This is a genomic window from Flavobacterium flevense (assembly GCF_900142775.1).
GTDB lineage: Bacteria > Bacteroidota > Bacteroidia > Flavobacteriales > Flavobacteriaceae > Flavobacterium > Flavobacterium flevense.
The window spans coordinates 57,672-115,342 of sequence record NZ_FRCC01000006.1 but is presented as its reverse complement, the minus strand read 5'-3'; the positions used below and the strand labels follow the sequence as shown (position 1 = coordinate 115,342).

Sequence of the window (57,671 nt, the reverse complement as noted above, 5' to 3'; positions counted from 1 at the left end):
AATGGAACTAAAACCACTGATTATACCACAATGGGATTTTTACTGATGCGAAATTTCAAATGGGGAGCACTCTTTACTAATTTTGAGAATTTCACTGACCGAAGACAAAGTCGCTTTTCACCATTGGTTTTACCTACACACGACAAGCCCGCATTTCCGGAGATTTATGCTCCTACTGACGGATTTATTTTCAGTCTGGGAATTATCATAAAGCCTTTTGGGAATAAAGAACATTAAAATCCAATAGCTTACAAATCGAAATATTGCCATTGACAACCTCTTTTATCCTTTTAAAAGAGGTTGTTGTTTTTTGGGCGTTCCCTCGTTGAAAAAAATCATATTTAAAATTTAGATTTTTCAACGAGGTCAGGCTGTACGCTATATCTTTTATTCCTCTCGTTAAAAAACGAGATTCATAAAAGGATGCCGCTTCCATCCTTAACGCAAACAAACTCCGCAATCAAAGTCATTGCGAAGAATGAAGCAATCTCACTATCAAAATCCGAAACTTATAATCTTTCAATATTGTAGGAATATTTTATATATTTGAGAAAAGCAAAATAATACGCAAGTAAAATAGCGACAATCTATCCGCTTTTGGGTGTATAGGCGCTATTTTGTAGCCAGTATAAATGAGTCATAGCTAATGGTACAAAAACAGAAACAACAATGAAAATCCCGACAATACACGGTTATATAGACAGAAGAATTTTAATCAACTTCACAGCTGACCCAAAATCGGTGGAGAAAATTATCCCGTTTCCTTTTAGACCAAAACTATACAAAGACAAAGCTATCGTTGGAATTTGCTTAATCAGACTGAAAAACATAAAACCAAAAGGATTACCCGACTTTGTTGGTGTAAACTCCACCCTGGTGCTCGATTGCATCGAGTACCTACTTACAGGAATAGATAATTGTAGCGTTTGCAACGCGGTTCACTAAAAAAATAATTCTTAAACAAACAAATCAATGTCTGAGAAATACAAAGTTATTGATAGTACCGTTCCCACTTTTATTACTATAACAGTTGTAGATTGGGTAGATTTATTGGTGAGACCTGTTTATTGCAATATTATAGACGATTCTTTAAATTATTGTATCAAAGAAAAAGGATTGAGCATACATGCTTATGTTTATATGAGCAGTCATATTCATTTAATTGCTACAGCATTTGATGGGGAGTTGCAAAATGTTATTCGGGATTTCAAAAAATTCACTTCAAAAAAACTAATAGAAGCTATCAAAGAATATCCTGAAAGCAGACGAGAATGGTTGTTGCGTAAATTCAGCTATGAAGCGCAAAAATCAGGGAGAGCAAAAGATTACAAATTATGGCAAGATGGTTTTCATCCGGTTATATTAGACACTTTAGAAAAAATAGAACAAAGAATAAATTACATTCACTACAATCCTGTAGAAGCCGAAATCGTATTTCATCAAAGAGATTATGTCAATAGCAGTTATAGAAACTATGAAGAAGATAATACTGTTTTTTGTAATGTAAATGTAGAACCTTTATGGTAAATTATTAAATTAGCCGCGTTGCAAACGCTTTATTTAAGGATTACCAAGGTAAGTAGGTACTCGATGCAATCGAGCACCAGAGAAGGTAGAGTTAGCCGCAACAACTACGACATTAGTCTAAACAAAGATGTTATGAAAACTATTCTTAAAAATAAATACATAAAAAGGCTTGCATCCTTAAATGACCAATTTTGTTTTTTTCAATTCAATCGTAAAGAGTTAGATAAACGTCTTCTAGAATTTGGTCCAAATGCTGGAGATTTATTTACGACAGATTTATTTGCATCGAATGATATGGCACCAAGAATTCGTGTTAAAATATCCAAATTACCTAGTTTTCAAAACCTTAATCAAACTTTTACCTTTGGTGCCTATTTTTCTACAAGTTATGAAGTCGTTAGCTATTATCTAATCGATAGTCTTGAATTATTAAAATCTATAAATTCATCTACATTTATAGCGACTAACGACACTCAATTAGAAGAAAAATATAATTTAACCTTAGAATCATCTTCAATTCCAATTATTGACATTTCTTTAATTAATACGTTAAAGTATTTAAGATTACGTCGTAATCATTTTACTCACCTATACGAAGAAATTGGAAATCCATTGAAGTCCTTAATATGTGATTTTGGTTCAGATTTAAATCGATATTGGGAAGGTTCATTAAGCCAATTGGATTTCGAAAGCTACAACGTCTTAAAGTTTGATGAACAAGAAACAATTGACATGTTAAAGTTGCTTAAAATAATCATAGAAAAATTAGATAGTAATCTAGCACCACATTTAAATCATGAAGGAATAGCTGAATATTTAGTCAAAAAAGAATATTCAGATAGTGAGCAAAGAAAAAATCTAGATTTGGTAAATAAACGAACTCAAAAAATTATTACTTTAAGTTCAACACATTTCAGTACTCCGATTGATAGAACAATTATTGAGCAGAAAGTTAATGAATTTGGTTGGAAATAATTAGATTACAGCAGTTCCTCCGCTCGTCCGCCAATCCTTTCGCGTCCGAAATCATCCCACTCACACTGGATCGCATGGAATAACAAAAAGCGAATAAAACTAAACAACAATAAAAACCCCATAGAAATGACAACACACAAACTGAGATTAATTCTAACCTTATGCCTCTTTATTAGCTTTTTTGGTTATGCACAGAGTCTAAAATCTGTTTCCATTTTAGGTGATTCCTACTCTACTTTTGACCGTTATATGGTTCCTGACACAAATTTTGTATGGTACGATACCAACATCACTCAAAAAACAGATGTAACTTCGGTAAAACAAACCTGGTGGTACAAATTCATAAAAGATAACAATTACAAACTGGAGGTTAATAATTCTTTTTCGGGTTCTACTATTTGTAATACAGGTTATCAAAAACAAGATTACAGCACTCGTTCTTTCATACGCCGTATGGATAACCTTGGAAGTCCTGATGTAATTTTCATTTTCGGAGCAACTAACGACGCCTGGGCTAACGCGCCTATCGGTCAGTTCAAATATAATGACTGGACTAAAGAAGAGTTATATGATTTTCGTCCAGCCATGGCTTATATGCTCGATTATATGCTGGGCCGCTATCCAAATGTTAAAATATACTTTGTCTTAAATTCAGATTTGAAAGAGACTATCAATGAATCTGTAAAAACCATTTGCAAACATTATAATGTAGATTGTATTGAGCTGAAAGATATTGATAAAAAGGAAGGCCATCCATCGATAAAAGGTATGGAGCAAATCAGTAATCAAATCAGTGATTTTTTATCGAAGAAATGAAAAAGGTGAAGCTACCACCCCGCCCTATGGGCACCCCTCCAAAGGAGGGGAAGTATCGTGATTTCCCCTCCTTGGAGGGGTGCCTGAAAGGCGGGGTGGTTTTTTCTGGATTTAAGGGATCTTACTTTTTTAAATAATTATAATATCACATGACTGTTAGCTGAACAAACCAAACTAAAAAAGACCACAGATGAAACTGTTAAACAGATAAAACCGGATTTTTCATAGCTATTTGTAAATTCACAATCAGCGATAATCCGTTATAATCAGTCCCAACTGTGTGCCATTCTCAATCATTGGTATAGAAAACGGATAGTCAATGTACTACTATTTAGTAGTTGTTTTTTATTTGTATTACTTTCTATTACTTTCGAATATTATTTATTTTTTTCGAAAAAAGCACTAATCATTTGTATTTGTGATTTTAAGTCTTAATTTTACAAGAAGACTAAAACAATAACAACAGCATAGCGTATTAAAGAAATGGAAAGAATTTTTGCAGAATATTATATCGAAACGCCTTATGAAGTAGAACAAGCCGCAGCCGTATTGGCGGGCGAACAATCTTCAGGAACTTTTGTTTCTGTGCCGGGGGAAACTGCCGAACTCAAACAACGTTTTGCTGCCCGTGTAGAAAACATCGAAAAACTGGATATTGTTGACGAACCTTCGATTCCGGGAAATGCGATTGCGGGTAAAAAATACCAGAGAGCCAAAGTTCAGGTGAGCTGGTCTATTGAGAACTTCGGTTATAACTTACCGCTTCTTATTAGCACTTTACAAGGAAATTTATACGAAATCAGTCAGTTTACCGGATTAAAACTAATGGATTTTGAGGTGCCGGATTCTTTTAAAAATAAATTCCGAGGACCGCAATTTGGTATTCAGGGTTCTAAAGCCTCCTGTGGCGTAAAGGACCGACCGATGATTGGAACCATTATCAAACCAAGTGTAGGTATGAGCCCGGAAGAAACTGCAGCGTTAGTGCAAACTTTAATCCATGCAGGTATCGATTTTATCAAGGATGATGAACTGATGGGATCTACAGCCAACTCTCTTTTTGACGATCGTGTAAACGTTATCATGAGAGTAATTAACGATCATGCTCAAAAAACTGGCAAAAAAGTAATGTATGCGTTCAATATCAGTGATGAGATTGACGAAATGCAACGAAAATATGATTTAATCAAAAAACACGAAGGAACTTGTGCGATGATTAGCATCAATAGCGTGGGATTGAGTGCGACCAAGAAAATTTGTGACCAAGGAGATTTGGTTATCCACGGACACAGAAACGGTTGGGGAATGCTAAACCGTCATCCGCTATTGGGAATTGAATTTCCTGCTTACCAAAAAATATGGCGCTTAGCCGGTGTGGACCAAATGCACGTAAACGGGATTCAGAATAAATTCTGGGAATCGGACGACTCAGTCGTAAAATCGATACAATCCTGTTTAAAACCATTTGTTTGCGGAAACAATCCTTTGCCGGTAGTTTCTTCAGGACAATGGGGCGGACAAGCTCCGGAAACCTACCGCAGAACCCAAACCACCGATTTATTGTACATGGCCGGCGGCGGAATACTGGCGCATCCTATGGGACCAACAGCCGGTGTAAACGCCTTGCAACAAGCCTGGAAAGCAGCAGTTGATGGTTTATCTGTTGAAGAAGCAGCTTTGCAATATCCTGAATTTGCAGCATCAGTAAAAAAATTCTCAAAACAATAATTAAAAACAGCCACGAATCACACTAATTAACACCAATTTAAATATCATACATTCCACTAATCTCCCATTACAAAAGCAAAAAAATTAGTGTAATATATTTTAGAATCATTAGTTAGTATTAGTGGCAATTCGAATAATTAGTGGCAAAAAAAATAAACTTTATATATGAACAAAGAACATCCTTTATTATTGGCATATTACGGAGATGATTTCACAGGCTCCACGGATGCCTTAGAATTCCTGACCCTGGCCGGTATAAAAACGGTTCTTTTTCTTCGTCCTCCGCTTCATAAAGATTTAGAACTTTTTCCGGGTGTACAGGCTATTGGTCTGGCTGGAAAGAGCCGTTCGATGTCACCGGAAGAAATGGAAGGCGAATTGTATCCTGCTTTCGAAACCTTACGGGATTTCAATGCAGAGCAAGTACATTATAAGGTTTGCTCCACATTTGACTCGGCTCCGCATGTGGGAAATATTGGCAAGGCTATCGAAATCGGTTCGGATGTTTTTAACCAAAAAACCACTTTTGTATCGCCTGCAGCTCCGCATTTAGGAAGGTATTTTGCTTTTGGAAACTTGTTTGCTAAAATGGGTACAACAGGAAATGGCGAAATCTATCGTATTGACCGTCATCACTCGATGAGCAAGCATCCTGTAACTCCTGCTGATGAAAGTGATTTGAGATTGCATTTGGCAAAGCAAACAAAAAAGAGCATTGATTTAGTGAATATCACTACTATTGAAAAAGGCGCTGAAGCGGTTTTAGAAGAATTAAAAACCAAAGAAACGGCTGAAATCGTCTTTTTTGACGGCATCAATCAGGATCATTTAAAAACTATCGGAACCGTTTTTCATCAAAAAGGAAAAGAAAAAACACTTTTCACGGTGGGTTCTTCGGGTATCGAAATGGCATTAGGTTTAGCCTGGAACCAAGAAAATATAATTCAACATACCAACGATTTCAATCATCCGGGTGAGGCTGCTCCCCTGCTTGTTATTTCCGGAAGTTGCTCACCGGTAACAGCCGGCCAAATAGAATATGCACTGGAAAATGGTTTTGAAGGAATCGCTCTGGAAAGCAAAGTGATGCATCACGACCATCAGGAACAAAGCATTGCCGATGTTGCTAAAGTTATTATTGAGAATCTAAAAGCAGGGAAAAATACGGTTTTGCACACCAGCATTGGAACAAATGATTCCAGAATTGCAGCAACAGAAGATTATTTAAAAAGAAGCGGGCTTACGCCAAAAGAAATCCAGAAACAAAGCAGCAAAATCTACGGTCGTGTTTTAGGACAGATTATCAAAGAAGTTTTAAAATCTGTGAAAATGCAGCGTATTCTTTTTGCCGGAGGCGATACCTCCAGTTATGCCGCGTCTGAATTGGGAATTTTTGCGCTCGAAATGATAGCGCCTTTAGCACCCGGAGCACCGCTTTGTAAAGCTATTTCGGAAGACGAATTAGTAAACGGATTAGAATTAAATTTCAAAGGAGGCCAGGTAGGCACTCCCGATTATTTTATAAAAGTATTAAAAGGAGAAAAATTAAAATGACAGCAAAAACATTAGGATTCGTCCACACCTCAGCAACATTAGTACCATTATTCCAGCAATTAACTGCGGAACATTTAAACAATGTAGAAACCTTTAATATCGTTGACGACAGCCTTATTAAAGATGTAATTAAAAAAGGAAAACTAATGCCTAATACAGCTGCCAGGGTTGTAAACCACATAAAAGCCGCCGAAGAAGCCGGAGCCGATGTGATTCTGGTGACTTGTTCATCCATTGGCGTAGCCATAGAAACAGCAGCCACTTTATGTACGGTTCCAGTAATAAGAGTCGATCAGGCCATGGCTGATGAAGCCGTACAAATCAGTGAGAAAATAGGGGTTATTGCTACATTGCCTACTACACTGGAACCAACAAGTGATTTGGTTCGAAGAAGAGCTTTAGCTGCCGGGAAAAATGTAAGCATTGTATCTAAATTATGCGAGGGTGCTTTTGAAGCTTTAATGAGTGGCGATGCGACAAAACATGACGAAATGGTCGCCAAAGCCTTAAAAGAATTGATGCAGGAAGTAGGTGTTATTGTCCTGGCTCAGGCTTCAATGGCTCGTGTAGTTGATGGTTTAAGTGATGCTGAGAAAGTAGTTCCAATTTTAGCCAGTCCTGCCATTGCGATGAAAAAATTAGCCGAAGTATACTTCTAATAAACAAATCCCTATGCGTAAATTTTTTCTTTGGGCCAGTCCCTTTCTATTCCTCCTTGCTGCTATTGGTTGGTTTTTACAAATGGACAGCATCTGGAAAATTAGTCTGATTACTGCTTTTTCAAGTTTGTCCATAGGTATTGGACACAGCAAACTTTTAAGTGGCTACCAATATACTTTTTGGATTATGACAGCGGTTTGTGCAGGATTGATTTATCCGCAAACTTTTTTGCACATTGGTTCGATAGATTTACGCAACAAATGGCTCATTTTAATCATTATCCAATTAGTAATGTTCGGAATGGGAACTCAGATGAGTATTGAGGATTTTACAGGTATTCGCAAATCCGGAAAAGGGGTTCTCATTGGGTTATTAGGCCATTTTACCATTATGCCTATTACAGGTTTTATTTTGGCAAAAAGCTTTAATTTCGAACCCGAAATTGCAGCCGGAATTATCTTAATTGGTTCCTGTAGTAGTGGTTTGGCATCGAATGTGATGACTTATATTGCCAAAGGGAATTTGGTTTTATCGGTTACCGTAACTGCTATTTCTACTCTGGCAGCTCCTGTTATGACTCCGTTTCTGATGAAAATTTTCGCCGGAACAATGGTCGAAGTACATTTTTTTAATATGATGATGGAAATTATCAAAATTGTCTTAGTACCATTAGCGGCAGCTATGATTCATGATATACTTAAAAACTACGGAACAACAGCCCGAAAAAGAATCGATATTTTAACGGTGCTTTCTGCAATTTGGTTGGGAATATTGTTTTTCTTTAGTGCGTCTTTCACATACGAAAATGATAGTACTGTAGCACATTTAGTTGAAATTAGTGCTTTTATAGCAGGGGCATTTATCGTGGGTAAAACCTATCATTTAATTTACAAATCCTATCCTAAAATTGACAGCCTGATGCCTTATTTTTCGATGTTTGGTATTATTTATTTTACGCTGGTGACTACAGCCGCAGGTCGTGATAATTTAATACAAATAGGATTTTTGCTTTTCTTAGTAGCAATTCTTCATAATGGAGCGGGCTATTTCTTTGGTTATTATCTGAGTCGCCTCTGTGGTTTAGACAAAAATTGCAGTCGTACCATTGCTTTTGAAGTAGGTTTACAAAACGGCGGAATGGCTTCCGGTCTTGCCGGGTCGATGGGAAAATTAGCCACTCTTGGTTTAGCATCAGCAGTTTTTAGCCCGTGGATGAATGTTTCCGGTTCTTTATTAGCCAATTATTGGAGAAAAAAAGCAGAAGTAGTAGAAAAGTCATAAACTAATTTTAGCTATAAAAATTAAAATCATCTGGTGTTCCCTAAAAATATCAGATGATTTTTTTTATTCTGATGGCAATCCAAAGTCATTTTCGAAACAAAAACAAAAATTGCCCGTAACAACTTATCAATAAATTAATTACATTTAAAAAACCAAAAAAAAACCACTTATTAAATTTATTAATCATCATTAAAACCACATTTCATGGAAGTTACAAGAAGAAAATTTTTGACCTCTATAAGTATGCTTGCAGCTTATACCGCATTTCCACTTAGCTCTTTTGATTTTGATACTACTAAAAAACTCCGAATCGTTCTGGTAGGTACCGGAATCAGAGGTATTAGTTTCTGGGGCAAAAGATTAGTTGAGGAATATTCAGATATACTTGAATTTGTGGGGCTCAGCGACATTAATCCAGGAAGATTAGAATATGCTAAAAAATACATCGGTGTTAATTGTCCCACATTTGTAAATTTTGACGAAATGTTACAAAAAACAAAACCGGATTTAATAATTGTCACCACTAAAGATTCAACCCATCATCAATTTATCATTAAAGGACTGGAATCAGGTTACGATGTGCTGACCGAAAAACCGCTTACAACCGATGAAAATAAATGTCAGGATATTCTAAATGCCGAGAAAAAATCAGGAAAAAATCTGATTGTTGGTTTTAATTACAGATGGAGTCCGTATAGCACAAAAATCAAAGAATTATTAGCTAATAATACGATTGGCAAAATCACTTCTGTTGATTTTCACTGGTATTTGAATACGTATCACGGTGCTTCCTATTTTAGAAGATGGCACGGGCAAAAAGAAAGTGGCGGTTCGCTATGGGTACACAAAGCAACACACCATTTTGACCTTATTAATTGGTGGCTTGATTCTGATCCGGCAGAAGTTTTTGCATTGGGTGATTTAGAACATTACGGAAAAAACAATCCTTTTAGAGGAAAAAATTGCAGAAGTTGCGACCATAAAACAACTTGTGATTATTACTATGACATAACAAAAGACAAACATGCCATGGAGTTGTATGTGGCCAATGAAAAACATGATGGCTACATTAGAGACAACTGTCTTTTTAGAGAAGAGATTGATATTTATGATAAAATGTCGGCTCAAATAAAATATGCTAACAATACTATTGTCAACTACTCCCTTACTACCTACTCTCCTTTTGAAGGATGGAGATTGGCTTTTAATGGTACCGAAGGACGTATTGAAGCATCTTTAGATATTCCTTATGACAGGAAAACAAATGTAGATCAGGCCGAAATGCATGCCAAAGAAATGGAACAATCTGCATTAGAAAAAGCAAACCATGAAACAATTATAGTCCATAAACTCTGGAAAGATTTTGAAAAAGTAACAGTTCCTACCGAAAAAGGAGGACACGGAGGAGGAGACAAAAGACTTCATGACAAAATATTCAAAACAGCCGGTACAGCTGACCCGTTTGAAAGATCAGCCGGAAGCAGAGACGGTGCCATGTCAGTCTTAATTGGTATTGCTGCCCGAAACAGTATTGAAACAGGAAATCCAGTTAAAATTGCTGATTTAACCGATTTGACGCCAACGCCTAAACGAGGAAAATAAAGTTCGAATAAATGAAAAACAACCTACTCGCTTTCTATTTTATTGTACTTATTTCCACGCTTTCTCATAGTCAAAAAAGAGGTTCCTGGGGTGATCAGGGGAATGGCACTTATATCAATCCTATTATAAATGCTGATTATTCTGATCCGGATGTCATCAGGGTTGGAAATAAATACTATATGATTTGTTCGGAATTTCATTATATGGGTATGACTATTCAGGAATCAGAGGATATGGTAAACTGGAAAATCGTGGGGCGAATTTACAATCGCTTGGATTTTCCGGCTTACGATACTTTTAAAAGATATGCCGGAGGCAGCTGGGCTCCGGCAATACGTTTTCACGACAATAAATTCTGGGTGTACTTTTGTACAATCAATGAAGGTTTGTTTATGAGCAGTTCCAGTACTCCACAAGGTCCTTGGTCTCCACTTCTGCTGGTAAAAGAGGTAGAAAAATGGGAAGATCCTTGTCCGTTTTGGGATGATGACGGACAGGCTTATCTGGGACACAGCGTTCACGGTGCAGGTCCTATTATTATTCATAAAATGAGTGCCGACGGAACAAAACTGCTCGATGAGGGCAAGACAGTATATACAGGTCCGGTTGCCGAAGGAACTAAAATCTACAAGCGAAATAATTTTTATTACATAAGCATTCCGGAAGGCGGCGTTTCTGAAGGATGGCAAACTGTTTTACGTTCCAAAAACATTTATGGCCCTTATGAGAAAAAAGTAGTACTGGAAACAGGAAGTACGCCAATTAATGGTCCGCACCAGGGAGCAATTGTGGATAACCCAAAGGGAGAATGGTGGTTTTATCATTTTCAATCCGCTGGCGCTTTAGGCCGCGTTTTGCATTTACAACCGATGTTTTGGCATGATGACTGGCCCGTTATTGGAGTAGACATTGATCGAAATGGTATTGGAGAACCTGTAGCGGTATGGAAAAAACCGGATGTAGACAGTAATTTTCCCATAGTCGCCCCACAATCAGATGACGAATTTAATTCAGCCGAATTAGGGCTTCAATGGCAATGGAATCATAATCCTATAAATGCTAATTGGTCTTTAACCGAAAAAAAAGAATGGTTTGTTTTAAAAGCTAAAAAAGCAGCAAACATCATGGAAGCTTATAATATGCTGACTCAAAAAATAATGGGAAATAACGGAGAAGTTACAGTTCAGATGGATGCTAACCAAATGATTTCCGGGCAAAAAGCAGGATTAAGCTGTATGTCTAAAATGTACAATTCGATTGGTGTCAAAAATAAAAACGGACAATTATATGTTTATTTTGAAGGCAAAGACAAAACCTCAGAAGAAGTTTTAATTACTAAAAAAATCATTTATCTTAAGTTAAAACTAGACCTTGTTCAGCAGAAAAATCATTTTTTCTATAGTTTTGACAATAAAAACTTCAAAGCCATTGGCCCTGATTTCAATGCCGAATTTGGTTATTGGAAAGGCAGTCGGGTAGTTTTATTTAGTTATAATGAATTGAATGATGGAGGCTCAGCAGCATTCAACTTTTTCCATTATAATTATGACGGTCCTAAATAATTTAATTGACTATTTCTAAAAACCATGAAAAAAGCCAGCATTACACTTTTATTTATATTTTCAGCCTTATTTATACATGCACAAAGCAAAGTAGAACATAACGTTTATGATTTTGGTGCAAAAGGAGACGGAATAACAAATGACCAAGCAGCCATTCAAAAAGCAATTGATGCCTGTAAAGAAAAGGGTGGAACAGTTGTTCTGGAAAAAGGCACTTTCTTAACAGGTCAAATAGTTTTGGTAAACAACTTAACATTAAAAATTGATGCTTCAGCCACTCTTTTAGGAATTAAATCTGATGATGAAAAAGACTATCCACATCATCTTATTGATACAAAATATCCTAATCGAATGCTAGAAGATTGCCAGAGAAGATTAATTTACGGAAACAAAATTAGAAATGTGACCATAACCGGCGGCGGAACCATTAATGGGCAAGGTGATTATGAACCCTGGATGCATGTAAAAGAAATTGGTACTGAGAAAGACCGGCCTTCTATACTGGCATTTGTTGGCAGCAACAACATTACCGTGTCTAATCTGACACTTATTAAACCTGCTTGCTGGACTCAGGTTTATATTGAATCCAATAATATAACTATTCAGAATCTAAAAGTAAACACAGGACAACTTACTCCTAATCGCGACGGAATTGATATTGTGGATTGTCATAATGTCCTTATCGAAGACAGTTCTATTGCATCAGAAGACGATGGAATCTGTTTTAAAAGCGGTAGCGAATATGGTTGTAAAGACATCATTGTAAGAAGATGCATTTTAGACAAACTAAACGTAAAAGCAGGCAATTGCTTTAAATTAGGGACCGACGGTTTAGGGGGCTTTATGAATTTTGATGTTTCAGAATTGATTCTGAAAAATGCGTATCAGAATTCAGCTTTCTGTATCGAATCGATGGATGGCGCGGTAATCGATAATTTAAATTTTCGCGATTGCCAAATTACAAATTGCGGACAAGCCATTTTCATCCTTTTAGCAGACAGACAAAGAACGGTACCCGATAGAAAAACCCGTATTGGGGCTATTTCAAATATAACTTTCAAAAATATACATGGATCTGATTTCACGCAACAATATCCTTCCATCATCACCGGAATAAAAGGTCATAATATCCAAAATGTAACTTTTGAAAACCTAAATTTCGAATTAAAAGGTGGTATCCAAACCACCAACCAAACAGTAATGGAATACGATGGAAAATATCCCGAAGGAAGTTATTTTGGAAACACGAATGCCTTTGGTTTTTTCATCAGACATACCGATGCTGTTACTTTTAAAAATTGTGAAATAACTGCAAAATCAGAAGATAAAAGACCTTGGTTAGTGCAGGAAGATGTTAAAAATGTTTATCAACTAAATTAACTGAACATTAGAATAACCCAATTTTATTTTAGTACTTTGAGCCTTCTTTTTTACAAACAACTATGGAAGTAATAAAAAACAATGATGGATTTGAAGCAGTCAATTCCAATCCGTCCTTAATGCGAAAAGTGGTTCATCTGGATCATTTAATGGTAACAATTATTGAATTCCTGAACGGACCCATGGAAAATCCGGATCCACCACATAAGCATGTTCACGAACAAATTACGTATGTGGCTTCGGGTTCCTTAAAATTATTTGTGGAGGACAGAGAATATTTTTTAGAAGAAGGAGATGTTTTCAAAATTGAATCCAATTTAAATCACAGCATCCAAACCCTATCCGAATATGTGAAACTGGTAGACAGTTTTACGCCTCTTCGGGAAGATTTTATTTCGTAGCATTTCCAATTTAGAAAATAAAAAATACTCTCATGATTCACTTATATCGTTTCTTATTTATTGCTGTATTGCTGCTTTCGCAAAAAAATAACGCCCAACAAATTGCTCTTTTTAACCAAAAAGACTTAAAAGGCTGGTATGCTTTTGGGGAAGAAAAAGGAAAAGTAAGCAATGCCGCTGAATTATTTTCGACAGAAGATAATATGATTCGAATGTATGGACCTAAAGCAGGTTACCTGATGTCAGAGCAATCTTTTAAAAATTTTAAATTAACAGTTGAATTCCGCTGGAATACTGATGCTCAATTTACTAGAAAGAACAACAGCAAAAACAGTGGTGTAATGTACTTAGTTCCATCAGAAACTCCGGATGTTTTATGGCCAAAAGGGATTCAGTTCCAAATAAAAGAAGGCGCTACCGGTGATTTTGTCTTACTTCAGGAGGTCACTTTAAACATCAATGGTAAGAAAACCGAACCCGGAAAAAGTGTCGTAGCCAAACGTTTTGCAGATGCCGAAAAAGCTGTTGGAGAATGGAATACTCTTGTTGTGACTTCTAAAAATGGTGTGATTACTCAGCAACTAAACGGTAAATTAGTAAATCAGGGAACAGCATCTTCCGTTACCGAAGGTCGGATTTTATTGCAATACGAAGGTTTCCCTATTGATTTTAGAAAAGTCACTATTAAAAAATACAAATAATACAAAAACTACACCGTTTAAAAACAACCGCAAATTTCACAAATTTTCACAAATCAATTTGCGCAATTTTATGAAATTTGCGGGTTAAATATTTTTGCTTAATTCAATCCTCTAACAATCCATGTTGTTCCAAATTAAAGCGTATCTAAAATTCCTTTGGCATTCTAAAAACGAACATGCGGTGCACTCCCCTTTTGTTTTTAATTTGATTACCAAATGTTTTTACGACAAAAAAGTAAAAAAAGAATATACAATTTTAGAAGAATACCGCAACGCACTTTTAAAAAACAAAAACACGATTGAAGTCACTGATTTTGGTGCAGGTTCAAAAGTTTTTAAATCTAATACAAGAATTATTGCTCAAATAGCCAAAACAGCAGGAATCTCTAAAAAACGTGCTGAATTACTATATCGAATTGTCCATTATTTCCAACCGGAAAATGTATTAGAACTGGGAACTTCGTTAGGATTAGCGACTTCTGCTCTGGCGTTAGGAAATAAAAACGCAAAAATAATTACACTGGAAGGTTGCCCAAATACAGCAAATCAATGTCAATTGCAATTGCAAAAATTCAACATCAATAATGTAACATCTGTCGTAACTGAATTTTCGACCTACTTCTCTACTCCTAACTTCCCACTTCTAACTTTCCATTTCATCTACTTTGACGGCAATCATTCTAAAAAAGCTACTTTAGACTATTTTGAACTTTTATTACCTACAGTTACTAACGATTCTGTCTGGATTTTTGATGATATTCATTGGTCAGCCGAAATGGAAGAAGCCTGGGAAATTATCAAGAAACATCCAAAAGTTTCGGTAACCATTGATACATTTCAATGGGGGTTGGTTTTCTTTCGAAAAGAGCAACCCAAAGAACATTTTACCATTCGAACCTAATTATTGTTTTATAAATCATAAGATTTTCACAATATTATCCACTTATTAGTAAATGATTTTTTAGATTTGGTTTTCCAAAGGAAATTCTAAATCGAGACCTGAAATTATGAGCAAACCATTAATAAAAATATCGGATATAAAACGAAATTTTGTACTAGGAAACGAAATTGTTTATGTTTTAAAAGGAATTAATTTAGAAATCAATAAAGGTGAATATGTGGCGCTGATGGGTCCGTCCGGATCCGGAAAATCAACTTTAATGAATCTTTTGGGCTGTTTAGACACTCCCACATCAGGAACGTATATCCTAAACGGAAAAGATGTGAGTAAAATGAAAGATGATGAACTGGCCGAAATTCGCAACAAAGAAATAGGTTTTGTTTTTCAAACTTTCAATTTATTGCCTAGAACTACAGCATTAGACAATGTGGCATTACCTATGATCTATGCCGGGCATTCAAAATCAGAACGCAACGCCAGAGCTACAGAAGTACTCCAACAAGTCAATCTTGCCGACAGAATGGATCATCAGCCTAATCAGCTTTCGGGAGGACAACGCCAGCGTGTGGCTGTGGCTCGTGCTTTAGTCAACAAACCTTCGATTATTCTTGCCGATGAACCTACCGGAAATCTGGATAGTAAAACTTCGGTAGAAATTATGAATCTTTTTAACGAAATCCACGCCAATGGCAATACCGTAATTCTGGTAACTCACGAAGAAGAAATTGCTGCTTATGCTCACCGAATTATTCGCCTGCGTGACGGAGTGATTGAAAGCGATACTTTGAAGGCAGAGATTAGAGGTTAGAAGTTAGAGGTTAGAAGTTAGAAGTTAGAGGTTGGAAGTTAGAGGTTGGAAGTTAGAAGGCAGGAACATGATAGGAGAAATTAGAATAATTACACCGATTTAAATAATCTGCGAATCTGTGGTAATAAAAATCAGAAGACTAAACTTAGCATCTCAGCAACTTAGATGCTTAGAATCTTAATAAAAAATGAAAATATATACTAAAACAGGAGACAAAGGCAGTACGTCGCTTTTTGGCGGAAGCCGGGTTCCTAAAGACCACATCAGGATTGAAAGCTACGGAACTGTGGACGAATTAAATTCCTATATCGGACTAATCAGGGATCAGGAAATCGATGCGCATTACAAAGCTATTTTAATCGAAATTCAGGATCGCCTGTTTACTGTGGGAGCTGTTTTAGCAACACCCGAAGACAAAACAGTTTTAAAAAACGGAAAGGCCCGATTGCAAAACTTAGGGATTATTGAAGCTGATATTGAATTGCTGGAGAATGAAATTGACGCTATGGAAACCAAATTGCCTCAAATGACACATTTTGTATTGCCAGGCGGACATCCTACTGTGTCACATTGTCATATTGCACGCTGTATTTGTCGTCGTGCCGAACGCCTTACTGTACATTTAAGCCATAATGAAACTGTTCCTGAAATAGTTATTAGTTATTTAAACCGACTTTCTGACTTTCTATTTGTATTGGCACGAAAGTTGTCCGATGATTTGAACGCTGAGGAAGTAAAGTGGATTCCGAGAAAGTAATCAGATTGCAAATTACAGAAGGCAGAATTGAATAATTAAACAACAGAATTGCAGTAATTCTAAATAGATTTCACTATTATCAACCTGAAATCTAATATCTAAAATCTGCTGTCTGAAAACACGTTCTTAACTTTTTTTAAAATAAATGATTTTTTACTTGTCTTTTTCAGTAAAAAATTTATTTTTGCACAAAACTAAATCGACAAAAGATGTATTGGACATTAGAATTAGCATCCTATCTTAGCGATGCCCCATGGCCTGCTAACAAAGACGAACTTATTGATTACGCTATACGTGCAGGAGCTCCACTAGAAGTAGTTGAAAACCTACAATCTATTGAAGATGAAGGCGAGATATACGAGTCAATGGAAGAAATTTGGCCTGATTACCCTACTGACGAAGATTATCTTTGGAATGAGGATGAATATTAAAAACTAAGAAAAAGTCTCAAAAGAGGCTTTTTTTTTGGTTCACTATAGAAATAAATTAATTTGAAATACAAACCATTATGAGTTTCATAAACAGCATTATTAAAGCTTTCGTCGGAGATAAATCCGAAAAAGATGTAAAAGCTTTACAACCTTATATCAATAAAATAAAATCTTTTGAAAGTCAGTTAATCACTTTATCGCATGATGAATTGAGAAACAGAACGGCTTTTTTTAAAGAAACAATTCAGGAGGCACGCGCTGCTCTTGATACCAAAATTGCTGCTTTAAAAGCTGAAGTTGAAAGCATCGAAGATATTGATAAAAGAGAAGATATTTATGTAGAAATTGATACGCTTGAAAAAGAAGCGTATGCTATTTCTGAAAAAACTTTAATGGAAATTCTTCCGGAAGCTTTTGCAGTAGTGAAAGAAACAGCAAGACGTTTTAAAGACAATAACGAAATTACAGTAACTGCTACGGCAAAAGACCGTGAATTTGCAGCTACAAAAACCTATGTAAGTATTGAAGGAGACAAAGCCATCTGGTTAAATAAATGGAATGCTGCCGGTAAAGAAATTACTTGGGATATGATTCACTATGATGTTCAGCTGATTGGTGGTATGGTATTGCACCAGGGTAAAGTTGCCGAAATGCAAACAGGGGAAGGAAAAACATTGGTGGCAACCCTGCCTTTATATTTAAATGCATTAACCGGAAACGGAGTGCATTTAGTAACCGTGAATGACTACTTAGCTAAACGTGACAGCACCTGGAAAGCACCTTTATTTGAATTCCACGGTATGACTGTAGATTGTATTGACAATCATCAACCCAACTCTGAAGGCAGAAAAAAAGCCTATGACGCAGATATTACTTATGGTACTAATAACGAATTTGGTTTTGATTACCTGAGAGATAACATGGCACATTCGCCATCTGATCTGGTTCAAAGAAAACACAATTTTGCTATTGTCGATGAGGTCGATTCGGTATTAATTGATGATGCCAGAACGCCATTGATTATTTCGGGACCGGTTCCTCAGGGAGACCGCCACGAATTCAATGAGTTGAAGCCAAAAATCGAAACGCTTGTTGGTTTACAACGTCAATTAGCAACAGGATTCCTGACGGAAGCTAAAAAATTAATCAAAGAAGGAAACACTAAAGATGGTGGTTTCATGCTGTTGAGAGCTTACAGAAGTTTGCCTAAAAACAAAGCCTTAATTAAGTTTTTAAGTGAAGAAGGAATCAAACAATTGCTTCAAAAAACCGAAAACCAATACATGCAGGACAACAACCGCGAAATGCCAAAAGTGGATGAAGCCTTGTATTTTGTTATCGAAGAAAAAAACAATCAGGTAGAACTGACTGATAACGGAATCAAATTCCTTTCAGGAGATACTGATGCTGACTTTTTTGTGTTACCGGACATTGGAACTGAAATTGCCAACATCGAAAAACAAAAATTAGACAAAGACGCTGAAGCGGAAGAAAAAGAAAAATTATTCCAGGATTTCAGTATCAAAAGTGAGCGTATCCACACTTTGACACAACTTTTAAAAGCCTATGCTTTATTCGAAAAAGATGTAGAATACGTGATCATGGACAACAAAATCATGATTGTCGATGAGCAAACAGGTCGTATCATGGACGGTCGTCGTTATTCTGACGGGTTGCACCAGGCGATTGAAGCTAAAGAAAACGTAAAAATCGAAGCTGCAACTCAGACTTTTGCAACGGTAACTTTGCAAAATTACTTCAGAATGTACAACAAACTTGCCGGTATGACCGGTACAGCTGTTACTGAGGCTGGCGAGCTTTGGGAAATCTATAAATTAGATGTAGTTGAAATTCCAACTAACCGTCCTATTGCAAGACATGACAAAGAAGATTTTATCTATAAAACTACCCGTGAAAAATTCAATGCCGTTATCGAAGATGTAACCGAATTGTCTAAAGCAGGTCGTCCGGTTTTGATTGGTACAACTTCTGTTGAAATTTCCGAATTGTTAAGCCGAATGCTGAAAATGCGTGGGGTAACACACAACGTTTTGAATGCTAAAATGCACAAGCAAGAAGCGCAAATTGTTGAGGAAGCAGGAAAAGCCGGAGTGGTAACTATTGCAACAAATATGGCTGGTCGTGGTACCGATATTAAATTATCCGCAGAAGTAAAAGCTGCCGGAGGTTTAGCCATTGTAGGTACAGAGCGTCATGATTCGCGTCGTGTAGACCGTCAGTTGCGTGGTCGTGCCGGTCGTCAGGGAGATCCGGGAAGTTCTCAGTTTTATGTTTCTCTTGAAGACAACCTGATGCGTTTATTCGGTTCTGAAAGAGTGGCTAAAGTAATGGACCGTATGGGACTGGAAGAAGGTGAAGTAATCCAGCATTCGATGATGACTAAATCTATCGAACGTGCTCAGAAAAAAGTAGAAGAAAACAACTTTGGTGTTCGTAAACGTTTATTAGAATATGATGACGTGATGAATGCACAGCGTGAAGTAGTTTACAAGCGTCGTCGTCACGCATTGTTTGGAGAGCGTTTGAAACTGGATATCGCAAATATGCTGTACGACACCTGCGAATTATTCGTTCAAAATACTAAAGCGACTAACGATTATAAAACATTCGAGTTTGATTTAATTCGTTATTTCTCCATCACTTCTCCGGTAACAGAAGCTGAATTTACCCGTTCAACAGAAATCGAATTAACCGGAAAAGTATACAAAGAAGCTTTAAAATATTATACTGAAAAATGTGACCGCAGCGCCAGAGAAGCTTTCCCTATCGTTAAAAACATTTTCGAAGATCCAAACAATCAGTTTGAGCGCATTGTGGTTCCGTTTACCGATGGTGTAAAAACCCTAAGCGTGGTAACTGATTTGAAAAAAGCTTACGAAACTGAAGGGAAACAATTAGTAGCTGACTTTGAGAAAAACATCACTTTATCAATTGTAGATGAAGCCTGGAAAAAACACTTGCGTAAAATGGACGAATTGAAACAATCTGTTCAATTAGCCGTTCACGAACAAAAAGACCCATTGCTTATCTATAAATTTGAAGCCTTCAACTTATTCAACAGCATGTTGAACGGCATCAACAAAGAAGTAATTTCATTCCTGTTCAAAGGTGATTTACCACAACAATCAGCTCCTGAAATTGAAGAAGCCAGAGAAGTTGTGCGTCCAAAAGAAAAATTACAATTGAGCAAAGACGAAATCCCAAATAGCGAAAGCATGAACCGCGAAGCTGGCGAAACTCAGCAACGTCAGGTAACGGAAACAATCGTTAGAGATATGCCAAAAATCAATCGCAACGATACCGTAACCGTTCAACAAATAGCGACTGGAAAAACAGAATCTATGAAATTTAAAAAAGCAGAAAGCTTATTAGCAACCGGCGAATGGGTTATTGTTAACGAATAGTTTCACAAAGCTGTATTGAGTTTGCAGTTTGCAGACTACATAAATTTAGAAATCCCCGATTACGAAAGTAGTTGGGGATTTTTTTTTTATTATGAACTTGTTTCAGAATCTTTTCTATTTTAGGAGCAGAAGTTTTTGTTTTTTGAATAACGATCCCTCCCGCTTTCGCCTTTATCTCTTCGCTACGCTACGAGGATATCGGCTCTATCGGGGCTAGTAAATAACGTTTTATTTCCAAAATGAATTTTGTAAGAATATTTTAATATATTTGAGAATAAATAAAGTAGGTTGTTTGTCATATATTAATTACTTAGTAGCATTATTTTAAAGTACACAATAAAAAAGGAATTTATGAGCTTTGATCCAGAAATTTGGGGTACTGTTTCGGACTGGGTAATGATTTTCGTTACAGCAGCGACGGGGCTACTTTTATATCTCACATTAACTGCTCAATTACGAATAACCAAAATTGAGCAGTACAGACATAAACTAAATATTCAACCATATTTTTCCGCAAGGATTGATAACTTAAGAGTAGAAAAAAAAGATGGTGTGTACACGGCTGTTATATTTTTAAGACTAACAGTTGAAAATCATAAATGTTTGCCTTTAAAATATGAATTGATTGAAGAATATGAGCTAGTAAAAACTCAAAAAGAATTACACACAAACTATCTAGGTGTTGGAGAAGAATTAATTCACTTTCCCGTTTTAAGGATTTTATCTGAAAGTGAAGACAATATTTTAAACAACCGATACATAGCATCGTCAGACTTATATTTTTACTTTCAAGATGCTGATGGTAGAAAATACAAGCAAAAATTTCAGATAACAATATATAATGGAGAAACAAAAATTTATCGCAGGGATCCTGTTGAAGTTTACGAATAAATAAAACAAAACATCAAATCACTAAGATATGTTTAAACGTTAACACCGGATCGCTCAGAAATCCACAAACGCTAGCGCAGAATTGTATTCTGTGCCCGCTACAATGAGTAAAACACTTTGTAGAGTTACTGGATGAGATTCCTCCTTCGTCGGAATGACAAAAATGGGGTTACTGAGACTAAAAAAATCTGTGGAAACCAATCCACAACGTTATGTGATATTTTAGAAGAAAATGGAATTTAGTAAAAATAAATATATAAATGAAAAAAATTTTAGCACTCCTATTTTTAGGATTAAATCTTAATGCCAATTGCCAAACTGTAGGAGTTGAAAAGACATTTTTCAGCATACAAACGGGACTTTCGGGAATTTGGATAAATAACGAAACCAAACTTTCTAATAGTATTGCATTAAGAAGTGAAATTGGAATTGAATATGATTTTTTTGTTGGAGACCAATATGATGGAGCTGGATTTATTTTACAACCAGTTTTGACTTTAGAACCTCGATATTATTACAATTTAGAAAAGAGAAATTCCAAAGGAAAAAAAATATCTAAAAACAGTGGTAATTATCTTTCTTTAAAAACAAGTTATCATCCAGATTGGTTTGTATTAAATTTAGATGAGAATATTACAAAAACTGCCGACTTATCTATTATCCCAACATGGGGAATTAAGCGTCAAATTGGATCCAATTTTACTTATGAAACAGGTTTAGGTTTAGGTTATAGAATAGTTTATTTAAAACCAAACTACTATAATGGCACTTCACAGAATGTAGATGATGTATCTACAAATAGGAATCAATATACTCCTTATTTACATTTAAGAATAGGATACACATTTTAATACATATAAAAACATCACCTAACACTACTACAAGGATTTGGGCAATTGACTTAAATGGAAAGTTGGTTTTGCATCTGGGATGATTTGTCAAATTTGGCTCGGATATGCACAAACGCTACCGCAAAATTGTATTCTGTGCCCGCTACCTACAATGAGTACAACACTTTGTAGAGTTACTTGATGAGATTGCTTCGTTCCTCGCAATGACAAAAATGGGTTACTGAGACTAAAAAAATCTGTGGAAATCCGTTGCATCTGTATCATCTGTGGTCGATTTCTTTAACAAATAAAATTAACGTATTAAAAGCACTTTGTAGAGCTACTGGATGAGATTGCTTCATTCCTCGCAATGACAATATTGCGGAGGAAATATGTTAACTCGGATATGCACAAACGTTAGCGCAGAATTGTGTTCTGTGCCCGCTACAATGAGTAAAACACTTTGTAGAGTTACTTGATGAGATTCCTCCTCCGTCGGAATGACAAAACTGGGGTTACTAAGACTTAAAAAATAGGTGACAATCCGTTGCATCTGTATCATCTGTGTTCCATTTCTTAACAAAGAAAATTAACGTATTGAAAAAACTTTGTAGATTTACTGGATGAGATTGCTTCGTTCCTCGCAAGATTGAGAGAATAACGATGTTGAAACAAATCTTAATTTTTACTATTGCCAAAGCACTTCCACAATCTTGTCCTCCCGACGGAGGAGGGAACTCCACAATACTGATTACTAAACTAACTGTAATGAAATGCGCTGTTCTAAAAACGTATCTACCTCATATGGTTGTATAGCACCTCACTTGATAATTCAAAAAAAATACTTACCTTTGGCGTTAGTACTAAAGTTTAGTTCATGATAATAGATTTTGGAAATAAAGAAACTGAGAAAATTTGGAATGGTGTTCAGTCAAGAAAATTACCTTCAGATATTCAAAATGTAGCTAGGCGAAAACTGAGAATGATTAATAATGCACAAAACATTAATGATCTTAGGATTCCACCAGCAAATCGTTTAGAAAAACTCAGTGGAAATTTATCTGAATTTTATAGTATTAGAATCAATAATCAGTGGCGAATAATTTTCAAATGGGAAAATGATACTGCTTCTGAGGTAGAAATTATCGACTATCATTAAAAAAGGGAATTATGGAAACTTTAAAAAATATACATCCAGGCGAAATTCTAAAAGAAGAATTTCTTGAACCATTAGGAATTACGGCTTACCGTTTATCTAAGGATACTTTTATTCCTCAAACCAGAATTGGAGAAATCCTAAAAGGAAAGCGCAGAATCACTGCAGATACAGCTTTGAGATTATCAAAATATTTTGGAACAAGCGCAAAATTCTGGCTTGGTCTGCAAGATGATTTTGATATAGAGGAAGAGAATCATTTAAAGAAAAAAGAATTTGAGAATATCAAACCTGCAACACATAATGCAGCCTAACTCCTAATCCCGACCGCTCAGATATCCACAAACGCTACCGCAAAATTATATTCTGTGCCCGCTACGATGAGTAAAACACTTTGTAGAGTTACTTGCTGAGATTGCTTCGTTCCTCGCAATGACAAAAATGGGGTTACTGAGACTAAAAAAATCGGTGACAATCCGTTGCGTATGTATCATCTGTGATCGATTTCTTAACAAATAAAAATTAACGTATTGAAAACACTTTGTAGAGATTCCTCCTCCGTAGCAATGACAAAACTGGTGTTACTGAGACTTAAAAAAATCTGTGGAAATCCGTTGCATCTGTATTATCAGTGTTCCATTTCTTTACAATAATAAAATAATAAATCCATGAAAAACATACTAATAACTGCCTGTATTCTTTTATCGGTAAATTTTAGCGGATTTGCACAACAGCCTGCTGCAGCTGCCGTTCCAAAAGTAACATTAACAGAAAATGAAAAAACATTAGATTCCCAATGGGCTGGCAAGCGTGTCGCTTTTTTGGGTGATTCCATGACTGATAAACGCCGTGTGGGTACCACCTATGTATACTGGGAATATCTGAATGAATTGCTGGGAATAGAATCATTTGTATATGGCATTAGTGGAAATCAATGGAATCATATTTACACGCAAGCAGAAAAATTAAAGGCCGAAAAAGGAACCAACCTTGATGCAATATTGATATTTGCCGGAACTAATGATTATATGCATGGCACCCCGATAGGTGAGTTTTTTACTGAAACTACAAAGCAAACCAACCATAACGGAAAAGAAGTGACACGCAAATACAGGACTCCCAACCTGAACGACTCTAGCTTTTGCGGACGCATCAACAAAGCCATGTCCTACCTGAAAAATAATTATCCGCAACAGCAAATTATTATTATGACCCCAATTCACAGGGGATATGCCAAGTTTAACGAAAAAAATGTGCAACCCGATGAGAATTTTGCTAACGAGCGTGGTCTTTATATTGACGATTATGTATCTATTTTAAGGCAGGCTGCTTCTTACTGGGCAGTTCCGATCATTGATTTGTACACTACAAGCGGCTTGTTCCCAATGGCTGAAAAGCAACTGCAATATTTCCATAAAAAAGATACTGATCGACTGCATCCCAATGCACTGGGTGATTATCGTTTAGCAAAAACTATTCAATATCAATTACTGGCACTGCCATCTGGTTTTGTGAAGGATTAAATTAGTCTGAAAAAACAAATAAAAAACGGCGCAAACTCTATAGAGACTTGCGCCGTTTTTTATGCTTATAGCAAAAAATTAATGTAACAATCCTGATGCTTTACATTTCTTAAAATAACTTGTATATCCTGTTAATGGGAATAAGTACTCCTTGTTTTAAAACAACATTTTTATCCGTAACAGCCCAAACAGTAGTGTTTACTATTTTTTTAGATTCACTGTCCTCAAAGAAAATTTTAATTTTAGAATGCTCTAGATTCCCCAGTGCCAAAGCCCGGTTTATTTCGCTTATTCGTCTTTTAATTTCGTTTTCATCATCCAGAACATCTGTTTTTGGGAACATAAGAGTGGTAATGTTTTCTTTTTCAATTGTTGTAAATTCTGCTGTCATAATTCTAAAATTTAATTAATATCCATCGCTTATTGATACCAAATAAAAAAGCCCCTGAAGCCTTTCTTTCACTACAATAACCATGTACATAAATTTAAAAAATATCTTTTTTTAAAATGCCAAATTTTTATTAATTTTCCAACAATACTCTTAAATTATACACAATATACTAGTATTCAGTATTTTTCACTAGAAAAAACTTTAAGGATTCGCTTTTTTTCCTGATTTTTACCAAATAGTCATAAAAATGAACGATCAAATTCAGCATTATTTCCTGAGCAAGGAAGAACCTAACAGAGATTGCTTACTGGCGTTAAGAAGTATCATTCTTAAACAGGATATCCATATTACAGAAACTCAAAAATGGGGAATGCCTTGTTATTGTTACAAAAAAAAGATTTTTTGCTATTTATGGACCGATAAAAAAACAACGGAACCTTATTTATTATTAGTCGAAGGAAAACATCTTGATTTTCCTGAATTAGAAGAGGGACAACGCAGCCGAATGAAGATTTTCAGAGTTAACCCGCACCAGGATTTACCTATAGAAAGGATTGAAAATATTTTACAAAAAGCATTGGATTTATATAAAACCGGAATTATAAAATTGAAGGAGTAATCGATTTTTAACTAAGAAGAAACATCCCTTTTATAAGTACAACCAAGGCAGTAAGAAGGAAGCCATAACTAATAATACCAATGAAAGAATACTTCCTATGATCAAAAAATGCTTGAATTTATATATTCCTAAACCATAGATAATAGCATTAGTCTGATATCCCATTGGGGTATAAAAACTAAAATTAGCCCCAAACATCACGGCATACAATAAAGGTTTTGGATCCATATTTAATTTACTTGCAATGGCTATAACAATGGGTGCGATGATGATTGCGGTTGCATTATTAGACACAAAACCACTCATCAACATCGTAAAAGCAAAAATAATAGATATAATTACCGAAGCTGGAACCGACTTTAAAACGATATACAAATAATTAGCTATAAACATATCCGTACCGGTATTGTGCATGGCAATCCCTAAAGGTATCATTCCGGCTAATAGAAAAATTACCTGCCAGTTAATGCCGGTATAAGCATCTTTGAGCTGGATACATCCGGAAAACAAACACAAAGCAACCCCAAGAAGACAGCTTTTAAGAATAGAGAAAGTATTGGTTGCCGAAAGAACAATTACCAGTACAATAGCAGCAAACGAAATTACTTTTTTATAGGTTGGAATCCGGGGATTAGTTATGACAGTATTGGCAAAAAGCAAATTATCATTATTGGCAATTTTTTGAATCTCAGGCAAACTCCCTGTCAGCAAAACCCGATTTCCCGGAATAATAAACTTTTTAGAAAATATCTTTTTGAAATAATTGTCGTGATGCGAGTCCTTTTTATCACTGCTGATTCCTTTTACATACACATTATCCGGCAGTGTATCATTGAATTCTTCGATAGACATATTAATAAAGCGTGAATTGGGCAAGATAATAACCTCATGGTATTCATTTGTAAAATGTTCTTCTATTAAATCCTGATCGACACCCAAAATATTCAATCCAAGACTTTCTGTTCGCGCCGTTAGATCTTCTAAAGTTAAATCCAGCCAGAGAATATCATTCTCCTGCAAGACTTCTGATTTTAAATCGTTTTTTAAATGACGTTTTCCACGTTGCACTTTAATTAACCGAATATCATTTTCATCCCATATTTCCGTTTCAGAAGCTTTTTTCCCTATTAAACTCGAACCCGATTTTATTTTTACAGCAGTGATGTAACCAAATTTATTATGAATATCAATCTTTTCTACTTCGGGTGTTTTAGGTAAAAATTTGTTTGCCAAAATATAAATAACAGGAATCGAAACCAATAAAAAAGAGATTCCTGCAACTGAAAACTCAAAAAAATCAAAACGTCCTATACCACTTCTCCTTGAAATATCTGAAACAATCAGGTTAGTACTGGTTCCCATCAAAGTACAACTTCCGCCTAAAATTCCGGCAAACGAAACAGGTAACAAAACCTTAGCCCGATCTAATTTTCCTAACTTGTCGAGTTCATTTATTAATTTGATAAAAATAATTACTACAGCTGTTGTAGCTATAAATCCGGAGAAAAAACCAACAGTAATCATTAATAAAGGTAAAAATATCCAAATGGGCAATTTTACTATCGGGATGATTTTTTGAGCCATTAAAGAAACAACACCGTTCTTTTCCAGACTAATAGCAATAATCATCAAACATAAAATGGTTAATACTGCGTTATCCGAAAAACCTGAGATAGCTTCTTCCGGTGTAACAATACCGGTTATCAACAAGCTCGTTAATATAAAAAAAGCTGTTTTGTCCACCGTGAATTTCTCACTTATAAACAAAGCGAATGCTATAAGCAAAATCCCAATTACAACGGCTATAGTGAATGTCATGACTTTTATATTTAGAAAATTAAAAGTATCTCTTATTCGTTCTTTTAAAGTTATATAATTTTTTACAAATCTTATATTTAAAATTTAAAATATTGTAATTTTTATAATGCCAAAGCGCTATTTAGGATATAATTTGGCAAATAGTTAAAAAGCTCCCAAAATCCCGGAATAGTTAATCTGCCTTTTTGTTTGTTTTTATCTTTGCACACCTTACACTAGTTTGTAAATCAATATTGAACCATGAAATTTAAAATAGATACGTTTCTCCTTTCCATAATTACAATTGTGATTGCCGCTTATTTTTTTCCACAATGGGGAGGAAAATCCAGTCCGTTGCCCTTGGAAAACATAGGAAGTGTTGGTGTTTCTCTAATCTTTTTTTTCTATGGACTCAAACTCAGTCCCGAAAAAATAAAAACCGGATTAAAAAACTGGAAATTACACGCAGTAATACAAACCTGTACTTTTTTATTATTTCCTGTTATCGTATTGTGTTTTTATCCGTTATTACAAACTGAAAATGACAGGAACATCTGGATTGCTTTTTTATTTCTGGCCTCCTTACCATCCACCGTTTCCTCATCGGTTGTTATGGTTTCCATCGGCAAAGGAAATATTCCCGCAGCAATATTTAACGCCAGTATTTCTGGTTTAATCGGAATTGTAGTTACGCCACTCTGGCTGGGTCTTTTTTTGAATAATACGACTACTAGTTATGATTTAGGAGAAATTTACAGCAAATTGATTATTGAAGTGGTAGTTCCCGTAGTTTTAGGGCTGTTATTGCATCCTTATTGGGGTTCTTTTGCCCAAAAGTATAATAACTACCTGACCTTATTTGACAAATCCATCATTCTGTTAATTATCTACAAAAGCTTTTGCAGTTCCTTTGAAGAAAATGTATTCAGCGGAATAAATACTTTTGAATTCATGCTGATTGCTGCTGCAATTTTCGGATTGTTTTATGTCGTTTATTTCGGAATCGGTTTTGTGAGTACTAAACTAGGATTTAGTATCGAAGATAAAATTACAGCCCAGTTTTGTGGTACTAAAAAATCATTAGTCCACGGAACCGTTTTTGCTAAAATATTATTCCCTAACCCAAGTGCAATGGGAATAATTCTATTACCCATTATGCTTTTTCATGCTTTACAAATTTTTATTATTAGTTTTATAGCTACTCATGCTGCTAATCGAAAAGAGAAAAATCCGGTTTATTTATACACCAAATAACTCCTTGTTTTTCAAAAAAACTAAAAGCAAAATCAATTGTATTATTTCTTAACTTTATAAGTACAAAACATTTGTTTAACTTTTAATTTTTGCACTCATATATATCGTTCAAGAAATTTTTTATCTAAAATTTGTACTTCAAAAAGAAGCCAAAGTTTTGATGAGACCACCGATATAATCGAAGAAAGCTACCAACTGATTTTTAAATCGTCTTATGCCACACTTGCCGATTTTGGATTATAACAAGTTTAAAACAACTTAACATTGGAAAATTTAGCCTTATTTATTCTATTAGCACTATTGGCAGAAATCCTGGGTACTGTGGGCGGATTTGGCTCTTCGCTGTTTTTTGTTCCTATTGCCGGTTATTTTTTAGATTTTCATTCGGTATTAGGAATCACAGCCTTGTTTCATGTATCGAGTAATATTAGTAAAATTGCTTTTTTCAGAAAAGGATTTGATAAAGAACTGCTTATTTTCATAGGAATACCGGCAGTAATCTTTGTAATTACCGGCGCTTTTATTAGCCGGTTTATTAATCCCAAAATACTCGAAACAGCACTGGCAATCTTCCTGATTGGGACTAGTTTAGTTTTTTTATTTTTCAAAAACCTGAGCATCAAACCCACTACAACAAATTCAATTTTAGGTGGTACTTTCTCAGGATTAATTGCGGGTTTGCTAGGTACAGGAGGTGCCATTCGTGGAATGACTCTGGCAGCTTATAATCTTAAAATGGAAGTTTTTATTGCCACTTCTGCCATAATTGATTTAGCCATTGATTCCAGCAGAAGCATTGTTTACAGCTACAATGGCTATGTTCATAAACATGATTTGTATCTTATTCCTATCCTTCTTCTGGTGAGTATTGCAGGCACTTTTATTGGAAAAAAAATATTAGAACGCATCTCGGAAACACAATTCAAATCGATTGTGCTGATTTTAATTTTAATTACAGGAATTGTAACGCTTTCTAAAGTACTATTCAACTAAAAAAAGACACGAATTGCACCAATTTTTTATCTGTCTTTGGCAGATTTGTGTTCATTGATGTAATTCATGTCTAATCTTCAAAACTCTCCCACTTGTTGATAGTAGTCTTCAATTTTCAACTGATTTTGTTTCGAATTATTTAATTTATGTCAGTCACAGACTGACAAACACATCCTCAAAGTCGGAGACTTGGCGGAGCGGGATTTCGATTTTCAACTGATTTTGTTTCGAATTGTTTAATTTATGTCAGTCACAGACTGACAAACACATCCTCAAAGTCAGAGACTTGGCGGAGCGGGTATTTCTAAAACATAAGGATTAAGAAACAGCCTCTTCTTCCTCTTCAGTTACAAATTCCATGTGGTCTTCTGTTTCTGAAACAATTTCCGGTTTTGAAGCCTTAAGTGCATTGAACTTTTCTAATTGCTCTAATTCATCTTCATCTCCGCTGAAATAAGGAAAAACATCCATAATAGGCGATTCGGAAATTGCAGGAATAGTATAATCGCCCATAGTGCCTTTCATGGTGGAAACTGTATTATCATACGCTTCTTTTACATCATTAGCCTGCACTAAAAAATACATATTAGTCTTGCGTTCCTTACCGCTTTCTTCATCATAAGCCAGCAGAGAAATCTTCGATTTAAACCAGCGATCCGCATTTTCAAAAGGATGAATCTCAGCATAATTAGCCACTTTAATATTGGTAATTTTGAATTCTTCACTAATATACGCCTTCATTTCTTCATTAATTCTGCTTTCGGCTTCTGTGAAAGATATCGCATCAATTAAATAAGGTTCTGTAGTTACTTTTTGATTTCCTGTTTCGTCAGTTTTTCTATATTTTACTTTGCATTCGTACCAAATTGCGCTCATAATTTTCTTTTTTTAAGGATGCCAAAGATAACTGGCAGAGCAAAAATAAACACCAAAATATCAAAATAGATATTCACAATTTTGAATTAAAAAACTATACTCCTCATTACAAGAGATTTAAGTTTTTACATGCTTAATTTCTGCAATCTATAAGGACTTAAGGTCTTTTCTATAATGAAACTACTGCTAATTTTCAATGTTAATATTACGTTAAACAAAAATTAAACAGCTGTTTAAATTAAACAGTTGTTTAATTTTGTACTGTAATTTAAAATATATCTAAGGTGAAAACTGATTTTAATGAAAAACAAGTCCAAATTCTTCTGATAGCGGAAGCGTTATTTGCCGAAAATGGATTTGAGGGAACTTCGATACGAACAATTGCTAAAAAAGCCGAAATTAATATTGCCATGGTATCTTATTACTTTGGTTCCAAAGACAAACTTTTAGAAGCTTTGATACTTTACCGTACTTCTGATTTAAAGATTCAAATAGAAAACTTATCGGTTGAGAATTTAGATCCTGTCGAAAAAATTGACAAATTAATCGAGTTATATATCAATCGCATTCGATGCAATAAAGGAATTTACAGAATCCTGCATTTCGAATTTTCTTCGGAAGACAGAGAGACCAAAATGAAAGTCTTAAACGAAGTTCGGACTCGAAATTTAAAATCACTCGAAACCATAATTCATGAAGGTCAGGCAAAAGGAATTTTTAGAAAAGAAGTGATTATTCCGTTGATTCCTCCAACGATTATGGGTACTTTTTTCCATTTCTACATGAACAAAGAATATTTTAAAAAACTGTTGACTCTGGAAACAGACGAAGCATTCGAAAATTACATACAAACAAAACTTAAAACGCACATTCAACAAACAATAAAAGCACTTCTACTATATGAAAGCTAATCATTTACTACTCTTTGGGTTTTTATTTTTAGGAATATCAACCGCAGAAGCACAGGAAAAAAAGAGTTTAACACTCGACGAAGCCATTCATCTGGCGTGGGAGAAAAGCAATGAAGTAAATTTAGCCAATGCCAAAGTAACGACTAAGAAATACGAATTGCAATCGGTAAAAAACAATCGTTATCCTGATTTAAAAGCTTCGGCACAATACCAGCGTTTGACCAAAGCCTCTATTGACCTGAAAAATAATAGCAGTGATGAAAGTGGTTCAGACAATAAAGCACCTAATGTAGACCAACTGGTTTTAGGACAAATTAATGCTACCCTACCTATTTTCTCCGGTTTTAAATTACAAAACAGCATTAAAGTTTCGGATAATTTGTATAAGGCTGAAGCTGCTAATGCAATGCAAACCAAGGAAGAAACCGCCATGGAAGTAATTAATTATTATGTAGCATTGTATAAAGCACAAAAAACCGTTGAATTATTAAACGAAAATTACAAAAGTGCGGAACAGCGTGTGAAGGATTTTACCGAGTTAGAAAAAAATGAAATTGTCCCTAAAAACGATTTGCTTAAAACCCAATTACAGCTTTCTAAAGTGCAACTTTCACTGGATCAGGCTAAAAGTGATTTAAATGTTACAAATTACAAACTAGCAAGTCTTTTAAAACTGAATCCTGAAATAGAAATTGACATTCAGGAAAGTGATTTGGCAGCTTTTGAACGCAACAATATCCCAACAGATGAAAATCCTGCATTAGAAAATCGTAAAGATTTAGAGGCGCTTCGTTTTCAGGAAAAAGCAAGTCTTGAAAACATAAAAGTAGCGCGAAGTGGCTACTACCCCTCTCTGTCACTTATTGCAGGATACACCACATTAGATCTAAAAAACGTAGTAACGGTTCAAAATGCGATGAATTTCGGAATTGGATTGTCTTATAATATCAGTGATATTTTTAAAAACGGCACTGAGGTAAAAGTAGCCAAAAGCAAAGCAGCTGAAGTTCAGAATTCAGAAATGATGCTTACCGATTATATCAAAATTCAGGTGCAACAAGCATTAGAAGATTATGATTTAGCTGTAAAACAAAACGCAGTTTACTCTGAGGCGGTAGAACAAGCAACTGAAAATTACCGAATTTTAAAAGACAAATACGACAATGGCTTATCTGACACTAATGATTTACTGGAAGCCGATGTAGAACAACTGAGTGCTACTATTAATAAGGCTGTAGCCAAAGCCAATGTGATTCAAAAATATTACAGCGTACTGGCTGTAACAGGACAATTAACCCAAACTTTCAACCTTTCTAAAATATAATCGATACCTAAAATGGAAAAGAAAAAAACAAACAAAAAATTTATCGTTATAATAGGTTCTTTAATTCTATTAGGCGTCATATATGGTTCTTACAAATACATTCACTCCCTTTCTCATGAAGAAACAGACGATGCACAAGTAGAAAAATACATGAATCCTATTATTCCCAGAGTTTCAGGATATGTAAGTAAGGTGTACATAAAAGACAATGATTATGTTAAAAAAGGAGATACTTTATTTACTATTGATAAAAAAGATTATCAGTTAAAAATTGATGAAGCTACAGCAACATTGGCAGCAGCCGAAGGAAATTTTGAAGTATCTAAAGCAGATATTGGCAGTATTCTGGCCAGTGTATCCGTATCGGATGCTAATGTAAAATCGGCAACAGGAAATATTGAGTCGGCAAAAATTAAGTTGGGTTTAGCTACAAATGATTTTAACCGTTACAGCAATTTGTATAAAAATCATACGATTACTAAACAGCAATACGAACAGGCTCTGGCAGCCAAACAGGAAGCTGAAAATCAGGTTCGTATTTTACAACAACAACAAAGAGCAACTGCTTTTCAAAAATCGGTTACTCAGGCTAAATCTTTAGTTTCAGACAAGCAAATTGATGTTGCTTCTGCAAATATTAAAAAAGCACAGGCTTTATTAGAATCGGCTAAATTAAATTTAAGCTATACGGTTATCACAGCAGCCATTGACGGTCAGGTTTCTAAAATTGATATTCAGCCGGGACAATTGGTTCAACCGGGACAATCCTTGTTTTATATTATCAATAACAATGAAGCCTGGGTAATTGCCAACTTTAAGGAAACGCAATTGAACAAAATGGTAGCGGGTCAAAAAGTAGCTTTAAAAGTAGATGCTTATCCTGATTATGAATTTACAGGAACAGTCACTTCCTTTTCTCCGGCAACAGGTTCTCGTTTTTCTATTTTGCCTCCGGATAATGCTACCGGAAACTTTGTAAAAACCATTCAGCGTTTGCCTGTAAAAATCAGTATTGATCCAAGCAACGACATCGAAAAAGTAAAACTATTGCGTCCGGGAATGAACGTAGATGTTGATGTGCATTTAAAATAAATATAAAAGCTAATTTAATTAAAATCAAATCATTGTTATTTCTGGATTTGGTATGTCCTTAGCTTTCGCAGTCGAGTGTCAAATGTTTGAAGAATGCGTAAAAAGAAAAGTTGTTTGAGCGATAGCGAGTTCTTTTCTTTTAGCATTCGAAAACTAATTTGACCGACGAGGAAGCGTAAGACTTGATTTTTTTGTTTCTTTTTTGATCAAGCAAAAAAGAAAAATTAAAATAAAAACGGGTTTCATCCCGATAGCTATCGGGACATTTTGCTTCATTTCATTATGCAAAATACTGGAATTTAAGGTTTGATAATAACGAGATTAGACTAAAATAATAAAGAATAAATGGTACTAGCAGATGACGATTTAGTAGAATATGGCTTTAGAAGAGTAATCATAACAATTACAGCAGTACTTTGTGCTTTGCTCGAAATTGTAGATACCACTATTGTCAATGTGGCTTTGACTAATATGAGGGGAAGTCTGGGAGCCACTTTAACAGATGTTGCATGGGTAATTACTGCTTATGCGATTGCCAATGTTATTGTAATCCCCATGACAAGCTGGCTTTCGCAACAATTTGGAAGACGAAATTATTTTGCTGTTTCAATCATTATATTTACAGTTGCTTCTTTCTTATGCGGAAATGCAACGAATATTTGGGAACTAGTAGCTTTCCGGTTTGTACAGGGTTTAGGAGGTGGCGCTTTATTAGTAACCGCACAAACCATTATCACCGAAAGTTATCCCATCGCTAAACGTGGAATGGCACAGGCAATTTACGGAATGGGTGTGATTGTGGGTCCTACTCTGGGTCCGCCTTTAGGAGGTTATTTGGTAGATAATTTTTCATGGCCTTATATTTTTTACATCAATATTCCATTGGGAATTATTGCTACACTATTGACACTTACCTTTGTAAGAAGTCCTAAATATGGCGAAAAATTAAAATCAAATCAGGTCGATTGGTATGGAATCATTTTGTTAGCTACTTTCATTGGTTCGTTACAATTTGTATTGGAACACGGACAACAAGACGATTGGTTTAATAATGGTTTAATTGTAACCCTGAGTATTGTTTCTTTATTTGGATTGCTCCTCTTTATCTGGAGACAATTAGTGTACAAATATCCAATTGTGAATTTAAGCGTATTAAAAGACAGCAACCTGAGAATAGGTACTATTTTGAGTTTCATCATGGGTTTTGGACTCTATGGTTCCACATTGATTATCCCTATTTACACGCAATCCATTTTAGGCTGGACTGCTACTGATGCCGGTTTACTCTTAATTCCGGGATCGATTACAACGGCTATTATGATGCCTTTTGTGGGTAAAATGATTCAAAGAGGTGTTCCGCAGGGATATATGGTAGCAGTAGGTTTTCTGGTATTCTTTATTTTCACGCTGTTAATGTACTTTAATATGACTCCTGACACGGGTGTAGAACACATGTACTGGCCCTTAATTTTAAGAGGAGTTGGATTAGGATTACTTTTTGTACCTATTACCACATTATCACTTTCAACATTAAAAGGAAAAAATATTGGTGAAGGAGCTGCTTTTACCGGAATGATGCGACAATTAGGAGGTTCTTTTGGGATTGCAATTATTACCACATTTATCACCCGATTGACACAAACACATCGTGTAAATCTTGTTGCTAATCTGGACGGAAGCAATTATGCTGTACAAGAACGACTGGATCAGTTACAAAAAGGTTTTATGGCTAAAGGCTATTCGATCAACGAATCCCTTAAAAAAGCTTATGAGGTACTTGACTTTTCGGTTATCAAACAAAGTACCGTACTGGCTTACATGGATATTTTCCTGTATCTGGGCTTGCTCTTTTTATGCTGTATTCCTATTATTTTATTTATCAAAAAAGGAAATAACAAAATCAATCCTGCTGATGCGATGCATTAATTTTAGATTGCAGAATTTAGAAATGCCGCCTTGTTTTTCAAAACGAGACGGCATTTTTGTTTATTTATATCTTTCCTGATTTCTAAACTTATAAGCTCTATAACATTTATAGCCACTAATTTTTTTAAAAACTTATATGACTTATATGGTAAAAAAATCAGATAAAAATTATCGGGTAAAAACCAAATGATTTCCTTTGGACAAATTAGCATCAAACTGATAGCCTTCATAATTAAATCCTTTTAAATCATCAATCGTTTCGGCATTGGTATCAATAATATAACGCACCATTATTCCTCTGGCTTTTTTAGCAAAAAAACTAATCATTTTCAGTTTTCCATCTTTATAATCTTTAAAATCAGGAGTGATTACAGGAACTTTCAACGCTTTCACATCTATTGCCGAAAAATATTCATTACTGGCTAAATTGATAAACAACTCGTCTTTTTTTAGTTCTTTATTAAGCGAATGTGTCAATGTCGTTTTCCAAAAATCATACAGATTTTTTTGTTCACCCACAGGCAGTTTTGTTCCCATTTCTAATCGGTAAGCCTGCATTAAATCCAAAGGTTTTAAAATTCCATATAAGCCGGACAGAATTCTTAATTTGTCCTGAAGAATCTCTAATTTTTCCACTGGAATCGTGTAAGCATCTAAACCAGTGTAAACATCGCCGTCGAAAGTATAAACAGCCGGACGCGCATTTTCAGGTGTAAAAGGTGTTTTCCACTCTTTATTACGTTGCCAATTTAAATCGGCTAATTTATCCGAAATAGACATTAAATCAGATAAATCTTTTGGCGATTGCTGTTTTAAAACTTTATGAATTTGTCTGGATTCTTTCAAAAACGAAGGTTGGCTAAATTGTGCTGTAGGCAATTCTGTTTCTAAATTTAAAGATTTTGCAGGTGATAGTACGATTTTCATAAAGTAGTGTTAGCATTTTTTCTTATCATTCCCAAAAATACTACATGAACAGCAATTATCAGACAGATTGTAATAGTTTTAATCTAATTCGATATAAAAAGCTTCTATAAACCTATAAGCTACTTATTTAAAAGCTTTTAAAATTTTATTATTGCACCTTTTTAAAAACTTTTTTAGATTCTGCTTAGCAAATTGATAAAAAAAGCAAAGCCTATTTTTCATTTTACTATTTTACATCAGCTGAAACATCTTAATATTATGATTTTAACAGCTTGATTTTACTACATATTTCGTTATTTTTGCATATCACTACATTTTTAATAAATATAGAAGCCAATTGAATCATTTCTTTAACTAAATGATAAAATAACAGCAAAATTTAAGAAACCCAAATATTTCTTGCATCAAGAGAAAACAAAACAACAACACATGAAAAAAACAATTAAACGCCTTTACAAATCAGAGCTTTTTACCGAATTTTTTGATAATGAAAAATCAAGTGGACTTGTTTTAATTGGCTGTACAATAATTTCATTACTTCTGGCAAATTCTATTTTTTCAGATCAATATCTTCATACCTGGCACATGAAAGTGGGTAGCCAAAGTCTGGAATACTGGATTAATGATGGTTTAATGACTATTTTCTTTTTATTGATCGGATTAGAATTAGAACGCGAAATTTATTTGGGAGAATTATCGAATATTAAGGAAGCTTTATTGCCTATTTTTGCCGCTTTAGGAGGAATGCTGGTTCCTGCGGGATTGTATTTATTACTCAATTACGGGACATTGGCACAATCAGGAGCAGGAATTCCCATGGCCACTGATATTGCTTTTGCTTTAGGAGTCCTTTCTTTACTGGGTAATCGTGTTCCGTTATCTTTAAAAGTTTTTTTAACAGCTCTTGCCGTTATTGATGATTTAGGAGCTATTCTTGTAATTGCAGTTTTTTATACTAAAACCATTTTATGGATGAATTTAGCCATTGCATTAGGGATTTTATTGTTTTTATTCATCCTTAACAGAATGAAAATAAAAAACTTAATTCCATACCTTGTTGGCGGTGTAATCATGTGGTATTTTATGCTTAATTCCGGAATTCATGCTACGATTACGGGTGTATTAATCGCTTTTGTTATTCCTTTTGGTGATGGAACTAAAAAATCTGTTTCTTATAAATTACAGCATTTTTTACACAAACCGGTTGCTTTTATTATTTTACCGCTCTTTGCATTAGCTAATACGGCAATTGTTTTAGGATCAGATATTGTATCTACTTTAAGTTTGCATTACAGCATGGGAATTATGCTGGGACTTATTGTTGGAAAGCCGTTAGGTATTGCCATATTTAGCTTTTTAGCGGTTTCAATTGGTCTTTGCAAACTGCCGGGTGATTTAAACTGGAAAACAATTATTAGTGTTGGATTTCTGGGAGGTATTGGGTTTACAATGTCAATTTTTGTTACTTTATTAGCTTTTGACGATCATCATATAATAAATAATGCTAAATTTATAATTCTGCTGTCTTCTTTAACAGCAGGTTGTATTGGTTTTATTTTATTAAAATATAATTTAAAGAAAAGCAATGAAATTACTAATTAGAAAGCTCTTTGATTATATAAATCTTACCAAAGGTGAAGATGATAAATCTAAAGTTTTAGATAATGTAAAAGTCAACATTTCGTTCAGAGGAGCCAATTTATGGATTTTAGCCTGTGCTATTGCCGTAGCATCGATTGGATTAAATGTCAATTCGACTGCTGTAATAATTGGAGCCATGCTTATTTCTCCTTTAATGGGGCCCATTGTAGGAGCCGGTTTCGGACTAGGCACTTATGATTTTGAACTCCTTAAAAGATCCCTGAAAAACCTATTAGTAGCTACTATTGCCGGGCTGGTCGTTTCTACTATTTATTTTTACATCAGTCCGTTTAAGGAAGCACAACCCGAACTTTTATCCCGTACCTCGCCCAATATCTATGATATTCTGATTGCTTTTTTTGGTGGTCTCGTAGGAGTAATTGCAATAACCCGGGTAGAAAAAGGAAATCCCATTCCGGGAGTTGCCATCGCTACCGCTTTAATGCCTCCTCTTTGTACTGCCGGATACGGATTAGCAACCGGAAGTTTCAAATTCTTTTTTGGAGCCATGTATCTGTACTCTATCAACTGTATATTTATTTGTATTTCCACTTTTTTAATTGTTAAATACCTGGATTATCCCATCAAAAAACAATTGGATGAAAAAATTCAAAAAAAGGTAAAATACTATATCAGTACCGTGATAACTATTGTGCTGTTGCCAAGTATTTATTTTGCGTATCAACTATTCGAAGAAAAAAAATACCAACAGCAAATTGATGTTTTTACTGAAAAAGAATTTAACAATAAAGGCATTACTATTATATACAAAAAAACGCAGTTTAACAAAAGTCCAAAAATTCTGGAATTGGGTTTTTTATCCAAACGTTTTAGCGATGCTGAAATAAAAGAACTTAATCGGAGTTTGAAGGACTATGAATTAAACAACACCAAATTAGTCATAAAACAGGACACAACTGATTTAAAAAGCGATATTTTAAATGAAATCAATTTCAACAAATCAGTTTTAAGTCAAAAAGATGTAACTATTCTGAATTTAAAAAAACAGATAGCGCAGAATCATTTTGACAATAATAATCTCCTTGCTGAAATGAAAATTTTGTTTCCGGACATACAAAATATTTCGATTTCAAATCATACTTTTAATGAAAAAACGGATAGTATTAAAACCGTTCCTGTCCTTATCTATAAAAGTAAAAATGAATTTGGAAAACCGGAACTGGATAAACTATCGCAATGGTTAAAGCAACGTTTGTCTAAAAAAGAAATTGAACTATACCGCCAAAAATAATATCTTTATCCGTCTAAAATAAAGATAAAATGGATTTATTCAGTCCCGAATACGACCCCAATACAAACCTTCTGCCCCGAGATGGTAAGGTGTTGTATTATGGCAAAATAATGGATTATTCAAAAGCTGAATTCTACTATAACCGTTTATTAGAAACTATTGAATGGAAAAATGATGAAGCCGTTATTTTTGGAAAACTGATTATTACCAAAAGAAAAGTGGCCTGGTATGGAGATAAAAATTTCAAATACAGCTATTCGAATGTTACTAAAGAGGCGCTTTTATGGACAACTGAACTGCTGGAGTTAAAATCATTAACAGAACAAATAACAGGCGAAACCTATAATTCCTGCTTGCTCAACTTATATCATGACGGCAATGAAGGCATGGCTTGGCATAGTGATGGCGAAAAAGATTTAAAAAAGAACGGAGCTATAGCTTCTTTAAGTTTTGGTGCTCAAAGAAAATTTGCATTCAAACACAAAACGACTAAAGAAACCGTATCCCTAATGCTGGAACAAGGAAGCCTTTTAGTCATGAAAGACGAAACCCAAACCCACTGGTTACACCGTCTTCCTCCTTCTAAAAAGATAATTAAACCCCGAATCAACCTGACTTTCAGGAGTATTGTTACTAAATAAATCAGCAATTTATAGGTTCTATCATTGCATGCCCAAACGACAATAATCTAAAAAATTAGATCCTATTTTCTTAAAAACCAATACTTTATTTAACTAAAAAAACTATAAATAAGGGAATTATTTTGATTTTCGACAGACCTTTACTATCTTTCCAATCGATTTAACCAATTATAAAACCCTTAAACATTTTAAAAATGTTAGAAGAAACGAATGATAACCTGTCACCATCAGAAACAAAGACAGACGGAAACTTAGCCACTGATACTCAAGCTGTAACTAAACCTGAAATGGCTGAAAACGAAACTCCTACTGATGCGGAGGAAGCTGATTCATTAGCTAAAAAACAGCAGGCATTGAATGAAATTGAAGCTTCAAATGCGGAAGAACATGAAGACGAGACTTTAAAAGCCCGTCATGAAATTCCTATGCAAGATTATGATACTTTATCAATGGAAGTATTAACAGATGAACTGCAAAAGCTGGTTACTAATGAAAAAGTAATGTCTATCAGGGATCATGTAGAGGAAATTAAAAAAGCTTTTTTGTCAAAATACAATCATTTTATTGAAGAGAAAAAAGAAGAATTCCTAGCTGAAAATCCTGAAAGTACCGAAGAATTTCAATACCATCTTCCTTTAAAAACTAAATTTGATCAGTTTTATACTTTATACAAAGACAATAAAAACATCCATTTTAAAAGTCTGGAGAGTAATTTAAAAAATAACCTGGAAACGCGATTAGCTATTGTTGAAGAACTAAAAGAGTTGATTAATCCTAATGAAAATATCAAGGATACACTAAAGCATTTTAACGAATTAAGAGAACGCTGGAAAAATGCAGGTCCGATTCCTAAGGATAAATACAATCATGTCTGGAATAATTATCATTTTCATATCGAGAATTTTTATGATTATTTACATTTAGACAGAGAAGCCAGAGATCTTGATTTTAAGCACAATTTAGAGCTTAAACAAAAAATTATAGCCCGTGTGGAAGAATTGCTTCAGGAGCAGGATATCAATAAAGCATTTAGAGAATTACAGGATTTACACCGCATCTGGAAAGAAGACATAGGTCCTGTTTCCAGAGAACATCGTGATGAAATATGGAATCAGTTTAGTGATTTAACTAAGAAAATGCATGACAAACGCGAAGTTCTTTTTGAAAAAATGAGAGGAACAGAGCAGGAAAATCTGGAAAAAAAGAATGCCATAATTGCTCAAATTGAAGAATTAGGCACGATAAAAGTAAACGCACACTCCCAATGGTTAGTGCAAATTGAAAAAGTAGAAGCCCTTAGAAATGCTTTTTTCTCTACCGGAAAAGTGCCTTCGGAAGTAAACGAAGCAACCTGGGCTGCATTTAAAACTGCGGTTAGAAATTTCAATTCTTTTAAAAACTCTTTTTATAAAGACATTAAAAAGGAGCAAAATGAGAATCTGAACAAGAAGAATGCATTGGTTGCTAAAGCCAATGAATTAAAAGAAAGCGACGATTTTTCAGCAACCACTCCAATCATGAAACAAATTCAGGAAGATTGGAAAAAAATAGGTCACGTTCCCCGAAAATATTCTGACAAAGTCTGGGCTGAATTTAAAGAGGCCTGTAATCATTACTTTAATCGCTTAAAAGAGCAAAGAAGTGAGCACAACGCCGAAGAAATGGAAGCCTTTGATAAAAAGAAAGAATATCTGGAAAGCATTAAAGAATTTCAATTAACCGGAGACCACAAAACCGATTTAGATGCTATAAAACTGCATATTGAAAACTGGAAAAATCTGGGAAGAGTTCCTTATACAAGAAGACATATAGAAGGAAAATTCAATAAAATATTAGATGCTCTTTTTGACAAACTAAGTTTGAGTAAAAAAGATTCTGATATGATGCGTTTTACCAATAAAATAGAAAATCTTTCGGAAAATAATGATAACAGGAAATTAGAAAACGAAAAGATTTTTATTATCCGTAAAATTGAAGAAGTACAAAATGAAATTTTCCAGTTAGAGAATAACATCCAGTTTTTTACGAATACTAAAAATGCCAAAAAAGAAAATTCTATTGTTTTAGAAGTTCGAAAAAACATTGCTATTCACAAAGAAAGCCTCGATACCTGGAAAGAAAAACTAAAACAACTTAGAAGCCTCAATCAGGAATAGTCCAAAAGTTAGAAGTGGGAAGTTAGAAGCAGTCAAATATTATGTAAAAAAACAAGGCGACTTTCAAAACTGAAAATCGCCTTGTTTTATCAAGTTTCTTTTTTTTAAACTTCCCTCTTCAAACTTCCCTCTTCAAACTTCCCTCTTCTAACTTCTAACTTCTAACTTCTAACTTCCCTCTTCCCCCGTTTCCCTCTTTCATGATAATTGTCATTTTTATTTATTCTAAAGCACATTACTTTTGAATTATAAAAATACATGCCATGAACAATTCATTGATTCAAAAATACAATGTGCCTGGTCCCCGTTACACCAGCTACCCCACTGTTCCTTACTGGAATGAAGCTGATTTTACTTATCAGGACTGGATTACTACTTTTAAAAAATCATTTTCGGAGAGCAATGCTCAAGAAGGAATCAGCCTATACATTCATCTTCCTTTTTGCGAAAGTCTGTGTACTTTTTGCGGTTGCAACAAGCGTATTACTAAAAACCACAGCGTAGAATCGCCGTACATTCAGGCGGTTTTAAAAGAATGGCGTCTTTATAGTAATCTTCTGAATGAAAAACCTATTATCAAAGAGATTCATCTGGGTGGCGGAACACCCACTTTTTTTTCGACAAAAAACCTGGAAGATTTAATCAACGGTATTTTTGCTTATGCCACTAAAGCTCCGGATTATGAATTCAGTTTTGAAGGACATCCCAATAATACTACGTATCAGCATTTACAAAAATTGTACGATTTAGGTTTTAGAAGAGTCAGTTTTGGTGTTCAGGATTATTCTGAAAAAGTACAAAAAGCCATTCATCGCGAACAGGCTTTTCACAATGTGGCCAAAGTTACTTTCTGGGCCAGAGAAATAGGTTATACCTCTATAGGGCACGATATTATTTTTGGACTGCCTTTTCAGAAAACCGAAGATGTTGTAGATACTATCGAAAAAACAAAATCATTACAACCCGACCGACTGGCTTTTTACAGCTATGCTCATGTGCCGTGGATAAAAGGAAATGGGCAACGCGGTTTTAAAGATGAAGACATTCCAAAAGATCAGGAAAAAAGAATTTTATATCAGGTAGGTAAAGAATTATTGCTTAAAAATGGCTATCACGAAATAGGAATGGATCATTTTGCATTAGAAACGGATACTTTATATCAGTCTTTCAAAAACGGGCAACTACATCGCAATTTTATGGGTTACAGCTCTTCAAAAACCAAATTAATGATTGGTTTAGGGGTTTCATCTATTAGTGACAGCTGGTATAGTTTTGCACAAAATGAAAAAAATATCGATGATTATTACCAACTTTTAGAATGGGATAAACTCCCTATTTTCAGAGGTCATTTGTTAAGCGATGAAGATTTAGTTATTAGAAAACACATTCTGAATCTCATGTGCCGATTTGAAACCTATTGGGATACAAATACCACTTATTTTAAAGAAGTAAGAGAAATTTTAGGGCAATTGAAAGAAATGCAACAGGACGGAATCCTTATCATCAAAGAAAACGGAATTCAGGTAACCGATAAGGGCAAAGCTTTTGTTAGGAACATCTGCATGGCTTTTGATTTACATTTAAAACGTAAAGCTCCTGAAACCGCTTTGTTTTCTATGACGGTGTAAAATAATGGTAACTTAAATCTAATTAAAAAAACGCAACGAACTCATAAGTACGGAAATTTAACGTACAATTATATTTACTGTACGGATTTTAGACGTACATTTGCATATAAAATAATACAACTATGAGTAGCGTAACAAAAGAGCAGGCACGATTTGATGCAAGACTTCCTAAAGAACAAAAACAGTTCTTTGAAAAAGCTGCGCATTTAGGTGGTTTCAGGAATTTAACAGACTTTATCATCTTAACAGTTGAAGAAAAAGCGAAAGAAATTATTAAGGAAAAAGAACAAGTTATAGCTTCAGAAAGGGATAGTAAAGTTTTTTTTGATGCCATAACTAAATCCAAAAGTCCAAATAAAGCTTTATCTGATGCCTTAAACGATTACAATGCTTTTATTTCTAAATCAAATGATTAAACTTTTAGAAAGCAGGCATAATAAAAAGGATTTTGATTGCGGAAAAGATTTATTGAATAATTATCTTAAAAATCAAGCAGGACAGGATATTAAACGTAAACTTTCCGGTTGTTTTGTTTTATTAGATAATACTAATGTTACTATTTGTGGATATTATACATTATCGAATAACAGTATTCCTCTGAACAGTCTTCCTAATGAAATTCAAAAAAAGCTACCTAAATCCTATACTTCTATTCCTACCACTCTGTTGGGAAGACTAGCTATTGATCTAAAATATCAGGGAAAAGGAATTGGGAAAATTTTATTAATTGATGCCTTAAAAAGAAGCTACGAAATCGCTAAGGAAATTGGTTCTTTTGCAATAATTGTAGATCCAATTGATGAAGCTGCCTCTAAATTCTATAAAAAATATGATTTTATAGACCTCCCGGATAGTGGTAAAATGTTTCTTGCAATTAATACATTAAAACAACTTTTTGAAAACGAATAATAAATATTTTAATTATTGATTACGCGATTTTTTAATTTGTAATATTCTAAACCTCGTTTAAGACTTATTTAAACGAGGTTTATTTTTTAAATCAATCAGCCCGTTGAAGTACTTAATCTACTTTGAAACCACCATCTCCAATAATATTTATAACTTTTAGAAAATCTAAAAGATGTTTGTTAAATTCATGGGGCTGTTCCAAATTAGACACATGACCTGCGTTTTCAATAACTTTTAAAGTGGCTCCGGATATAGCTTTCTTCATTGCTTCTGATTGTGCTAATGGGGTTACACTATCTTCTTTTCCGCAGATAATTAATGTTGGAATAGTTATTTTATCTAAAGTCGAACAAGTTTCTGAACGTTCAGCAATTGTCGCCAGTCCGCGTTGGATAATATGCTCGGGATTAGAAAACACCACGCTTCTTAATTCTTCGACTACTTCTTTTTTATTTGTAAATGAATCTTCGTAAAAAACACTTTTAATAAAGCTTTCATTAAAATCGGTTACTCCGTTAGCTTCTATTTTACTAATGGTTTTATATCGTTTATTTTGACGCTCCAAAAGAATTATTACATCGGATCAAATGGGAACTTTAAAGTTGATGAAATTATTTAATGAATAATACAGTAGTATTGCGATTACTTTTCTCACTTTCAAATTAACCTTTTTTATACAATTCAAAAAAACAGACAGACTTGTTTGTATGTTGTTATTTTTTATCATACATTTGATAAAAAATAAAGATGCTATGAGTTCTCCAAGAGAAAGAATACTAGAACAAGCCGCTATTTTATTCCATCATCAAGGTTATAATAGTACTGGAATAAACCAAATAATAAGTGAAGCAAATGTTGCAAAAGCTAGTTTTTACCAACATTTTAAATCTAAGGATGACTTGTGTATTGAATTTCTAAATAAAAGACATGAATATTGGTTTAGTAAGCTTATAGAATTCACTTCAAAATCTAAAAATCGGAAAGAAAAAATTTTAAGTGCATTTGACTTTATTATACAAATGAATGAAAGGGAAAATTTCAGAGGTTGTAGTTTCTTAAATATTTTATCCGAAATATCAAAAGAACAACAAAACATTCTTAGAGTAATCCAATCACACAAAAATGATTTGAGAATATTCTTTAATCAGTTGGTTAAGGATGAATTATTGGCAACACATATTTACATATTATTTGAAGGCTCTATTATAGAGAGTCAATTGTTCGAGTCAAACGAAATTGTAAACAAATCAATAGCAATAGTAGAAAGTATAACTTAATTAATAACAAAATGGAACAGAAATATCCACTTCCTCCTTTTACGTTGGAAACCGCAAAACAGAAAATTCAAATGGCTGAAGATGCCTGGAATTCACAGAATCCAGAAAAAGTATCATTAGCATATACCATTGACAGCGAATGGCGAAATCGAAGTACTTTTGTCAATGGTAGAGAAGAAATTGTAAAATTCTTAACCGATAAATGGAATAGAGAATTAAATTACAAACTAAAAAAAGAGTATTGGTCACATACCGAAAACAGAATCGCAGTAAGATTTGAATATGAATATCAAACCAAAAATGGAAATTGGTTTAGAGCTTATGGAAATGAAAACTGGGAGTTTGATAAAAATGGCTTGATGAAAAAAAGATATGCAAGTATAAATGACCTTGAAATTAATGAGTCTGACAGATATTTATAAAACGTAAATAAGTATAAATTATATTTATGCAACTTAGAAACTTAAATTCCCATACTTTTACCATAAATCAATATTCTAAACCTCTTTTAAAGCAGTTTAAAAGAGGTTTGTTTTTTACTCAGATGTACAAATCTTAATATCTGAAATTCCTAAAATGACACTAAAAATCGATGTCGTTATCCAGCAACATAAAATTAGAACTTAAAATATTATCTAAAAACTAATTCTAGCAAAATGAAAAATTACATTGTAAAATTTAAAACTGTAAATAAAAGTCCAAAACCAGTATCCGTTAAATTTTCAATTTATTCAGCACTTGGTGGCTTTATGACCATTACAATATTAGCCTTTCTTACTAAAAACCTAGAGTTACCTTTTATTATGGCTCCATTTGGAGCTAGTTGTGTACTGGCCTTTGGTGTGCCCGATAGTCCTTTAGCACAGCCAAGAAATATTATTGGAGGACATTTAATTTCAACATTTATAGGACTTTGTTGCTTTTGGTTATTTGGCAACCAATGGTACGCACTTGCTTTAGGTGTTGGATTAGCAATTGGCATAATGCAACTAACCCAAACAACACATCCTCCAGCAGGGGCAGACCCTTTAGTTGTTATATTAGGGGCTTGTCATTGGGATTTTTTACTAAATCCTGTTTTATCTGGTTCTTTAATTATAACGATTATCGCTTTGTTATTTAACAATATTAGTCCTTACAGAAAATACCCTAAATATTGGCGATAACCACTTTCTTAAACTATAAAGTCCTTTCAATTTTATATCAACACGACAGACTACACAATAATAAACCTCGTTTAAGACTATTTAAACGAGGTTTATTTTTTAAATCAATCAGTCCATTGAAAACATTAATCTACTTTGAAACCACCATCTCCAATGATATTTATAGCTTTTAGAAAATCTGAAAGATGTTTGTTAAATTCATGGGGCTGTTCCAAATTAGACACATGACCTGCGTTTTCAATAACTTTTAAAGTGGCTTCGGATATAGCTTTCTTCATTGCTTCTGATTGTGCTAATGGGGTTACACTATCTTCTTTACCGCAGATAATTAATGTTGGAATACTTATTTTATCTAAAGTCGAACAAGTTTCTGAACGTTCAGCAATTGTCGCCAGTCCGCGTTGGATAATATGCTCGGGATTAGAAAACACCACGCTTCTTAATTCTTCGACTACTTCTTTTTTATTTGTAAATGAATCTTCGTAAAAAACACTTTTAATAAAGCTTTCATTAAAATCGGTTACTCCATTAGCTTCTATTTTACTAATGGTTTTATATCGTTTTTCTTTTGCTTCAGGAGTATCGGCTATGCATTGTGTATCGGCTAAGATCAATGCTTCAAACCGATCAGGAAAACGCTGGTATGCGTTTAAAGTGATGTATCCGCCCATAGACAAACCACAAATAACAGCTTTTTCAATGTTCAACTGATCCATAAATGCTATTAAATCGTCTGCAAATAAATCAATACTTAAAGAAGAATTCTCATCAGTAGATTTACCAAATCCTCTAATATCAAAGGCAATTACCCGATATGCTGATTGTAAAAATTCCAGTTGTCCCTGCCACATCGATTTATCAAAAGGGAAACCATGTATAAATATAACAGGAACATTGCCTTCTCCCAGGTCATCATAAAATAAATCGAAATTATTTATAGGAATTGTTAAATTAAAACCTTTATTTTCTGTTTTCATAGTGTATATTTTTTACTGTTTCTAGTAACTCTTGTAAATTTACATTTGAAAGACTATTAACAACTTATAGAATTTACAATAAGAACTACACAATTCACATTTCATTCAATTTTAGCCATCAAAAAAGCTGTTTCACAATATGCAAAACAGCTTTTAGACTACTTAAAACTAAAATCTCCTAATGACAATCAGGATTAGCCTGTACAAACAGACTCATTGTAGTGGGCGAAATATAAGGAATTCCCAAGCCTAAGCCCCGAAGGATAAACAATACTCCTATTAAAGCCACCACAACAGGAATGGCTTTTTGGATTTTATTTCGTACAGCAACAGACAAAAAAGAATCCATATAAAGCACCGTACTCATCAAAGGAATGGTTCCTAAACCAAATAAAACCATATACAAAACCCCCAGACTGCTACTTTGCATCGCAATAGCACCAAATAAAGCTACATAAACCATTCCGCAAGGCAGGAAACCATTTAATAACCCAATCGTAAAAAGTGATTGATACGATTTCTTTTTAAACTGACTTCCTAAAAGCTGTTTCATTTTCGAAATGAGTCGGAATAGTGGTTTTGAAAAATTATACCGGGCAAATACTTTCTCGGGAATTACAATTGCTGCAATCATCAGGATTCCAATAACAATAGACATTTTTTGCTGGATTCCGGCGATAAAAAATCCTTTACCAAGTAACCCAAAAATAAAACCTATGGTGGCATAAGCACTTATTCGTCCCAAATGATAACTCATAATCTGCGTTACTTTTTTAACCGGATTATTTCTGTCCACAGGCAGCATCATAGCAATAGGACCACACATCCCAATGCAGTGAAAACTACTTATAAGTCCGAAAAGTAAAGCAGTGTAAAGCATTTTTTGAGGTTCTAAGTTACTAAGATGCTAAGTTTCTAAGACACTTAGTATCTCAGAAACTTAGCATCTTAGCAACTAATTAATGTAAATAGATTCTTTAGTTAAATACTTTTTTCCCTGATATTGCCATTCCATATTAATGCCCCACTGACCGCCTGCCAATTTTGATTTAGGTATGAGCAAAGTTGGATTAGACAACGAAATCGGAGTATCGAAATCTAATTTTTTGTTAGACGGTCTGTAAAGGGACACTGTTCCTGTAATTTGATTAGTTGTAAACTCCTGAGGAAATACAATTGTAATTCCCTCATGAGTTTGGGTTATAATTGGTTTATGGTTTAAATCCTGAGCGTTCTGTACACGCTGCATTTCTTCCTGAAAACGGGCGTCGTGTTTGTAATATTCTTCTACAACCAACTCATTGTCATACTTAGAATTAGACTGTACTTTTATCACAAAATACAATATAAAACTCATAAACAATGCTATAGCAATTACTAATCCTGTTCCCCAATTGATCCCCCTAACCCCCGAAGGGGGAACTCCCACCGAAATTTTAGAATCTTTTAAATTATTAGTTGTCATATTTTCTATGTATTGCATTAAAAATATATTTCGTTTATACGCCTAAATTCCTCTTTCGGGAGTTAGAACATCAATCAAAAGTTCTCGGACTTAAAAAACTTGTCGTAGTGGTTTCAATTTTTTTATCGCCGTTATACACTTCTATTTTTAATTTGGTTTTATCGCTTTCCAGCAAATATTTATTGATTTCAATAAACAATGTTCCACTGCTCATCCCTTGTTTTGGAACTTTCAGCGTTTGGTTTCCCACTACTTTTAAATAACCTTTTATTCCTTTTAACTTAAAGTGAATTGCCTTAAAATCATCATTGGTTTTGTTGATAATTTTGTATGTAAACACATTACTAATATTTTCGCCTTTATGCTGGTATAGCTGTCCCGGCAATCTTAAAATAAGCGCTTCTACATCCGTACGTAAAAACAACAAGCCTGTAAGCATTCCCGTTAAAACAATTAAAACGGCGGTGTACCCTTTCATTCGGGCAGTGAATTTAAAAGGCGTTTTTTTCTCAATTTCATCTTCCGATGCATACCGGATCAGGCCTTTGGGCAATCCTACGCTTTCCATAATGGTATCACATTCATCAATACAGGCGGTGCAATTGACACATTCTAATTGTGTTCCGTTTCTGATATCAATTCCCGTAGGGCATACATTGACACATTGCTTGCAATCGATACAATCGCCTTTTCCAGTTAGCGTTCTGTCTTCTTTTTTATTGAATTTGGCTCTTCCTGCTTCTTTTTCACCCCGAACAAAATCATAGGCCACATTAATGGATTTATTGTCTAAAAGTACCCCTTGCAATCTGCCATAAGGACAAGCAATAATACAAACCTGTTCCCTGAACCAGACAAAAATAAAATAGAATACACCGGTAAAAATAAATAAGGAAATCAGGGTTTTTAAATGATTGACAGGATTATCCCCTATTATTTCAATCAAGGTATCGCTTCCAATTAAATAAGCTAAAAACACATTGGCTATGCCAAAAGAAATCAATAAAAACACCGCCCATTTCAATGCTTTTTTCCTGATTTTTTCAGCATTCCATTCTTGTTTCGCTAATCGTATCTGAGCACCTCTGTCGCCTTCTATCCAAAATTCGATTCTTCTGAAAACCATTTCCAAAAATATCGTTTGCGGACAAATCCAGCCACAAAAAATACGTCCAAAAATTACCGTAAACAAAATGACAAACACCACTCCGATAATCATAAACAGCACCACGAGATAAAAATCCTGTGGCCAGAAAGGAAATCCGAAAATATTAAAACGCCGCTCCAGAATATTGAACAGCATGAACTGGTTGCCGTTGACTTTGATAAACGGATTTGCAATCAGAATTAGTAATAAAAAATAACTTACCCATTTTCTATACTTATAAAACCGGCCCGAAGGTTTTTTAGGATAAATAAATTTCCTTTTTCCTTCATTATCAATCGTTCCAATGCTATCTCTAAAAGCTTCGTCGGCTAACTTTGACATTTTTTATCTTTTTTTACCATTAAGAAGTTAAGAAGATTAAGCTAATACTTAATTATTCTTAATTCCTTAATGGCTTGTAATAACTTTTATTATTTTGCTTCGGCAACTGATGGCGTTTCTTCTTCCCAAATATCACCATCGGGAGCTTTTGCATCTTTCGGATTACTTCCCTTTAAAGACATGATATAACTGGCTACTTTTTGAATTTCTTTAGGTTTCAGTGTTCCTTTCCAGGAAATCATCCCTTTACCATCCCGACCACCATTGTTAATCGTAAGAAATATATTTTTGATTCCGCCTCCCAGAATCCAATGATCATCGGTTAAATTAGGTCCAATTTGCCCACCTGCATCGGCTCTGTGGCAAGCAGCACAATTATTTTCAAAAAGTGTTTTCCCAATAGCTAAATCTGCCGGCTCTGTTAATTGTGTAACCGATTTTTCGTCCATTAAATCCGGAGCATTTTTCATATATTCGGCTACTTCTATTTTGGCCTGAGCCAATTCTTTTTTCAATTCCATTTCCTGATTATCAGCTCCCATAATTTCGAAACGAACTAAATAAATAGCTGAAAAAATAATACAGGCATAGAAAGAATAGACCCACCATGGCGGCAAATTATTATCTAATTCTTTGATACCATCATAATCATGGTTAAGCAACAAACTTGCCTCATTTTCTATAGGCACTGTTCGTGTGAGCTTGCTCATCAACTTTTTAAACCATGGTTTTTCTGTTAATTTCAAATTTTCATCGGCTGCTAATTTTGCTTTTTCTTCCTCCGATAATAACTGATACACGATATTATCCGCTGCCTTAACGACAGCTTCTATCGCAACTAACAAGACCAAAACGACCAACAGAATCAAATTGACCATTGGAAATTTTATAAAAGCAGGTCGGTCACCTGAATCGATAAAATATTCTATCAAACCAAAAATGATAAAGAAAAGCGCAATTACTCTAAGATAGGCTGGAATTATTTTTTTCATAATGCTATGGCTTTACTATTCTACTTTTAAAGTATCATTCAACGGAATCTGGCTCAATTCCTTAATTTTTTCTTTTTTATACGAGAAAACCCAAAAGCCTAATCCTACAAAGAAGAAAAAGAAGATCAATAATGATAGTATTGGATATATCGCCACTCCTGCGATGGTTTCCATATTGTGTTTTATTTGTTCAAACATTTTTTTAAGTTGCTAAGATACTGAGTGACTGAGGTGCTAAGTTTTTAGCTTTAAGCTTCAAAAGATTTCTTAGTAACTTAGAATCTTAGAACCTCAGTAACTTCAATAAAAATTATTTTTTCACTTTAATATCAGTTCCTAATCTTTGGATGTACGCAATCAGAGCTACAATTTCTCTGTCCTGCATTGGTACAAAAGCTTCTCCTCTGGCAGCTGCTTTCTTTTTACTTTCTTCGTAACTTTTTACAAAATCAGGATCGGCATGCAGGTTATTTTCTATTTGCTTAGACTGTGCTTTTATTGCTTTTTCAGCATTGGCAATCTCATCATCCGTATAAGGAACACCTAAGGTTCTCATTACTGTCATTTTAGCTTCGATGTCTGAAATATCCAAAGCCTTGTTGTCAAATAACCATTTGTAACCCGGCATAATAGATCCCGCAGAAGTACTTTGTGGTGACCACATGTGGTTAAAATGCCAGTTATCATTGTACTTTCCTCCCACTCTCAGTAAATCAGGACCGGTACGTTTTGACCCCCAAAGAAATGGATGATCGTACACAAATTCTCCAGCTTTAGATTGAGGACCGTAGCGTTCTACCTCACTTCTAAACGGACGTACCATTTGAGAGTGACAGCCTACACAACCTTCACGAATATATAAATCACGTCCTTCGAGTTCTAATGGTGTGTATGGTTTTACACTTGTAATCGTTGGAATATTTGATTTTACCATAATAGTTGGTACAATTTGGATAATACCACCAATCAAAATAGCAACTGTAGCCAGAATAGTCAATTGGATTGGTTTTCTTTCTAACCAAGGGTGGAATTTTTCTCCTTTAATTCTGCCACTGCTTATTTTCTGTAATTCGGGAGCTTCTGCTAATTCGTCTTCAACAGCATCATTTAATCGAACTGTTTTATAAATATTATAGACTAAAATAAACATTCCAATAATGTACAATGTCCCTCCTACGGCTCTCATCCAATACATAGGCATAATTTGAGTTACCGTTTCCAGAAAATTACCGTAAGTCAGTGTTCCGTCAGGATTAAATTGTTTCCACATAGAAGCCTGTAAAAAACCCGCAACATACATAGGAAGTGTGTAAAGTATAATTCCTAAAGTCCCTATCCAAAAGTGAACATTAGCTAACTTAAGAGAATACAAAGGTCCTTTTGTCATCCTTGGAATCAACCAATAAATCACACCAAAAGCCATAAATCCGTTCCATGCCAAAGCTCCTACGTGTACGTGAGCGACAATCCAATCGGTAAAATGCGCAATGGCATTAACGTTTTTAAGAGACAACATTGGTCCTTCAAAAGTGGCCATTCCATAACCTGTAATAGCTACTACAAAGAATTTCAACACAGGTTCTGTTCGTACTTTATCCCAGGCACCACGCAACGTCAATAATCCGTTTATCATTCCTCCCCAAGACGGTGCAATCAACATAATAGAGAAAACTACTCCTAAATTTTGTGCCCAGTTAGGCAAAGCAGAATACAATAAATGGTGCGGTCCTGCCCAGATATATAAAAATATTAAAGACCAAAAGTGCACAATAGACAAGCGGTAAGAATACACCGGACGATTTGCCGCTTTAGGAATATAATAGTACATCAATCCTAAAAATGGTGTTGTCAGGAAAAAAGCCACCGCATTGTGCCCGTACCACCATTGTACCAAAGCATCCTGAACTCCTGCATAAACAGAATAACTTTTCATGGCAGAAACCGGCAAAGCCAAACTATTAAAAATATGCAATACGGCTACGGTAACAAAAGTGGCCAGGTAAAACCAAATAGCAACATACAGGTGACGCTCTCTTCTTTTGATAATAGTTCCAATCATATTGATACCAAAAACAACCCAAATGAGTGCAATTGCAATATCGATAGGCCATTCTAATTCGGCGTATTCTTTAGAAGTACTGTATCCTAATGGAAGCGAAATAGCCGCTGCAACAATGATTAACTGCCATCCCCAGAAATTAAGATTACTCAAAAAATCAGAAAACATTCTCGCTTTCAGTAATCGTTGCAAAGAATAATAAATCCCGGCAAACATGGCATTTCCCACAAAGGCAAAAATAACAGCATTAGTATGCAAAGGTCTTAAGCGACCAAAACTCAGCCAGGAAACTCCATCTGTTAAGTTTGGGAATAAAAATAAAATAGCTAATAAAAGTCCGACCGCCATGCCGACAACCCCAAAAACAATGGTAGCATAAATAAACTTCTTAACAATTTTGTTGTCATAATAAAACTGCTGCATTTCCATATATTAAAATTAAAATGTTTATAAATTGTAAATGTTAGGGGTTAAGTGTTAGACGTTTGTTTATGATTGCTTAACTTTTTCAATTCCTCATTCTTAACTTTTTTGAGTTCATCGTCAAAAAGCATCCGAACCGAGGGTGTGTAATCATCGTCATATTGTCCGTTCTTAACTGCCATAAAAAAGGCTATTAAGAAAGCAATGGCAACAAAAATGCTGATGGTGATTAATAAATAAATGACGCTCATACCTTAAAATTTTATACCCCAAAATTAGACTCCCTACTTCGGAGATTCTATGACATTTATCATGGTTTGGATTTTAATTTCTTTTTCTTCCCCATCCCTAAAGGGTGGAAAAAGAAATTTACTCACTTCTATCTTCCCACTTCTATTTTTTTCTTTCCCCTCCCTAGAGGGTAGAAAAAAATTACAACTCCCAACTTCTTACTTCTTACTTCTAACTTTTTTTCTTCCCCCTCCTTAAAGGGTGAAAAAAAATTACAACTCCAAACTTTCAACTCCAAACTTCTGACTTCTGACTTCTAACTTCTAACTTCTAATTTTTTTCTTCCCCCCTCCCTAAAGGGTGGAAAAAAATTACAACTCCCAACTCCCAACTTCGAACTTCTGACTTCTAGCTCCCAACTTCTAACTCCCAACTTCTAACTTCCTACTTCCAATCAGCTTCCTCGCATAATAATTACTCATCAAAGTCACAAAACTCACGATGGTAATGGTACTCAAAGGCATGATAATCGCTGCAATCAGGGGATCTAAATTACCGGTAACGGCAAACGACAACCCAACAACGTTATAGAGTAAGGACAAGCCAAAACTCATTTTTATGACCAACATGGCTTTCTTAGAAAGCTTCAGGAAATAATCTAATTTTTGGAATTGTCCCGCTTCTAAAATAGCGTCGCAGGCAGGAGAAAAAACATTCACATTTTCAGAAATTGAAATCCCTACATTACTTTGTGCCAAAGCTCCCGCATCGTTCAAACCATCGCCTACCATCATCACATTTTTACCTGAATCCTGTAATTGCCTGATAAATTCCAGTTTTTGTTCCGGTTTTTGGTTAAAAACAAGTTCTGTTGCTTGGGGCAAAAGTTGCTCCAAAGCGGTTTTTTCCCCGGCATTATCGCCCGACAAAACTTTGATTTGGTACTTGTTTTTCAAATTCTTAAAGAGCTGCTCTAAACCCTCTCGATATTGATTTTTAAAAACGTATTTCCCGAAATATTCATCGTTAATTTGAATGTGAACCGAGGTTTGTATTACCGAATTCTCTTCGGAATTTCCGGCAAAACCCGCTGAACCTATTTTAATAAAATTTCCTGCTACTTCTGCCTGAATTCCTTTTCCTGTAATTTCTTCAAAATTGCTGGTATTCAGTCGTTCCACATCGGGTAAAAAGTCATACAACATTCGGCTTAAAGGATGATTAGAAGCTCGGAGTACTGATTTTATTTGAATCAAATTTTCCTCAGAAAAAGACTTTCCTTCGTACAAAATATTCGATTTTTTATTAGTCGTTATAGTTCCTGTTTTATCAAAAACAATGGTATCCACTTGTGCTAATTGTTCGATAACCAAAGCATTTTTAAGGTAAAATTGTTGCTTTCCTGTAATTCGCAAAATATTTCCTAATGTAAAAGGAGCTGTTAATGCTAAAGCACAAGGACATGCCACAATTAATACCGCAGTAAACACATTGAAAGCAGTATTCACATCTGTAAAAATCCAATATCCAAATCCCAGAAAAGCGATTAATAATAATATAGGAGTGAAATATCTGGAAATACTATCGGTGATGCTTTTGTGTTTTTGCGCTACTTTTTTCTGAAATACATCATTACTCCACAGCTGCGTCAAATAACTTTGAGAAACCGAAAACAACACTTCCATTTCGATCACTTTTCCTATTTGCTTTCCTCCTGCAAAGACTTTATCGCCTGAATTCTTATTGATAGGGATGGCTTCTCCGGTAACAAAGCTGTAGTCAATAGCGGCTTTTTCGCTAATTAAAATTCCGTCAACGGGAATTAATTCCTGATTTCGAATCAGTAGCCTGTCGCCTTTTTGAATATCATAAACAGCAACACTTTCTTCGGAAGCGTCACTATTTATTCGGGTAACAGCAACCGGAAAATACGATTTAAAGTCTCTTTCGAAACTTAGAAAACTATAGGTTTTGATTTGGAACATTTTGCCCAAAAGCATAAAGAAAATCAAGCCCGTCAGACTGTCAAAAAAACCCGAACCATAATCCAATACAATATCAACGAGGCTGCGAATGAACATTACAATAATTCCTAAGGCAATAGGAATATCGATATTGAGCATTTTAGACCGGATGCTTTTATAAGCCGAAACATAGTAACCGCTTGCGGAATAAAAGAAAGAGGGTAAAGCCAATGCAAAAATCAGCCATCTGAAAAACGGTTTGTAATTGTCCAGCCAGAATTCTTTGACCTCAAAATATTCGGGAAAAGAAAGCAGCATGATGTTTCCAAAACAGAAGAAAGCCACACCTAATTTATAGGTCAGACTTCTGTCAATGTTTTGT

The 57,671-nt window shown here is 34.7% G+C and carries 55 protein-coding genes (2 of these 55 cut by a window edge); 41 read left to right on the top strand and 14 right to left on the bottom strand.

Annotated elements, in window-relative coordinates; genetic code table 11:
- The 24 genes from BUB89_RS11435 to BUB89_RS11315 form a co-directional block, all read left to right on the top strand.
- Positions 1 to 237, top strand: partial view of a TonB-dependent receptor gene (locus BUB89_RS11435; RefSeq protein WP_073245191.1) — the 3' end only. It extends 1,935 nt beyond the left edge of the window; only the last 237 of its 2,172 coding nucleotides appear in the window; its start codon lies beyond the left edge, outside the window; the stop codon is at positions 235 to 237.
- A 432-nt stretch (positions 238 to 669) separates the two neighbouring features.
- Positions 670 to 945, top strand: coding sequence for a DUF2071 domain-containing protein (locus tag BUB89_RS11425; protein ID WP_141384530.1), 276 nt, complete (start codon positions 670 to 672; stop codon positions 943 to 945).
- A gap of 27 nt (positions 946 to 972) precedes the next feature.
- Positions 973 to 1,527 (top strand): REP-associated tyrosine transposase, encoded by a 555-nt coding sequence (locus tag BUB89_RS11420; protein ID WP_073245186.1) that lies wholly within the window; start codon positions 973 to 975, stop codon positions 1,525 to 1,527.
- Between the two features lie 132 nt (positions 1,528 to 1,659).
- Positions 1,660 to 2,502, top strand: a complete 843-nt coding sequence (locus BUB89_RS11415) for a hypothetical protein (RefSeq protein WP_141384528.1) — start codon at positions 1,660 to 1,662, stop codon at positions 2,500 to 2,502.
- A 126-nt stretch (positions 2,503 to 2,628) separates the two neighbouring features.
- Positions 2,629 to 3,318 carry an SGNH/GDSL hydrolase family protein gene (locus BUB89_RS11410; protein ID WP_073245181.1) on the top strand — a complete coding sequence of 230 codons (690 nt, stop codon included), beginning with the start codon at positions 2,629 to 2,631 and terminating at the stop codon, positions 3,316 to 3,318.
- 483 nt (positions 3,319 to 3,801) lie between these two features.
- Positions 3,802 to 5,046: a ribulose-bisphosphate carboxylase large subunit family protein gene (locus BUB89_RS11405; RefSeq protein ID WP_073245179.1), complete on the top strand. Its 1,245-nt coding sequence runs from the start codon at positions 3,802 to 3,804 to the stop codon at positions 5,044 to 5,046.
- Positions 5,047 to 5,211: 165 nt separating this feature from the next.
- Positions 5,212 to 6,600: a four-carbon acid sugar kinase family protein gene (locus tag BUB89_RS11400; protein ID WP_073245177.1), complete on the top strand. Its 1,389-nt coding sequence runs from the start codon at positions 5,212 to 5,214 to the stop codon at positions 6,598 to 6,600.
- The gene (locus BUB89_RS11395; protein ID WP_073245175.1) at positions 6,597 to 7,259 is read left to right on the top strand and encodes an aspartate/glutamate racemase family protein; all 663 of its coding nucleotides are present in this window, start codon (positions 6,597 to 6,599) and stop codon (positions 7,257 to 7,259) included. The genes BUB89_RS11400 and BUB89_RS11395 overlap by 4 nt, the downstream gene beginning before the upstream one ends.
- A 13-nt stretch (positions 7,260 to 7,272) precedes the next feature.
- On the top strand, positions 7,273 to 8,541 hold the full coding sequence (locus tag BUB89_RS11390) for a bile acid:sodium symporter family protein (RefSeq protein ID WP_073245174.1): 1,269 nt from the start codon (positions 7,273 to 7,275) through the stop codon (positions 8,539 to 8,541).
- 204 nt (positions 8,542 to 8,745) lie between these two features.
- Entirely contained in the window at positions 8,746 to 10,143 is a 1,398-nt protein-coding gene (locus BUB89_RS11385; protein WP_073245171.1) for a Gfo/Idh/MocA family protein, read from the top strand.
- Between the two features lie 11 nt (positions 10,144 to 10,154).
- Complete coding sequence (locus BUB89_RS11380) at positions 10,155 to 11,705, top strand: glycoside hydrolase family 43 protein (protein ID WP_073245169.1); 1,551 nt, start codon at positions 10,155 to 10,157, stop codon at positions 11,703 to 11,705.
- A gap of 24 nt (positions 11,706 to 11,729) precedes the next feature.
- Positions 11,730 to 13,085 (top strand): glycoside hydrolase family 28 protein, encoded by a 1,356-nt coding sequence (locus BUB89_RS11375; RefSeq protein ID WP_073245167.1) that lies wholly within the window; start codon positions 11,730 to 11,732, stop codon positions 13,083 to 13,085.
- 62 nt (positions 13,086 to 13,147) lie between these two features.
- Positions 13,148 to 13,486, top strand: a complete 339-nt coding sequence (locus tag BUB89_RS11370) for a cupin domain-containing protein (RefSeq protein WP_073245164.1) — start codon at positions 13,148 to 13,150, stop codon at positions 13,484 to 13,486.
- Between the two features lie 32 nt (positions 13,487 to 13,518).
- A complete protein-coding gene (locus tag BUB89_RS11365; RefSeq protein WP_073245162.1) occupies positions 13,519 to 14,187 on the top strand; it encodes a 3-keto-disaccharide hydrolase in 669 nt (222 codons plus the stop codon).
- Between the two features lie 121 nt (positions 14,188 to 14,308).
- Positions 14,309 to 15,088 carry an O-methyltransferase gene (locus BUB89_RS11360; RefSeq protein ID WP_073245159.1) on the top strand — a complete coding sequence of 260 codons (780 nt, stop codon included), beginning with the start codon at positions 14,309 to 14,311 and terminating at the stop codon, positions 15,086 to 15,088.
- A 106-nt stretch (positions 15,089 to 15,194) separates the two neighbouring features.
- Positions 15,195 to 15,896: an ABC transporter ATP-binding protein gene (locus BUB89_RS11355; protein WP_073245157.1), complete on the top strand. Its 702-nt coding sequence runs from the start codon at positions 15,195 to 15,197 to the stop codon at positions 15,894 to 15,896.
- Between the two features lie 187 nt (positions 15,897 to 16,083).
- Positions 16,084 to 16,653 (top strand): cob(I)yrinic acid a,c-diamide adenosyltransferase, encoded by a 570-nt coding sequence (locus BUB89_RS11350; RefSeq protein WP_073245154.1) that lies wholly within the window; start codon positions 16,084 to 16,086, stop codon positions 16,651 to 16,653.
- A 209-nt stretch (positions 16,654 to 16,862) separates the two neighbouring features.
- The gene (locus BUB89_RS11345) at positions 16,863 to 17,084 is read left to right on the top strand and encodes a DUF2795 domain-containing protein (protein ID WP_007138072.1); all 222 of its coding nucleotides are present in this window, start codon (positions 16,863 to 16,865) and stop codon (positions 17,082 to 17,084) included.
- Between the two features lie 77 nt (positions 17,085 to 17,161).
- A complete protein-coding gene (gene secA / locus BUB89_RS11340) occupies positions 17,162 to 20,509 on the top strand; it encodes a preprotein translocase subunit SecA (RefSeq protein WP_073245151.1) in 3,348 nt (1,115 codons plus the stop codon).
- 351 nt (positions 20,510 to 20,860) lie between these two features.
- Entirely contained in the window at positions 20,861 to 21,400 is a 540-nt protein-coding gene (locus tag BUB89_RS11335; RefSeq protein WP_073245149.1) for a hypothetical protein, read from the top strand.
- Positions 21,401 to 21,660: 260 nt separating this feature from the next.
- Positions 21,661 to 22,251 carry a hypothetical protein gene (locus tag BUB89_RS11330; RefSeq protein WP_073245146.1) on the top strand — a complete coding sequence of 197 codons (591 nt, stop codon included), beginning with the start codon at positions 21,661 to 21,663 and terminating at the stop codon, positions 22,249 to 22,251.
- 856 nt (positions 22,252 to 23,107) lie between these two features.
- On the top strand, positions 23,108 to 23,389 hold the full coding sequence (locus BUB89_RS11325) for a type II toxin-antitoxin system RelE/ParE family toxin (RefSeq protein ID WP_073245141.1): 282 nt from the start codon (positions 23,108 to 23,110) through the stop codon (positions 23,387 to 23,389).
- Between the two features lie 11 nt (positions 23,390 to 23,400).
- Positions 23,401 to 23,700, top strand: a complete 300-nt coding sequence (locus BUB89_RS11320; protein WP_073245138.1) for a HigA family addiction module antitoxin — start codon at positions 23,401 to 23,403, stop codon at positions 23,698 to 23,700.
- Between the two features lie 354 nt (positions 23,701 to 24,054).
- Positions 24,055 to 24,909: an SGNH/GDSL hydrolase family protein gene (locus tag BUB89_RS11315; RefSeq protein WP_073245135.1), complete on the top strand. Its 855-nt coding sequence runs from the start codon at positions 24,055 to 24,057 to the stop codon at positions 24,907 to 24,909.
- Positions 24,910 to 25,018: 109 nt separating this feature from the next.
- Here the strand turns inward: BUB89_RS11315 and BUB89_RS11310 are convergent, their stop codons facing one another.
- Positions 25,019 to 25,300: a hypothetical protein gene (locus BUB89_RS11310; protein WP_073245131.1), complete on the bottom strand. Its 282-nt coding sequence runs from the start codon at positions 25,298 to 25,300 to the stop codon at positions 25,019 to 25,021.
- A 247-nt stretch (positions 25,301 to 25,547) separates the two neighbouring features.
- On the opposite strand from BUB89_RS11310, the gene BUB89_RS11305 reads away from it, so the two are divergent.
- Positions 25,548 to 25,919 (top strand): DUF1801 domain-containing protein, encoded by a 372-nt coding sequence (locus BUB89_RS11305; RefSeq protein ID WP_073245129.1) that lies wholly within the window; start codon positions 25,548 to 25,550, stop codon positions 25,917 to 25,919.
- 30 nt (positions 25,920 to 25,949) lie between these two features.
- Here the strand turns inward: BUB89_RS11305 and BUB89_RS11300 are convergent, their stop codons facing one another.
- Positions 25,950 to 27,737, bottom strand: coding sequence for an SLC13 family permease (locus BUB89_RS11300; protein WP_073245126.1), 1,788 nt, complete (start codon positions 27,735 to 27,737; stop codon positions 25,950 to 25,952).
- Positions 27,738 to 27,977: 240 nt separating this feature from the next.
- Between BUB89_RS11300 and BUB89_RS11295 the strand changes: the two genes are divergently transcribed.
- Both BUB89_RS11295 and BUB89_RS11290 read left to right on the top strand, forming a co-directional pair.
- Complete coding sequence (locus BUB89_RS11295; RefSeq protein ID WP_073245123.1) at positions 27,978 to 28,970, top strand: bile acid:sodium symporter family protein; 993 nt, start codon at positions 27,978 to 27,980, stop codon at positions 28,968 to 28,970.
- 264 nt (positions 28,971 to 29,234) lie between these two features.
- Positions 29,235 to 29,963 (top strand): sulfite exporter TauE/SafE family protein, encoded by a 729-nt coding sequence (locus BUB89_RS11290; protein WP_073245121.1) that lies wholly within the window; start codon positions 29,235 to 29,237, stop codon positions 29,961 to 29,963.
- Positions 29,964 to 30,281: 318 nt separating this feature from the next.
- Here the strand turns inward: BUB89_RS11290 and BUB89_RS11285 are convergent, their stop codons facing one another.
- Positions 30,282 to 30,839: a DUF4494 domain-containing protein gene (locus tag BUB89_RS11285; protein WP_073245118.1), complete on the bottom strand. Its 558-nt coding sequence runs from the start codon at positions 30,837 to 30,839 to the stop codon at positions 30,282 to 30,284.
- A gap of 284 nt (positions 30,840 to 31,123) precedes the next feature.
- On the opposite strand from BUB89_RS11285, the gene BUB89_RS11280 reads away from it, so the two are divergent.
- From BUB89_RS11280 to BUB89_RS11265, 4 genes are all read left to right on the top strand, one after another.
- Entirely contained in the window at positions 31,124 to 31,750 is a 627-nt protein-coding gene (locus BUB89_RS11280) for a TetR/AcrR family transcriptional regulator (RefSeq protein ID WP_307723321.1), read from the top strand.
- The gene (locus tag BUB89_RS11275) at positions 31,740 to 33,074 is read left to right on the top strand and encodes a TolC family protein (RefSeq protein ID WP_073245113.1); all 1,335 of its coding nucleotides are present in this window, start codon (positions 31,740 to 31,742) and stop codon (positions 33,072 to 33,074) included. The genes BUB89_RS11280 and BUB89_RS11275 overlap by 11 nt, the downstream gene beginning before the upstream one ends.
- Positions 33,075 to 33,086: 12 nt before the next feature.
- The gene (locus BUB89_RS11270; RefSeq protein WP_073245111.1) at positions 33,087 to 34,166 is read left to right on the top strand and encodes an HlyD family secretion protein; all 1,080 of its coding nucleotides are present in this window, start codon (positions 33,087 to 33,089) and stop codon (positions 34,164 to 34,166) included.
- A gap of 345 nt (positions 34,167 to 34,511) precedes the next feature.
- On the top strand, positions 34,512 to 36,092 hold the full coding sequence (locus BUB89_RS11265) for an MDR family MFS transporter (protein ID WP_073245109.1): 1,581 nt from the start codon (positions 34,512 to 34,514) through the stop codon (positions 36,090 to 36,092).
- Between the two features lie 168 nt (positions 36,093 to 36,260).
- Here BUB89_RS11265 and yaaA read toward each other — a convergent pair whose 3' ends face one another.
- Positions 36,261 to 37,019 (bottom strand): peroxide stress protein YaaA, encoded by a 759-nt coding sequence (yaaA, locus tag BUB89_RS11260; protein ID WP_073245107.1) that lies wholly within the window; start codon positions 37,017 to 37,019, stop codon positions 36,261 to 36,263.
- 429 nt (positions 37,020 to 37,448) lie between these two features.
- Here yaaA and nhaA point away from each other — a divergent pair, with 429 nt between their 5' ends.
- The 7 genes from nhaA to BUB89_RS11225 all read left to right on the top strand — a co-directional run bounded on the left by nhaA (position 37,449) and on the right by BUB89_RS11225 (position 45,246).
- Positions 37,449 to 38,621, top strand: a complete 1,173-nt coding sequence (gene nhaA, locus BUB89_RS11255) for a Na+/H+ antiporter NhaA (protein ID WP_073245105.1) — start codon at positions 37,449 to 37,451, stop codon at positions 38,619 to 38,621.
- A complete protein-coding gene (locus BUB89_RS11250; RefSeq protein ID WP_174799735.1) occupies positions 38,605 to 39,912 on the top strand; it encodes a TIGR00341 family protein in 1,308 nt (435 codons plus the stop codon). Before nhaA ends, BUB89_RS11250 begins: the two co-directional genes overlap by 17 nt.
- A gap of 29 nt (positions 39,913 to 39,941) precedes the next feature.
- Positions 39,942 to 40,553: an alpha-ketoglutarate-dependent dioxygenase AlkB family protein gene (locus tag BUB89_RS11245; protein ID WP_073245103.1), complete on the top strand. Its 612-nt coding sequence runs from the start codon at positions 39,942 to 39,944 to the stop codon at positions 40,551 to 40,553.
- 194 nt (positions 40,554 to 40,747) lie between these two features.
- Positions 40,748 to 42,709, top strand: coding sequence for a DUF349 domain-containing protein (locus tag BUB89_RS11240; protein ID WP_073245101.1), 1,962 nt, complete (start codon positions 40,748 to 40,750; stop codon positions 42,707 to 42,709).
- A gap of 263 nt (positions 42,710 to 42,972) precedes the next feature.
- The gene (hemN, locus tag BUB89_RS11235; RefSeq protein WP_073245099.1) at positions 42,973 to 44,337 is read left to right on the top strand and encodes an oxygen-independent coproporphyrinogen III oxidase; all 1,365 of its coding nucleotides are present in this window, start codon (positions 42,973 to 42,975) and stop codon (positions 44,335 to 44,337) included.
- Positions 44,338 to 44,459: 122 nt separating this feature from the next.
- Positions 44,460 to 44,753, top strand: a complete 294-nt coding sequence (locus BUB89_RS11230; protein ID WP_073245092.1) for a type II toxin-antitoxin system TacA family antitoxin — start codon at positions 44,460 to 44,462, stop codon at positions 44,751 to 44,753.
- Positions 44,746 to 45,246: a GNAT family N-acetyltransferase gene (locus BUB89_RS11225; RefSeq protein ID WP_073245090.1), complete on the top strand. Its 501-nt coding sequence runs from the start codon at positions 44,746 to 44,748 to the stop codon at positions 45,244 to 45,246. Before BUB89_RS11230 ends, BUB89_RS11225 begins: the two co-directional genes overlap by 8 nt.
- 112 nt (positions 45,247 to 45,358) lie before the next feature.
- Here BUB89_RS11225 and BUB89_RS11220 read toward each other — a convergent pair whose 3' ends face one another.
- Positions 45,359 to 45,811 carry an alpha/beta fold hydrolase gene (locus tag BUB89_RS11220; RefSeq protein WP_073245088.1) on the bottom strand — a complete coding sequence of 151 codons (453 nt, stop codon included), beginning with the start codon at positions 45,809 to 45,811 and terminating at the stop codon, positions 45,359 to 45,361.
- 187 nt (positions 45,812 to 45,998) lie between these two features.
- Between BUB89_RS11220 and BUB89_RS11215 the strand changes: the two genes are divergently transcribed.
- From BUB89_RS11215 to BUB89_RS11205, 3 genes are all read left to right on the top strand, one after another.
- Entirely contained in the window at positions 45,999 to 46,523 is a 525-nt protein-coding gene (locus BUB89_RS11215; RefSeq protein ID WP_073245384.1) for a TetR/AcrR family transcriptional regulator, read from the top strand.
- An 11-nt stretch (positions 46,524 to 46,534) separates the two neighbouring features.
- Positions 46,535 to 46,945 carry a nuclear transport factor 2 family protein gene (locus tag BUB89_RS11210; RefSeq protein ID WP_073245086.1) on the top strand — a complete coding sequence of 137 codons (411 nt, stop codon included), beginning with the start codon at positions 46,535 to 46,537 and terminating at the stop codon, positions 46,943 to 46,945.
- 234 nt (positions 46,946 to 47,179) lie between these two features.
- Complete coding sequence (locus tag BUB89_RS11205; RefSeq protein ID WP_073245084.1) at positions 47,180 to 47,689, top strand: HPP family protein; 510 nt, start codon at positions 47,180 to 47,182, stop codon at positions 47,687 to 47,689.
- Positions 47,690 to 47,814: 125 nt separating this feature from the next.
- Here BUB89_RS11205 and BUB89_RS11200 read toward each other — a convergent pair whose 3' ends face one another.
- The 9 genes from BUB89_RS11200 to BUB89_RS11160 all read right to left on the bottom strand — a co-directional run.
- Positions 47,815 to 48,666: an alpha/beta fold hydrolase gene (locus BUB89_RS11200; protein WP_073245081.1), complete on the bottom strand. Its 852-nt coding sequence runs from the start codon at positions 48,664 to 48,666 to the stop codon at positions 47,815 to 47,817.
- 178 nt (positions 48,667 to 48,844) lie between these two features.
- A complete protein-coding gene (locus tag BUB89_RS11195) occupies positions 48,845 to 49,546 on the bottom strand; it encodes a sulfite exporter TauE/SafE family protein (RefSeq protein ID WP_073245079.1) in 702 nt (233 codons plus the stop codon).
- A 75-nt stretch (positions 49,547 to 49,621) separates the two neighbouring features.
- Positions 49,622 to 50,023 carry a FixH family protein gene (locus BUB89_RS11190; protein WP_234982630.1) on the bottom strand — a complete coding sequence of 134 codons (402 nt, stop codon included), beginning with the start codon at positions 50,021 to 50,023 and terminating at the stop codon, positions 49,622 to 49,624.
- A 178-nt stretch (positions 50,024 to 50,201) separates the two neighbouring features.
- Positions 50,202 to 51,620: a cytochrome c oxidase accessory protein CcoG gene (gene ccoG, locus BUB89_RS11185; protein ID WP_073245075.1), complete on the bottom strand. Its 1,419-nt coding sequence runs from the start codon at positions 51,618 to 51,620 to the stop codon at positions 50,202 to 50,204.
- 89 nt (positions 51,621 to 51,709) lie between these two features.
- Positions 51,710 to 52,612, bottom strand: a complete 903-nt coding sequence (locus BUB89_RS11180; RefSeq protein ID WP_073245073.1) for a cbb3-type cytochrome c oxidase N-terminal domain-containing protein — start codon at positions 52,610 to 52,612, stop codon at positions 51,710 to 51,712.
- A gap of 15 nt (positions 52,613 to 52,627) precedes the next feature.
- Positions 52,628 to 52,810, bottom strand: coding sequence for a CcoQ/FixQ family Cbb3-type cytochrome c oxidase assembly chaperone (locus tag BUB89_RS11175; protein WP_073245071.1), 183 nt, complete (start codon positions 52,808 to 52,810; stop codon positions 52,628 to 52,630).
- 112 nt (positions 52,811 to 52,922) lie between these two features.
- Positions 52,923 to 55,100: a cytochrome-c oxidase, cbb3-type subunit I gene (ccoN, locus tag BUB89_RS11170; RefSeq protein WP_073245069.1), complete on the bottom strand. Its 2,178-nt coding sequence runs from the start codon at positions 55,098 to 55,100 to the stop codon at positions 52,923 to 52,925.
- A 41-nt stretch (positions 55,101 to 55,141) separates the two neighbouring features.
- Positions 55,142 to 55,345, bottom strand: a complete 204-nt coding sequence (gene ccoS / locus BUB89_RS11165) for a cbb3-type cytochrome oxidase assembly protein CcoS (protein ID WP_073245067.1) — start codon at positions 55,343 to 55,345, stop codon at positions 55,142 to 55,144.
- Positions 55,346 to 55,747: 402 nt separating this feature from the next.
- On the bottom strand, positions 55,748 to 57,671 hold the 3' portion of the coding sequence (locus BUB89_RS11160; protein ID WP_073245382.1) for a heavy metal translocating P-type ATPase. Its footprint extends 482 nt past the window's final position; the window shows 1,924 of its 2,406 coding nt (coding positions 483-2,406); its start codon lies beyond the right edge, outside the window — the gene reads right to left on this strand; it ends in the stop codon at positions 55,748 to 55,750.

Bases quoted from the DNA above. Each gene is read 5' to 3' on its own strand.
- BUB89_RS11425 (WP_141384530.1), top strand. From the start codon at position 670: ATGAAAATCCCGACAATACACGGTTATATAGACAGAAGAATTTTAATC.
- BUB89_RS11420 (WP_073245186.1), top strand. From the start codon at position 973: ATGTCTGAGAAATACAAAGTTATTGATAGTACCGTTCCCACTTTTATT.
- BUB89_RS11415 (WP_141384528.1), top strand. From the start codon at position 1,660: ATGAAAACTATTCTTAAAAATAAATACATAAAAAGGCTTGCATCCTTA.
- BUB89_RS11410 (WP_073245181.1), top strand. From the start codon at position 2,629: ATGACAACACACAAACTGAGATTAATTCTAACCTTATGCCTCTTTATT.
- BUB89_RS11405 (WP_073245179.1), top strand. From the start codon at position 3,802: ATGGAAAGAATTTTTGCAGAATATTATATCGAAACGCCTTATGAAGTA.
- BUB89_RS11400 (WP_073245177.1), top strand. From the start codon at position 5,212: ATGAACAAAGAACATCCTTTATTATTGGCATATTACGGAGATGATTTC.
- BUB89_RS11395 (WP_073245175.1), top strand. From the start codon at position 6,597: ATGACAGCAAAAACATTAGGATTCGTCCACACCTCAGCAACATTAGTA.
- BUB89_RS11390 (WP_073245174.1), top strand. From the start codon at position 7,273: ATGCGTAAATTTTTTCTTTGGGCCAGTCCCTTTCTATTCCTCCTTGCT.
- BUB89_RS11385 (WP_073245171.1), top strand. From the start codon at position 8,746: ATGGAAGTTACAAGAAGAAAATTTTTGACCTCTATAAGTATGCTTGCA.
- BUB89_RS11380 (WP_073245169.1), top strand. From the start codon at position 10,155: ATGAAAAACAACCTACTCGCTTTCTATTTTATTGTACTTATTTCCACG.
- BUB89_RS11375 (WP_073245167.1), top strand. From the start codon at position 11,730: ATGAAAAAAGCCAGCATTACACTTTTATTTATATTTTCAGCCTTATTT.
- BUB89_RS11370 (WP_073245164.1), top strand. From the start codon at position 13,148: ATGGAAGTAATAAAAAACAATGATGGATTTGAAGCAGTCAATTCCAAT.
- BUB89_RS11365 (WP_073245162.1), top strand. From the start codon at position 13,519: ATGATTCACTTATATCGTTTCTTATTTATTGCTGTATTGCTGCTTTCG.
- BUB89_RS11360 (WP_073245159.1), top strand. From the start codon at position 14,309: ATGTTGTTCCAAATTAAAGCGTATCTAAAATTCCTTTGGCATTCTAAA.
- BUB89_RS11355 (WP_073245157.1), top strand. From the start codon at position 15,195: ATGAGCAAACCATTAATAAAAATATCGGATATAAAACGAAATTTTGTA.
- BUB89_RS11350 (WP_073245154.1), top strand. From the start codon at position 16,084: ATGAAAATATATACTAAAACAGGAGACAAAGGCAGTACGTCGCTTTTT.
- BUB89_RS11345 (WP_007138072.1), top strand. From the start codon at position 16,863: ATGTATTGGACATTAGAATTAGCATCCTATCTTAGCGATGCCCCATGG.
- secA (WP_073245151.1), top strand. From the start codon at position 17,162: ATGAGTTTCATAAACAGCATTATTAAAGCTTTCGTCGGAGATAAATCC.
- BUB89_RS11335 (WP_073245149.1), top strand. From the start codon at position 20,861: ATGAGCTTTGATCCAGAAATTTGGGGTACTGTTTCGGACTGGGTAATG.
- BUB89_RS11330 (WP_073245146.1), top strand. From the start codon at position 21,661: ATGAAAAAAATTTTAGCACTCCTATTTTTAGGATTAAATCTTAATGCC.
- BUB89_RS11325 (WP_073245141.1), top strand. From the start codon at position 23,108: ATGATAATAGATTTTGGAAATAAAGAAACTGAGAAAATTTGGAATGGT.
- BUB89_RS11320 (WP_073245138.1), top strand. From the start codon at position 23,401: ATGGAAACTTTAAAAAATATACATCCAGGCGAAATTCTAAAAGAAGAA.
- BUB89_RS11315 (WP_073245135.1), top strand. From the start codon at position 24,055: ATGAAAAACATACTAATAACTGCCTGTATTCTTTTATCGGTAAATTTT.
- BUB89_RS11310 (WP_073245131.1), bottom strand. From the start codon at position 25,300: ATGACAGCAGAATTTACAACAATTGAAAAAGAAAACATTACCACTCTT.
- BUB89_RS11305 (WP_073245129.1), top strand. From the start codon at position 25,548: ATGAACGATCAAATTCAGCATTATTTCCTGAGCAAGGAAGAACCTAAC.
- BUB89_RS11300 (WP_073245126.1), bottom strand. From the start codon at position 27,737: ATGACATTCACTATAGCCGTTGTAATTGGGATTTTGCTTATAGCATTC.
- BUB89_RS11295 (WP_073245123.1), top strand. From the start codon at position 27,978: ATGAAATTTAAAATAGATACGTTTCTCCTTTCCATAATTACAATTGTG.
- BUB89_RS11285 (WP_073245118.1), bottom strand. From the start codon at position 30,839: ATGAGCGCAATTTGGTACGAATGCAAAGTAAAATATAGAAAAACTGAC.
- BUB89_RS11275 (WP_073245113.1), top strand. From the start codon at position 31,740: ATGAAAGCTAATCATTTACTACTCTTTGGGTTTTTATTTTTAGGAATA.
- BUB89_RS11270 (WP_073245111.1), top strand. From the start codon at position 33,087: ATGGAAAAGAAAAAAACAAACAAAAAATTTATCGTTATAATAGGTTCT.
- BUB89_RS11265 (WP_073245109.1), top strand. From the start codon at position 34,512: ATGGTACTAGCAGATGACGATTTAGTAGAATATGGCTTTAGAAGAGTA.
- yaaA (WP_073245107.1), bottom strand. From the start codon at position 37,019: ATGAAAATCGTACTATCACCTGCAAAATCTTTAAATTTAGAAACAGAA.
- nhaA (WP_073245105.1), top strand. From the start codon at position 37,449: ATGAAAAAAACAATTAAACGCCTTTACAAATCAGAGCTTTTTACCGAA.
- BUB89_RS11250 (WP_174799735.1), top strand. From the start codon at position 38,605: ATGAAATTACTAATTAGAAAGCTCTTTGATTATATAAATCTTACCAAA.
- BUB89_RS11245 (WP_073245103.1), top strand. From the start codon at position 39,942: ATGGATTTATTCAGTCCCGAATACGACCCCAATACAAACCTTCTGCCC.
- BUB89_RS11240 (WP_073245101.1), top strand. From the start codon at position 40,748: ATGTTAGAAGAAACGAATGATAACCTGTCACCATCAGAAACAAAGACA.
- hemN (WP_073245099.1), top strand. From the start codon at position 42,973: ATGAACAATTCATTGATTCAAAAATACAATGTGCCTGGTCCCCGTTAC.
- BUB89_RS11230 (WP_073245092.1), top strand. From the start codon at position 44,460: ATGAGTAGCGTAACAAAAGAGCAGGCACGATTTGATGCAAGACTTCCT.
- BUB89_RS11225 (WP_073245090.1), top strand. From the start codon at position 44,746: ATGATTAAACTTTTAGAAAGCAGGCATAATAAAAAGGATTTTGATTGC.
- BUB89_RS11215 (WP_073245384.1), top strand. From the start codon at position 45,999: ATGAGTTCTCCAAGAGAAAGAATACTAGAACAAGCCGCTATTTTATTC.
- BUB89_RS11210 (WP_073245086.1), top strand. From the start codon at position 46,535: ATGGAACAGAAATATCCACTTCCTCCTTTTACGTTGGAAACCGCAAAA.
- BUB89_RS11205 (WP_073245084.1), top strand. From the start codon at position 47,180: ATGAAAAATTACATTGTAAAATTTAAAACTGTAAATAAAAGTCCAAAA.
- BUB89_RS11200 (WP_073245081.1), bottom strand. From the start codon at position 48,666: ATGAAAACAGAAAATAAAGGTTTTAATTTAACAATTCCTATAAATAAT.
- BUB89_RS11195 (WP_073245079.1), bottom strand. From the start codon at position 49,546: ATGCTTTACACTGCTTTACTTTTCGGACTTATAAGTAGTTTTCACTGC.
- BUB89_RS11190 (WP_234982630.1), bottom strand. From the start codon at position 50,023: ATGAGTTTTATATTGTATTTTGTGATAAAAGTACAGTCTAATTCTAAG.
- ccoG (WP_073245075.1), bottom strand. From the start codon at position 51,620: ATGTCAAAGTTAGCCGACGAAGCTTTTAGAGATAGCATTGGAACGATT.
- BUB89_RS11180 (WP_073245073.1), bottom strand. From the start codon at position 52,612: ATGAAAAAAATAATTCCAGCCTATCTTAGAGTAATTGCGCTTTTCTTT.
- BUB89_RS11175 (WP_073245071.1), bottom strand. From the start codon at position 52,810: ATGTTTGAACAAATAAAACACAATATGGAAACCATCGCAGGAGTGGCG.
- ccoN (WP_073245069.1), bottom strand. From the start codon at position 55,100: ATGGAAATGCAGCAGTTTTATTATGACAACAAAATTGTTAAGAAGTTT.
- ccoS (WP_073245067.1), bottom strand. From the start codon at position 55,345: ATGAGCGTCATTTATTTATTAATCACCATCAGCATTTTTGTTGCCATT.